Annotated in this window: 49 protein-coding genes (2 of these 49 cut by a window edge); 20 read left to right on the forward strand and 29 right to left on the reverse strand. The window is 50.5% G+C overall.

Annotated features, from left to right (window positions below; translation table 11 throughout):
- Together DXA36_RS11025 and glgD are read left to right on the forward strand one after the other, a co-directional pair.
- A protein-coding gene (locus tag DXA36_RS11025) for a glucose-1-phosphate adenylyltransferase (RefSeq protein WP_118679087.1) crosses the window boundary here: on the forward strand, nt 1-411 show its 3' end. Its footprint begins 798 nt before the window's first position; 411 of the gene's 1,209 nt are visible here — the last part of the coding sequence; its start codon lies beyond the left edge, outside the window; the stop codon is at nt 409-411.
- Nucleotides 405-1,547 (forward strand): glucose-1-phosphate adenylyltransferase subunit GlgD, encoded by a 1,143-nt coding sequence (gene glgD / locus DXA36_RS11030; protein WP_118679089.1) that lies wholly within the window; start codon nt 405-407, stop codon nt 1,545-1,547. Before DXA36_RS11025 ends, glgD begins: the two co-directional genes overlap by 7 nt.
- 111 nt (nt 1,548-1,658) lie before the next feature.
- Here glgD and DXA36_RS11035 read toward each other — a convergent pair whose 3' ends face one another.
- On the reverse strand, nt 1,659-2,474 hold the full coding sequence (locus DXA36_RS11035) for an EFR1 family ferrodoxin (RefSeq protein WP_118679091.1): 816 nt from the start codon (nt 2,472-2,474) through the stop codon (nt 1,659-1,661).
- Nucleotides 2,475-2,516: 42 nt separating this feature from the next.
- Nucleotides 2,517-3,197 (reverse strand): AlkZ-related protein, encoded by a 681-nt coding sequence (locus tag DXA36_RS11040; protein ID WP_118679093.1) that lies wholly within the window; start codon nt 3,195-3,197, stop codon nt 2,517-2,519.
- A 463-nt stretch (nt 3,198-3,660) separates the two neighbouring features.
- On the opposite strand from DXA36_RS11040, the gene DXA36_RS11045 reads away from it, so the two are divergent.
- Nucleotides 3,661-4,374: an ABC transporter ATP-binding protein gene (locus tag DXA36_RS11045; protein WP_118679095.1), complete on the forward strand. Its 714-nt coding sequence runs from the start codon at nt 3,661-3,663 to the stop codon at nt 4,372-4,374.
- Nucleotides 4,367-5,992, forward strand: a complete 1,626-nt coding sequence (locus DXA36_RS11050; protein WP_243114620.1) for a hypothetical protein — start codon at nt 4,367-4,369, stop codon at nt 5,990-5,992. Before DXA36_RS11045 ends, DXA36_RS11050 begins: the two co-directional genes overlap by 8 nt.
- Nucleotides 5,993-5,996: 4 nt before the next feature.
- Here DXA36_RS11050 and DXA36_RS11055 read toward each other — a convergent pair whose 3' ends face one another.
- From DXA36_RS11055 to DXA36_RS11075, 5 genes are read right to left on the reverse strand one after another with little or no spacing between them, the layout of a single operon-like run.
- Nucleotides 5,997-6,827, reverse strand: a complete 831-nt coding sequence (locus tag DXA36_RS11055; RefSeq protein WP_118679099.1) for a hypothetical protein — start codon at nt 6,825-6,827, stop codon at nt 5,997-5,999.
- A complete protein-coding gene (locus DXA36_RS11060; RefSeq protein ID WP_118679101.1) occupies nt 6,824-8,233 on the reverse strand; it encodes a sensor histidine kinase in 1,410 nt (469 codons plus the stop codon). The genes DXA36_RS11055 and DXA36_RS11060 overlap by 4 nt, the downstream gene beginning before the upstream one ends.
- Nucleotides 8,233-8,889 carry a response regulator transcription factor gene (locus DXA36_RS11065; RefSeq protein ID WP_118679103.1) on the reverse strand — a complete coding sequence of 219 codons (657 nt, stop codon included), beginning with the start codon at nt 8,887-8,889 and terminating at the stop codon, nt 8,233-8,235. The genes DXA36_RS11060 and DXA36_RS11065 overlap by 1 nt, the downstream gene beginning before the upstream one ends.
- A 19-nt stretch (nt 8,890-8,908) precedes the next feature.
- The gene (locus tag DXA36_RS11070) at nt 8,909-10,033 is read right to left on the reverse strand and encodes a VCBS repeat-containing protein (RefSeq protein WP_243114621.1); all 1,125 of its coding nucleotides are present in this window, start codon (nt 10,031-10,033) and stop codon (nt 8,909-8,911) included.
- The gene (locus tag DXA36_RS11075; protein ID WP_118679105.1) at nt 10,030-10,662 is read right to left on the reverse strand and encodes a hypothetical protein; all 633 of its coding nucleotides are present in this window, start codon (nt 10,660-10,662) and stop codon (nt 10,030-10,032) included. The genes DXA36_RS11070 and DXA36_RS11075 overlap by 4 nt, the downstream gene beginning before the upstream one ends.
- Nucleotides 10,663-10,990: 328 nt before the next feature.
- Here DXA36_RS11075 and DXA36_RS11080 point away from each other — a divergent pair, with 328 nt between their 5' ends.
- A complete protein-coding gene (locus tag DXA36_RS11080; RefSeq protein ID WP_118679107.1) occupies nt 10,991-11,998 on the forward strand; it encodes a linear amide C-N hydrolase in 1,008 nt (335 codons plus the stop codon).
- 59 nt (nt 11,999-12,057) lie between these two features.
- Here DXA36_RS11080 and DXA36_RS11085 read toward each other — a convergent pair whose 3' ends face one another.
- Nucleotides 12,058-12,504, reverse strand: coding sequence for a MarR family winged helix-turn-helix transcriptional regulator (locus tag DXA36_RS11085; RefSeq protein ID WP_118679109.1), 447 nt, complete (start codon nt 12,502-12,504; stop codon nt 12,058-12,060).
- Between the two features lie 158 nt (nt 12,505-12,662).
- Between DXA36_RS11085 and DXA36_RS11090 the strand changes: the two genes are divergently transcribed.
- Complete coding sequence (locus tag DXA36_RS11090) at nt 12,663-14,351, forward strand: FUSC family protein (protein WP_118679111.1); 1,689 nt, start codon at nt 12,663-12,665, stop codon at nt 14,349-14,351.
- Between the two features lie 115 nt (nt 14,352-14,466).
- Entirely contained in the window at nt 14,467-14,565 is a 99-nt protein-coding gene (locus tag DXA36_RS34000) for a Fic family protein (RefSeq protein WP_330425014.1), read from the forward strand.
- Here DXA36_RS34000 and DXA36_RS11100 read toward each other — a convergent pair.
- Together DXA36_RS11100 and DXA36_RS11105 are read right to left on the reverse strand one after the other, a co-directional pair.
- Nucleotides 14,559-15,356, reverse strand: coding sequence for a protein-ADP-ribose hydrolase (locus DXA36_RS11100; protein ID WP_118679113.1), 798 nt, complete (start codon nt 15,354-15,356; stop codon nt 14,559-14,561). The genes DXA36_RS34000 and DXA36_RS11100 overlap by 7 nt on opposite strands.
- A 24-nt stretch (nt 15,357-15,380) precedes the next feature.
- On the reverse strand, nt 15,381-16,235 hold the full coding sequence (locus DXA36_RS11105; protein WP_118679115.1) for an SIR2 family NAD-dependent protein deacylase: 855 nt from the start codon (nt 16,233-16,235) through the stop codon (nt 15,381-15,383).
- Between the two features lie 124 nt (nt 16,236-16,359).
- Between DXA36_RS11105 and DXA36_RS11110 the strand changes: the two genes are divergently transcribed.
- Nucleotides 16,360-16,713, forward strand: coding sequence for a winged helix-turn-helix transcriptional regulator (locus DXA36_RS11110; protein ID WP_118679117.1), 354 nt, complete (start codon nt 16,360-16,362; stop codon nt 16,711-16,713).
- 195 nt (nt 16,714-16,908) lie between these two features.
- Nucleotides 16,909-17,994, forward strand: a complete 1,086-nt coding sequence (locus DXA36_RS11115; protein ID WP_118679119.1) for an MCP four helix bundle domain-containing protein — start codon at nt 16,909-16,911, stop codon at nt 17,992-17,994.
- A gap of 7 nt (nt 17,995-18,001) precedes the next feature.
- Here DXA36_RS11115 and DXA36_RS11120 read toward each other — a convergent pair whose 3' ends face one another.
- The gene (locus DXA36_RS11120) at nt 18,002-18,886 is read right to left on the reverse strand and encodes an AraC family transcriptional regulator (RefSeq protein ID WP_118679310.1); all 885 of its coding nucleotides are present in this window, start codon (nt 18,884-18,886) and stop codon (nt 18,002-18,004) included.
- 141 nt (nt 18,887-19,027) lie between these two features.
- Between DXA36_RS11120 and DXA36_RS11125 the strand changes: the two genes are divergently transcribed.
- Entirely contained in the window at nt 19,028-20,530 is a 1,503-nt protein-coding gene (locus DXA36_RS11125; RefSeq protein WP_118679121.1) for an L-fucose/L-arabinose isomerase family protein, read from the forward strand.
- A 202-nt stretch (nt 20,531-20,732) separates the two neighbouring features.
- Here the strand turns inward: DXA36_RS11125 and DXA36_RS11130 are convergent, their stop codons facing one another.
- Complete coding sequence (locus tag DXA36_RS11130) at nt 20,733-21,113, reverse strand: helix-turn-helix domain-containing protein (RefSeq protein WP_118679123.1); 381 nt, start codon at nt 21,111-21,113, stop codon at nt 20,733-20,735.
- Nucleotides 21,114-21,223: 110 nt separating this feature from the next.
- Entirely contained in the window at nt 21,224-24,634 is a 3,411-nt protein-coding gene (locus DXA36_RS11135; RefSeq protein ID WP_118679125.1) for a glycosyl hydrolase 115 family protein, read from the reverse strand.
- A 261-nt stretch (nt 24,635-24,895) separates the two neighbouring features.
- Between DXA36_RS11135 and DXA36_RS11140 the strand changes: the two genes are divergently transcribed.
- The 5 genes from DXA36_RS11140 to DXA36_RS11160 all read left to right on the forward strand — a co-directional run bounded on the left by DXA36_RS11140 (nt 24,896) and on the right by DXA36_RS11160 (nt 29,199).
- Entirely contained in the window at nt 24,896-25,747 is an 852-nt protein-coding gene (locus tag DXA36_RS11140) for a helix-turn-helix domain-containing protein (protein WP_147366576.1), read from the forward strand.
- Between the two features lie 28 nt (nt 25,748-25,775).
- Nucleotides 25,776-26,471, forward strand: a complete 696-nt coding sequence (locus DXA36_RS11145; RefSeq protein WP_118679129.1) for a response regulator transcription factor — start codon at nt 25,776-25,778, stop codon at nt 26,469-26,471.
- A 92-nt stretch (nt 26,472-26,563) separates the two neighbouring features.
- Entirely contained in the window at nt 26,564-27,487 is a 924-nt protein-coding gene (locus DXA36_RS11150) for an ATP-binding cassette domain-containing protein (RefSeq protein WP_118679131.1), read from the forward strand.
- On the forward strand, nt 27,480-28,250 hold the full coding sequence (locus DXA36_RS11155) for a hypothetical protein (RefSeq protein ID WP_118679133.1): 771 nt from the start codon (nt 27,480-27,482) through the stop codon (nt 28,248-28,250). Before DXA36_RS11150 ends, DXA36_RS11155 begins: the two co-directional genes overlap by 8 nt.
- Before the next feature lie 34 nt (nt 28,251-28,284).
- Nucleotides 28,285-29,199, forward strand: a complete 915-nt coding sequence (locus tag DXA36_RS11160) for a sensor histidine kinase (protein ID WP_182479014.1) — start codon at nt 28,285-28,287, stop codon at nt 29,197-29,199.
- Between the two features lie 28 nt (nt 29,200-29,227).
- On the opposite strand, the gene DXA36_RS11165 is transcribed toward DXA36_RS11160, so the two are convergent.
- The 11 genes from DXA36_RS11165 to DXA36_RS11215 all read right to left on the reverse strand — a co-directional run bounded on the left by DXA36_RS11165 (nt 29,228) and on the right by DXA36_RS11215 (nt 41,955).
- Nucleotides 29,228-30,214: a glycoside hydrolase family 43 protein gene (locus DXA36_RS11165; protein ID WP_118679137.1), complete on the reverse strand. Its 987-nt coding sequence runs from the start codon at nt 30,212-30,214 to the stop codon at nt 29,228-29,230.
- 65 nt (nt 30,215-30,279) lie between these two features.
- Nucleotides 30,280-30,564 carry a helix-turn-helix transcriptional regulator gene (locus DXA36_RS11170; RefSeq protein WP_118679139.1) on the reverse strand — a complete coding sequence of 95 codons (285 nt, stop codon included), beginning with the start codon at nt 30,562-30,564 and terminating at the stop codon, nt 30,280-30,282.
- Complete coding sequence (locus DXA36_RS11175) at nt 30,561-30,929, reverse strand: type II toxin-antitoxin system RelE/ParE family toxin (RefSeq protein WP_243114622.1); 369 nt, start codon at nt 30,927-30,929, stop codon at nt 30,561-30,563. Before DXA36_RS11175 ends, DXA36_RS11170 begins: the two co-directional genes overlap by 4 nt.
- Before the next feature lie 201 nt (nt 30,930-31,130).
- Entirely contained in the window at nt 31,131-32,837 is a 1,707-nt protein-coding gene (locus DXA36_RS11180) for a sensor histidine kinase (RefSeq protein ID WP_118679141.1), read from the reverse strand.
- A 46-nt stretch (nt 32,838-32,883) separates the two neighbouring features.
- A complete protein-coding gene (locus DXA36_RS11185; RefSeq protein ID WP_118679143.1) occupies nt 32,884-34,371 on the reverse strand; it encodes a response regulator in 1,488 nt (495 codons plus the stop codon).
- A 26-nt stretch (nt 34,372-34,397) separates the two neighbouring features.
- Entirely contained in the window at nt 34,398-35,285 is an 888-nt protein-coding gene (locus DXA36_RS11190; protein WP_118679145.1) for a carbohydrate ABC transporter permease, read from the reverse strand.
- Nucleotides 35,286-35,310: 25 nt separating this feature from the next.
- Complete coding sequence (locus DXA36_RS11195) at nt 35,311-36,201, reverse strand: ABC transporter permease (RefSeq protein ID WP_330425015.1); 891 nt, start codon at nt 36,199-36,201, stop codon at nt 35,311-35,313.
- A gap of 68 nt (nt 36,202-36,269) precedes the next feature.
- Entirely contained in the window at nt 36,270-37,991 is a 1,722-nt protein-coding gene (locus DXA36_RS11200) for an extracellular solute-binding protein (protein WP_118679147.1), read from the reverse strand.
- A gap of 111 nt (nt 37,992-38,102) precedes the next feature.
- The gene (locus DXA36_RS11205) at nt 38,103-39,614 is read right to left on the reverse strand and encodes an alpha-N-arabinofuranosidase (protein ID WP_118679149.1); all 1,512 of its coding nucleotides are present in this window, start codon (nt 39,612-39,614) and stop codon (nt 38,103-38,105) included.
- Between the two features lie 315 nt (nt 39,615-39,929).
- A complete protein-coding gene (locus tag DXA36_RS11210; protein WP_118679151.1) occupies nt 39,930-41,303 on the reverse strand; it encodes an MATE family efflux transporter in 1,374 nt (457 codons plus the stop codon).
- A gap of 124 nt (nt 41,304-41,427) precedes the next feature.
- Complete coding sequence (locus DXA36_RS11215; RefSeq protein ID WP_118679153.1) at nt 41,428-41,955, reverse strand: dihydrofolate reductase family protein; 528 nt, start codon at nt 41,953-41,955, stop codon at nt 41,428-41,430.
- A gap of 215 nt (nt 41,956-42,170) precedes the next feature.
- Here DXA36_RS11215 and DXA36_RS11220 point away from each other — a divergent pair, with 215 nt between their 5' ends.
- Both DXA36_RS11220 and DXA36_RS11225 read left to right on the forward strand, forming a co-directional pair.
- Nucleotides 42,171-43,445, forward strand: a complete 1,275-nt coding sequence (locus DXA36_RS11220; RefSeq protein ID WP_118679316.1) for a Y-family DNA polymerase — start codon at nt 42,171-42,173, stop codon at nt 43,443-43,445.
- Nucleotides 43,423-43,743: a YolD-like family protein gene (locus DXA36_RS11225; RefSeq protein ID WP_243114623.1), complete on the forward strand. Its 321-nt coding sequence runs from the start codon at nt 43,423-43,425 to the stop codon at nt 43,741-43,743. The genes DXA36_RS11220 and DXA36_RS11225 overlap by 23 nt, the downstream gene beginning before the upstream one ends.
- Nucleotides 43,744-43,860: 117 nt before the next feature.
- Here the strand turns inward: DXA36_RS11225 and DXA36_RS11230 are convergent, their stop codons facing one another.
- Both DXA36_RS11230 and DXA36_RS11235 read right to left on the reverse strand, forming a co-directional pair.
- On the reverse strand, nt 43,861-44,382 hold the full coding sequence (locus tag DXA36_RS11230; RefSeq protein ID WP_118679157.1) for a helix-turn-helix domain-containing protein: 522 nt from the start codon (nt 44,380-44,382) through the stop codon (nt 43,861-43,863).
- Between the two features lie 128 nt (nt 44,383-44,510).
- A complete protein-coding gene (locus DXA36_RS11235) occupies nt 44,511-46,073 on the reverse strand; it encodes a tetratricopeptide repeat-containing diguanylate cyclase (RefSeq protein ID WP_118679159.1) in 1,563 nt (520 codons plus the stop codon).
- 240 nt (nt 46,074-46,313) lie between these two features.
- On the opposite strand from DXA36_RS11235, the gene DXA36_RS11240 reads away from it, so the two are divergent.
- The 3 genes from DXA36_RS11240 (at nt 46,314) to DXA36_RS11250 (ending at nt 53,410) form a co-directional block, all read left to right on the forward strand.
- Nucleotides 46,314-48,029 (forward strand): ABC transporter ATP-binding protein, encoded by a 1,716-nt coding sequence (locus DXA36_RS11240; protein WP_182479015.1) that lies wholly within the window; start codon nt 46,314-46,316, stop codon nt 48,027-48,029.
- Nucleotides 48,022-49,818, forward strand: a complete 1,797-nt coding sequence (locus DXA36_RS11245) for an ABC transporter ATP-binding protein (protein ID WP_118679161.1) — start codon at nt 48,022-48,024, stop codon at nt 49,816-49,818. The genes DXA36_RS11240 and DXA36_RS11245 overlap by 8 nt, the downstream gene beginning before the upstream one ends.
- A gap of 193 nt (nt 49,819-50,011) precedes the next feature.
- Nucleotides 50,012-53,410, forward strand: coding sequence for a diguanylate cyclase domain-containing protein (locus DXA36_RS11250; protein WP_182479016.1), 3,399 nt, complete (start codon nt 50,012-50,014; stop codon nt 53,408-53,410).
- On the opposite strand, the gene DXA36_RS11255 is transcribed toward DXA36_RS11250, so the two are convergent.
- From DXA36_RS11255 to DXA36_RS11265, 3 genes are all read right to left on the reverse strand, one after another.
- Nucleotides 53,392-55,908: a hybrid sensor histidine kinase/response regulator gene (locus tag DXA36_RS11255; RefSeq protein ID WP_147366577.1), complete on the reverse strand. Its 2,517-nt coding sequence runs from the start codon at nt 55,906-55,908 to the stop codon at nt 53,392-53,394. The genes DXA36_RS11250 and DXA36_RS11255 overlap by 19 nt on opposite strands.
- A gap of 20 nt (nt 55,909-55,928) precedes the next feature.
- Nucleotides 55,929-57,242 carry an ABC transporter substrate-binding protein gene (locus DXA36_RS11260; RefSeq protein WP_118679167.1) on the reverse strand — a complete coding sequence of 438 codons (1,314 nt, stop codon included), beginning with the start codon at nt 57,240-57,242 and terminating at the stop codon, nt 55,929-55,931.
- A 214-nt stretch (nt 57,243-57,456) separates the two neighbouring features.
- Nucleotides 57,457-57,671 carry the 3' end of an alpha-L-rhamnosidase gene (locus tag DXA36_RS11265; RefSeq protein ID WP_118679169.1) on the reverse strand. The gene runs 2,491 nt beyond the window's last position, so only the last 215 of its 2,706 coding nucleotides appear in the window; its start codon lies off the right edge, out of view — the gene reads right to left on this strand; its stop codon occupies nt 57,457-57,459.

The following is a 57,671-nucleotide window of genomic DNA, read 5'->3' on the forward strand; positions in this document are numbered from 1 at the left end:
AATCTGTTTGATGACGACTGGAAAATCTACAGCAGGAACAGCGGTATGACCGGTCACAAAATTTCATCCCAAGCCGTGGTGGAGAACTCCATGATCACGGACGGCTGCCGTATCGGCGGCCATGTGAAGCATTCGGTTCTGTTTGCCGGCGTTATCGTGGAACCCGGGGCCAGGGTGGAGGATGCCGTCATCATGGGCGGAACCGTCATCAAAGCCGGTGCCGTTGCGGAACACTGTATCATTGCGGAAAATGTGGTTATCGGTGAAAACGCCAGAGTGGGAGCCATGCCCCGGGATGAATCCGCGGGCGTTGCTACCGTGGGATCCGGCGTGTATATCGGTGACGGAGCTGTGATCGGCCCTGACGCCATGGTTGAACATAATGTAAAGGATGGTGAAGAAGAATGGTAAATTCCAACGCAAACGCACTGGGCATCATTTTCCCAAACAGCTATGATTCACTGGTTCCCGAACTGGTTGCGGAGCGCCTGATGGCTTCCATCCCTTTCGCGGGACGTTACCGGATGGTGGATTTTGTCCTGTCCAGCATGGTGAACGGCGGGATAGATAATGTTTCCGTTATCGTCCGCAAGAATTATCATTCCCTTATGGATCATCTGGGATCCGGCCGGGCATGGGATTTAACCCGGAAAAACGGCGGGCTGAACATTGTCCCTCCCTTCGCGGAAAAAACCGTAAAGGTCTATAACGGCCGTGTGGAGGCGCTTGCGAGCATCCTGGATTTCCTGAAGGATCAGAAGGAAAAATACGTCATTATGTCCGAAGCCAATATCGCTGCCAACTTTGATTTCAAGGCGATGCTGAATGCCCATATCGAAAGCGGGGCGGATATCACCCTGGCTTATGCACAGGAGGAAATACCAAAAGGACTGATTAAGCCCTTTGATGTGAACAAGGATCTCTATTATACGCTGGATATTGAGGACGGACGGGTGAAGGAAATCCAGATCAATCCGGAGACGCCGGGAATCCAGAATCTGTCCATGAATATTTATATTATTGACAGGGAGCTTCTGATCAGCCTGGTGGGAGCCGCCTTTGTCAGGGGCCACGTGTATTTTGAAAGGGATATCGTAGCGCCGCAGCTGGATCGGATGAACGTGCAGGCCTATAAATTCGAAGGCTATCTGGCGCGGATCAGCAGCATGAAAAGCTACTTTGATGAGAATATGAAGCTTCTGGATGAGGATAACCTGGATGCGCTTTTCGGAAGCAACCATATTTATACCAAAATCCGTGACGACAACCCTACCCGCTACATGGAAGGAGCCAAAGCGAATAATATCATGGCCGCTGACGGCTGTATCATTGAAGGGGAAGTGGAAAACAGTATCCTCTTCCGCGGTGTGAAGGTGGGAAAAGGGGCAAAAGTGAAAAACTGTGTCCTGATGCAGGATACCGTGATAGAACCCGGGGCGGATCTGGAATATATCATATCCGATAAGGATGTGACTATTACTGCCAATAAGAAACTGAAAGGCACGGACAGCTTCCCGGTTTATGTGGCGAAGTATCAGGTGGTGTAATAAGTATCCGTCTCCTGTTTCGTAATCGTTCCGCCAAGCCGGGCTGATGCCCGCTTTATTCTAACAATAAGAACTGCCTCCCGGAATGAATCAGCCGGGAGGCAGTTCTTGTTATTCTTTTCCGGCAAACGGAAAGGAAGCCTTCCCGGAATCTTCCGCATCTCCCGTCACATACTTTGCAATATCATTCTGTTTCACCACCCGCTTCCCCAGCAGGGTAATTGCCTGTGCCGGGCACCTGTTGACACAGCGGTAGCACAGGGTACAGTTCTTCCCCGCCTCCGCCTTTCCTTCTTCCATCCGCAGGTTTTCCATGGGACAGCCTGCGGCACATTTTCCGCAGCCCACACATGTATCCGCGTTAATTTTCAGCTTTCCTGTGCAACGGCCGGCTAAAAGTCCGAACCACATACGCTGCACCAGGAACCCGGCCATTCGTGCCCCAAAGCCCAGCCCGTCGGCGGGCGGCCTTCCCTCCTGCAGTGCCTGTGCCGCCAGCTTCAGCTTTTGCCGGGCCGCCTTTACGATGCGGCTGTTTTCTTCATCCGTTTTTGTCAGCACCAACTCATCGCTGATACAGTCCGGCATGATCACATGCAGCCCGCCGAGGATGACTGCCCCCTGTTTTTTCAGGAACCTGGCCGCACAGCCGGCCCCGTCCCCGCTGAACATCGCCATGGTAGCAAGGATAAATACCCGTTTTCCGACAAAGTGCTCTTTCTGTTTCTCCAGAAACTCCTTCATGATACGGGGAAGATCGCTGCCGTAGACCGGATAGGCCAGCAGAATCTCCTCTTCCTCCAAAAGAAGCGTTTCCGCCTGGTTATCCTCTATGGAAACCGCACGCCCGCTCCCGTCATAGCAGCGCAGAAACTCCTCCGCGCAGAATTTTGTATTGCCTGTCCCGCTGAAATAAATCCCTGTCATACACACGTTCTCCCGCTGTTTGAAACACCGTCTTTCTTCCCGTCAGCCTGTTATAAATTTCTTCACCTTCGCGCTTTTCGCCTGGGGATTCCGGGCATAGATCTGCTTTTCTATCTGCCGGAAGGCTTCTTCATAAGACAGCTTCCCGGCTTTTTGAAACACCTCTTCCCCGAACAGATTCTCCGTCAGGCAGAAAACCGTGGAGGACCAGCCGTATTCCTCCCCCTTCCGGTTACGCTTCCTCGCCCTGCCGCAGATAGAAATATAAAAATCCATTTGGAGCTGCGTAACCGCTTTTTCAAAGCCGGACTTCTCTTCACCGGAAAAACCGCCGTACTGCTTCAGCAGATGCACCGGAAGTTCCTTCTCCTCACACAGCACATCATAAATCCGCTTTGCCATAAGGCTTACATTGCCTTCCTCATATTCTTCCTGCAGCTCCTTTTTTCCACGCCGCACCGCCAGGAAATAAGGATACCATTCTTTTGTAAGATATCCGCTTTTATGAAAAAACAACTTTCCATAGGCAATATCCCTGTATTCATCCAATACCCGCATTCTCCATTCCCAGGGATCCGTATCCGGATCCTCCGTATGCCAGACGATTTTCTCCCCGAAACTGTCACTTAAAGTAAAAACACCGTCCCCCTTTTCTCCCCCAATCGTAAATCCCGCCTCCCGCAGCTCCTTCACAAAATCCTGAAAACTGTTAATCTCTTTCATCCCTATGCTCCTCCTCCTTGGCCCGCCGCACCACGTTTTCTCACAGCAATACAGTAAATGCGCATACCCGCCTGCACGTTGTTTCATTTTACCATGCCTGCACTTTCCTAAGCAATGCCAATATTCCCCTCGTGTGCAGATAAAAAGTGGGGGCAGCCGCAGGTACCTTTCTGACTGCGATTGTAAAGATTTTGTAAAAATATAAATACAGATCTTGTATAATTCAGTATCTTTACTTATAATAAACAAAATATTTTAACCGACTTCTCACTAATAAGTAAGAGGAAGAAAGGATACCGCTATGGACGACGCCGCCGGCGACGCTGCCCGACCGTACAAGCTCTTATACCAGGCTGCTTTACAGCGTAATACATCATAACAGGAAATACAGGCATAGTCCGCCCCTTTACCAGGATGCGGGCTGTGCCTGTTTGTTTATTTTCAAAAGAAAAGGAGATCGCAGATGATACTGCAATTGGAACACATCCAAAAAAACTATGGTTCGAAAACTGTGCTGAAGGACTGCAGTTTTTCCTTTGAAAAGGGGAAAATATATGGCCTTCTCGGAAGAAACGGGGCCGGAAAAACTACTTTGTTCAACTGTCTTACCGATGAGGTACAGGCGGACGGGGGACAGGTCTGCCTGCTGGAGGAGGACGGCGGTGTCAGCCCTCTGACACCTTCGCAGGTAGGCTATGTATTTTCCACTCCTGTTCTGCCGGATTTTTTGACCGGCTATGAGTTTATCCGGTTTTACATGGATATCCATCAGGAGAAAAAAGCGCCGGAGAAAACCATTGATGAATATTTCGATATGGTAAAGATGGAGGAACAGGACAGACATAAGCTGATAAAGGGCTATTCCCACGGCATGAAAAACAAAGTCCAGATGCTTTGTTTCCTTATCGCCCGGCCTCCCGTCATCCTGCTGGACGAACCGCTCACATCCTTTGATGTGGTGGTGGCGCTGGAAATCAAGCAGCTTTTACGGGAAATCAAGCAGGATCATATCCTTATTTTTTCCACTCATATCCTGCAGCTGGCTACGGATCTCTGCGACGAGATTGTGGTGCTCAGCGACGGCTGTCTGCAGCAGCTTGATCATTCCCTGCTTACGGAAAAGGATTTTGAAGAACGGATTGTTGAATTGTTAAAGGATGAAAATGCCCATGAATAGTATAATAAAGCAAATCATATCTTTGAGAACCACACTTTGGGTAAACAGCTTTCTGTTTTATCTGAAACGGCTCTGGATTATCGGAAAATGGATACCGGATTCTCTGTATTCCCATTATCCGTTGAAGCGTATACTGGCCTGTGCGGCTTTTCTCATACGCCAGCTTATCGATCTGGCCGGGAAGCCGCTGTACTTATTTTTCTTTGTGCTGCTGCCCATACAGATGTTAATAGCGAAGCGGCCTTCCCTGCAGGAGGATTCTTTTTCCCTGATGGTGCAGATCTTATTTTTCCTGAACTGTCTGCTGGGTGCCTTCGGGGACAGCCAGATTTTCACTGTAACCAGGGACAAAATCACGCTTATCAAATACATGCATACGGATGCGCGCAGCTATACACGGGCGGCTCTGGTTCTGAAATACGTCCCTTTTTTCCTCTGCTACCTGCCCTTTCTTATCCTTTTTTCCGGGCTTCTGGGCGGCACTGTATTACAGGGAATCTTCCTTTGGATTATGCTTGCCGCGTTCCGGATGATGGGGGAAGCCTTTCAGCTGTTTGTCTTTGACCGGACGGGAAAGGTATATAACCGGAGTATGGCTTGCAGTTGGGCGGCTATCGGAACCGGGCTTGCCGGAGGGTATCTGCTCCCCTTTCTGGGGATTTCCTTCCCCGCAGCCGCCGTCCTCCTTCATCCCGTCCTGATCGCCTGCTATCTGGCCCTGGGCGGTGCGGGCCTTTATTACATCGCTGCCGGCTACCGGGAATACGGGAAGAAGCTGCCGCGCTCCATCGACCTGAATTTTCTGCTTTCTACCATGCTGAAAACCTCCTCCGGCTCCTCTTTCAAGGAGGTGGAAATCCGGGAAAAGGATGTGGAAATTTCCTCCTCGATCAGGCCCCATTCCTCTTCCCACCAGGGCTATGCGTACTTTAATTCCCTGTTTTTTGCCAGACACAGGCGGCAGCTGATCCGTCCGGTATCCTATCGCCTTTTGATCGTAGGGGCTTTATTTGCCGCATCCATCCTCCTGCTTGTCACCAACCGGGAGGCCGCAGTAAAACTGAGCGCCAACCTGACGACACTGCTGCTGCCTTCCTTTGTCTACATCATGTATTTTCTCACCGTGGCGGACAAGGCCTGCCGCGCCATGTTCTACAACTGTGACAAGGATATGCTGCATTATTCCTTTTACCGGAGGCCGGATACCATCCTGCACAACTTCCGCATCCGCCTGCTGCATGTCTGCCTTTATGACGGCGTCATAGCGGCGGCTCTGTGCCTGGCGGCGTTCCTGTTCTGCCTGCTGGCCGGCACAAGTGTGTTCACCATGGATATGCTGCTGTTCTGCCTCACTATTTTATTGCTGTCCGTCCTTTTTACGGCACATCATCTCTGCCTGTATTATATTTTCCAGCCTTATTCGGAAAGCCTGAAAATTAAAAACCCGTTCTTTTCCACCATCAATGTGATGATGTATGTGCTCTGCTTTCTGTGTCTGGAAATCAAGGTGAAAGGGAGCGCCTTTACGCTGGGCGTGCTGGCCTTCACGGTTATGTATATCGCATTGGCGTTACTCCTGGTGTACCGGAAAGCGCCCAAAACCTTCCGCATCAAATAGAGGCTCATTTGGAAATTTTTAAAAATAATTCGTTGATTCCTTCATAAAATCCAACGGTAACCACAGTTTCCCCGTTTCCCATACCGCTGAATACATACTTGCGGAAATAGGGGGTGGATTCCATCAGGGGATTGGCCGCTTCATAGGGCCGGGGATCCGTAAGTCCCATATAGCTGCCCCATTCAGCCACGATATCGTCCGGATCCAGTTGCTCCCAATCAAGCGATGTGCGGACATAGAATTCATAAATTTTCCCGTCATCTGCATCGATATAGGCATCAATCAGACGGTTTTCCTTGTTGTAATTCTTCTGGCTGGTGGACAGGCTCATTTTCCATACCGCCACATTATTCTGGGGTTCCGGCACATCGATGGCGGAATACAGCGTGGCATCATAAGAGGCGGCGTCCACGTCCCTGACCCCATCCGGCAGGATAGCCAGGCTTTTCAGCATATCCAGCCCCTTGTTGCAGGCCTCGTAGATTTCCTCGCTGGTGATTTCCTTTCCGGAAGGTCCTCTGTGGTTCACCACAAAGGCATAGGTCCCTTCCAGATCCGTATAATCCAACTCTTCCGCCTCTTTCCTGGTCAGGGCGTTCTGTTCACTCTCCGGAAGGTTCTGGCTGTTCAGGCACCGGGACAGGATATAAAGCTTTTCGTTGCTGTTCAATGTATACCGGTAGCCCTCCGATGCGGATTCCACCGCCTGTGCATGAGTTTCATCCAGTATCGCCCGATCCTTGTATTTGGCCAGGGCTTCCGGCCCCCATATGGAAAACGCCATAATCAGTACCACAAACAGCAGGAAGGACAGGTTCCTTACTTTCTTTTTCATTCCTCTTCTCCTCTATCCGGCAGGACAAAGCTGATGCAGGAGCCTTTTCCCGGTGAACTTTCTATCTCCAGTTTACTGCCGTGCAAAAGCAGTATCTGGGTACACAGCGCCAGCCCCAGGCCCGCTCCGTTTTTGCTCCGGGAACGGGACTTGTCCACCATATAAAAAGCTTTGATGATATTCTTCTGCTCTTGTGCAGGGATCCCCACTCCCTGGTCCTTCACCGAAAACCGGTAGCCGCCTTTCACACGGACGCCGGTTACCGCAACAGGGCTTCCGGGTTCGGAGGCCTTGCAGGCATTATCCAGCAGATTAACCAGAACGGATTTGATAAGGTTGGCTTCCGCCCGCACCATTCCCGGCTCATAGGAGAAATGGAACGCCATGTCCCTGTTGGAAACAAACATATCATCCAGATAGGTGAACAGCACTTCAGCGGATACCGTCTGGAATTCCACCTTCTCCCTTCTGGTCACAATAATTTCCAGAAGGCGCAGGGACATGGCCTCCAGACGTTTTCCTTCCGTATAGATATAGTTGGCGGACAGGAAACTCTTTTCCTCATCCAGCTTCCGGGAACGCAGCATGTCCGCATAACCGATGATGGCAGTCAGAGGGGTTTTCAATTCATGGGCAAAGGCGGCCACAAAATCCTCCCTTGCCTGGATTTCTTCCTCCAGCTTGTTGATATTCTCCTCCAGCACGTTGGCCATCTGGTTAAAATCCATGGTCAGCTGCCCCAGCTCATCGTTGCTCACCTGCCTTGCCCGGTAGCCGTATTCCCCCGCCGACATCCGCTTGGTGGCTTTTGTGAGCAGACGGATAGGCTTGCTGAGGAAGGAGGCGATGAGATGCATGATCACGGTACCCAGAATCAGCATGATCACCGTTACCCTGCGGTAAACGGAAAAGCCCAGTGCCCTCTCCCGGAACACCTCCGACACATCCTTCATAGTCTCCAGATACAGAATCCGGTCCAGGGCGTTCACCGTCATGCCCGTCTGGATAAAGTACCGATCCTCTCTGCGCATCACCCGGTAGGTCCTGGTCGTTTCATCCGTCTGCTCCAGAAGCCCGTCTCCGGCATCAAAGCCGCTGCTGATATACAGCACGTTCTTCTGCTCGTCGGAAACCCGGAGCATACGGCTGGTATCATGCCCCCCTGTCTCCAGGTTGGAGGCGATCTGTTCCACCGTATGATCCTGCAGCACGTCATACTTGGCAGGCACGTTCAGTGCCGCCGTTTCAAAAGCAAAGCGCAGGATGCTGCTTTCATCCAGGGCCTGCTTTATCTCCCTGTCCAGGGAGGTCTCAAACACATAGTTCACAAAATAAAATCCGCTGAATCCGAATGCCAGCGCCATGACAATCATCGTACACAGCAGCAGCTTTAAGGAAAATTTCATTACGATACCTCTAAGCGGTAGCCTACCTTATATACCGCCACCAGACTGTGTTCCCATCCCAGTTTCCTGCGCAGGCGCTGCACATGGAGATCCAGGGTGCGGCTGTCGCCGAAGTACTCCCCCTCCCACACCTTTTCATACAGCGTTTCCCGGAACAGGGCCACGTTTTTATTCCGGATAAAAAGCACAAGCAGGCCGAATTCCTTATTGGTCAGCTCCACCGGTTTCCCTGCCTTTGTCACCCGGTGCGCCTCCACATCCACGGACACATCCCCGGCGGTCAGAATCTGCTCCGTTTTGTTATACCGCCGCAGCACCGCCTCCACTCTGGCCACCAGCTCCACCACATCAAATGGCTTCACCAGATAATCATCCGCCCCAAGCTTCAGACCCTTCACCCGATCCCGCACCTCATGCTTCGCCGTAATAAAAATAACCGGAATCCCCATGGGCCGTATGTATTCCATGATGTCGTAGCCGTCCGCCCCCGGCAGCATGATATCCAGCAGGATCAAGTCAAAAGGGTCGCTTTCTATGATATTTAATGCCTCCAGGCCGTCCTGCACGGTCCTGCACTGATAGCCGGAGGCGGACAGATTCAGATCGATCAAATCACATATCGGCTTCTCGTCATCCACTACAAGTATCTTAATCATATGCGGTTAAAAACTCCTTTCACGCACTCCATCCCCAGAAGGCCCTGGCCTTCTGAACCAGCCCCTCCATCGTATCCTCTTCGACGCTCTGATAGAGCTTTTTGAATTCCGTGTCGGCATAAAAGCCTCCGGTCCTCTGGTAATAAATATCATAATCACTGGTGATAACCAGCTCATTGTTATCATCCTCATAGCTGTATCGGGCCAGTACCACAATATCCTTCAGACCGTCCCCGTCAATATCCCTGCAGGTGATTCCCTTGAGGGCATAGAGGTTATCATAATCCCGCATGGGCTGGAAGCTCCAAACAATATACCCCTGCTCGTTCACCAGATAGATCATGAACACGTCATAGTCCGCCATGCTGTAGATCCCGGGAACCACCCGCAGCCTTCCCATCTTCTCAAAATCCCTCCAGTAACACAGCTCGTTAAAGATCTCGAATCCCTGCCGCAGAAGTTCGTCCTGGGTCGTGGCTGTATACAGGAATTCCACCGAGTTCCCGTCCCGTACGAAGGAGGTGACAAACCGGATACTCTTGTTCATGCTGAACCGGTTAATCTTATCGGAGAGCCTCCAGTCCCGGTAAAAGCCCTGATCCTTCCGGAACAAAACCTCCCCCACCTTATAGGTATCCCGGAAGAACGCTTCCTTTTCATTTTTACAGGTTGTGATCAGCACGATATCCGTAAGCCCGTCGCCGTCCACATCCTGAAAGGAAACCGCCGCAATGCCCTGGTTCGGCTGCCGCAGCTCTCCTTTGTTCCGGTTATTGGATTCCAGCTGATCCGTCTTATACACAATTTTCTCATCCGCATCCGCCAGAAAAATAGCCATGCGGTTGTACTTGGCATCCAGCGCCGGAATAAACAAAATTTCCCCGTAAGTCTCCAGCGTCACAGGGAAAACCTGGGAACCGATTATATTAAAATCCTGCCCCGGAATATCGGAAACCTGCCCAATCGCATCAAACCGCTGCCGGTATTCCTCATATTGAAGCTGCAGTTCCTCCGCATTTTCCCCTGATGCCGCTTCCACCGAACCGGGACAGCCTTTTCCCCAAAAACCCGTCTCCAGGAAAAAGAAAGCCGCCAGCATAAGCACGCCTGTCTGAAACAGGCGCCGCCCTGTCTTTTTTTTCAATCCTCGTCACCAGCCTCCCTCTCCTGAGCCGCCTTCCGGATCAACCGCTCAATCCCATCCTCCGGATAGGATAAAAGACGGCCGAATTCCTGCGCCAGCTCATAGCTTTTCTGCTTCGTATATCCCCCGTTTCCAAGCAGGGTACGCTGTTCTTCCTTTAATGCAAGATACGCATCAAGCACCTTATCCTCCGCAAAAAACAGAAAATTATAGGTTCCCTTATTCAGCCTTTCCGGAAACAAATCCGTCAGAAACGCCTCATCCTCCGCATAGAAGCTTATCCCATATTTCCTGCAAAGCCCCCTGACCTCCTCCAGATAAGAGTCCCTCTCCTCCCTGGTGCCAAAGGGGTGGCTCATAGCCAGCCCTTTCACTCCCGCGCCGACCATTTCACAGAAACAATCCATAACCCCCAGATTGTATGAATACGGATCCACAGCCCTTACGCGCTCCGTCTCCTCCTCAAAAGGTTCATACTCCTCCTCATCCAGGGACAGCGGAATCCCCGTTTTACTGCTCACATTCACCCCGCCATACCAGGTGCTCTCCACTTCAAAAACATCCCCTACCTGATATTCCGCAGAAAACTCATCCTTTTTCCTGACTACCCGAATCATCCTCTTATCCATATTCCAATCGAATCTCCTTGCCTTATTTCCAGAGTAAACTCCATAACGGTCGCTTTCTTTTTCTATTCTAGCACCAAACCCCACCGGCAGGCAATTGCTTTTCCCATCTATGAAGCGGGCATTGAACGGTATCGCTACTGTTCACTCAGTACTGTGCATTTACTGCACAGTACGTGAGAAAGTGATTCAAGAGTGCATAAATCCCATCACCGTAGGCGATTTTAAATGGATTTATGCATGTTACTGGTCACGAAGTGAGCAGTAACACGGTATCACCCACCATCTCCACGAATATACATAACCATAACCACATAGCAGGAGGTTTATTATGTGTACTGCAATGACCATGCAGACTACCCAGGGCGAAATATATCTGGGGCGTACCATGGACTTTTCGTATCCGCTGGATCCCAGCCTTTACTTTGTACCGAAGGGATACCGGTGGAACAATCTGGCAAACACCCACACCGTGCGCAATCAATACAGCTTTATGGCAATCGGCCAGGATATCTCCCCTGTCCTTTTTGCAGACGGCGTAAATGAAAAAGGCTTCGGGGCCGCTGTTTTATATTTTCCCGGCTTTGCCGCCTATGATCCCCTTCCGTCACGGGAAGATATGAGGCCGCCGGTTGCCGCCACCGAGCTTCTGCATTTTCTCCTGGGCCAGTGCGCCAGCGTGGAAGAGGCAGATACCCTGCTCTCCACCATCCGGATCGTAGGCATGGAGGATTCCATTACCGGTACCGTAGCGCCCCTCCACTGGATCCTGGCAGATAAAAGCGGTAAATGTGCGGCCGTTGAAAAGACGGAAGAAGGGCTGTTTGTCATGAATAACCGCATAGGTATCCTTACCAACAGCCCCGGCTTTGCCTGGCATATGACAAATCTGAGAAATTACAGCAACCTTTCCCCCTGGCAGATGCAGGATAAGGAATGGTCGGGTGTCCATCTGCCCCCCTTCGGCCAGGGTTCCGGCGGCCTCGGCCTGCCGGGAGATTACGCGCCGCCGTCCCGCTTTGTCAGGGCAGCTTTCCAAAAAAGCCACGCTACCCAGCCTAACACCCCGGAAGAAGCCGTTATTACGGGTTTTCATCTTCTGGATAGTGTCAGCATCCCCAAAGGGGTGGTCATGACGGACCGGAATACCGCTGATTTTACCCAATACACCGCTTTTATCAACCTGTCCGCCCAGGAATACTTTTTTACCACCTATAACAACAGTCCGATCACCCGGGCCGTCCTGCCGCGGGGGCAGGAGCAGGAGCCTGCAATCCGCTCACTTGGAAGGCTTATCAGGCCGGTTTCCTTCGCTCCGTTCCCGGAACAGCCCTCCTGAAGCATCCTGTCAGCCATCCCTGCTGAGGGCCGTTTCCCCTACGCTCTCAGCAGGGCTTCTTATTTTAATTTGGGCAGTATTTCCCCCAGAATCCCCACAGCCTTGTTCAGCTCGCCGATTTCCTCCTCCGTCAGCTGCTCTTCCAGATCCCGGATAAACGCCCGGTTTTTGGTATAATACGTATCCAGATAAGCCGCCGCCGCGTTTGTCAGCCGGATGCATATGGCCCGGCGGTCCCCCTCATGCCGGATCCGCTCCACAAACCCGCATTCACACAGCTTGTCAACAAGCCCGGTCACCTGCTGCTTGGGAACTTTCAGCTCATGGGCCAGCTCCGTCATGGTCGCCATCCCTCTCATTCGGATAGTCTGCAGGCAATAATAGGTTTCCAGACTCATCTCTGTGTTCAGCTTTTCTTTAAATGGCTTCACCAGCCTGGAATGCCAGTCCGGCATTACCTGCAGAAGCCTGCGGACAAAAATTTCCGCACTGTTCTCCGATTTCATTCTTGTGCTCTCCGTTGACAAAAAATACCTGAAGTGGTATTCTAATAAATTAGTACACAATATATGACTATCATCAATTCATGATTGTCTCTTCCGATTATACAGGAATCTTTATTTCTGTCAATCCTCATCAGTTTCCATAAGAAAGGCGGTAATCTATGCGCAGCAAACTAAAGATCCCGGAGAAGGTAAAGGCTGGTTTTGTTTCCAATACGCTGAACTTTCTCTTCATTATTACATACGTTAACTTTTTCAGTTTCCTATTCGGCCCGGAAAACACAATTGTGGGAGTTATTTTTACCATAATGATGTCCGCATCCATGGTACGTGACCTGACGGCCACTCCGCTGAGGCATCTGTTTGTACAGTCCCTAGTCCTGGTGTGGATGGCACTGGCGGCCTTCTGGGTTACCACCCTCCCTGCGCCTTTGTCATTTATCATTCATTTTATCACACTCCTGCTGATCTTGTATGCATTTACTTATGAATATTCCAGCCATATGTATTTTCCTTATATCTTATCCTATCTGTTTCTGATTTTCATCACTCCGGTAAGTGCGGAACAGCTTCCGCGAAGGATATGGGGCATGCTGTTCGGAGCGGCGTCTATCCTGCTGTACCAGTGGTTTATGGGAAGAAACCGGGTGGCAGATACCGCAAGGGACGTGTTATGTGAAATGATAGATGAAATCAGGAATACGGTTGCATCCCTGCTTGAGGAGAACCAACAGCCGTCCCGGCTCCCGGGCTTACGCAGCAAGCTGTATCTTCTGAGCAGAACGGTCTACGACCGGAGGAAAAAAGTACTCTGTATCTCTGATGCCGGCTTTTCCATGCTGGAAGCGGGACGCGGGCTGGAGCACCTGCTCGGCCTCCTTCATGCGCTTCCGGGAAAACTGTCCGGGGAGGAAAAGGCGTATCTTACCGTCCTCCTGGCACAGCTGGAAAAGTACCAGGCCTTCCTCCGCCAGGAAACACAGGTGCTGGAGGCGCCCGTCTGCCCCGTTTTTTCGGAGGAAGAGGGAAAAAGGGCACAGCCCCTTTTTACCTGCCTGACGGATCTTTACAACCGTCTTCTTCACATGACGGATCCGCAGAAAAAGGGGCGTTACCGCAGAACGCTCCTTTCCCTCAAATACCAGCTGATGACGGCGCTTGACGCCAGCCCCGTACGGATTATCTATGCCCTGCGCACCGCCCTGCTTCTGGCATGCGCCACTCTGCTTGTACAGCAGCTGGCACTTCCTCATGGGAAATGGCTGTTATTCACATTGGCGTCCCTGTCCCTTCCCTATGCGGACGATGTCCCCGGAAAAATGAAGAAGCGTATCTGCGCCACCCTCATCGGCGGCCTGGCTTCCGTCCTCCTATATTCTCTGATTCCATCCTCCGCAGGCCGAACAGCCGTCATGATGCTCTCCGGTTACCTCTCTTTTTATTTTACGGATTATACGGAAACCTTCGCCTGCTCCACGGTGGGCGCTCTTGGGGGAGCCGTTTTCATGAGTGCTTTCCAGTTTACCGATGTAGCCGGTATCTTTCTTATCCGTATCGGCTACATCCTGGCAGGCGCAGCAGCAGCATGGGTTATCAACTGTCTGGTCCTTCCCTACCGCCGCGCAAAAGCCACCGGGCAGCTCTGGAAAAAATATAAAACCATCACGGCCCTTCTGGCAAAAACAAACGGGCCGGATCCCAAAGACCCCCAGCTTTATTATAATCTGATAATCCAGTCCTATCTGGTGGAGGATAAGCTCACCGAAAACGGTGAATTGGAAAAATGGGAGGAGCTGCCGCAGCTGATGGGCCAGTACCGCAAACAGCTGTATCAGTTTAACAGATCCTGATAAAGATACCGATTGGTGATCTTTCATATATAAAACAGATAGCAGTACAGAAATTTCCGAGTGCTACTAAAGAATATTAACTATAATACAGGGCAAGTCACGATAAAAGAGTTACTTGCTAAAGCCTCTATTAGAAAGTGGTCAATTACAAATGACTATTCCCGATAAGCCTAACAGCAGACTGCAAAAATATATTGCCTTTCAATTTCAATAATGCAGTCTCCTGTTTTCCAATAACCGGCTGTAAATCAGCAGATCTTCATCGGTATAAACATCGAAGATCACCTGCCGCAGGGACTGGTTTTTGTCTAAAAATTGCATAACTGTTTCTATGGCTATTTCCGCCGCCTTCTTCTGTGGGAAATGGAACACTCCCGTTGATATACAGCAAAAAGCAAGGGATTGAACCCCTTTTGCAGCAGCTAATTCCAAACAGGAACGATAGCAGCTTGCCAATAACGCACAGTCTTTGTTTTGGAGCTTTCCTGATATGATTGGCCCTACCGTATGAATTACATATCTGCAGGGCAGATTATAGCCCGGTGTAATTTTAGCCGTTCCTGTTCTTTCCCGGTGCCCCTGCGCCAGCATAATTTCATTGCATTTTATCCGGAGCTGGACGCCTGAAAACGAATGGATGATGTTGTCAATACAGGAATGGCATGGTTGAAAGCACCCCAGCAGGGCGCTGTTTGCCGCATTTACAACAGCATCACATTTCAGCGTGGTGATATCTCCCTGCCAAAGGAAAACCCTGTCATTCCCCGCTGATGCTTTGAGGCTTCGGGCATCCGTAATCCCCCGTTCCCTTACCCGTTCTGACAGATATGCGTCCTGTACTTCCAGGAACTCCGGAGAAGCAGGATACGGGGGACGGACATTTAACAGCGTCCGCAAAAGCTTTTGCTGGCCGCTGTCCTCATCCGGTATTCTTATCCTCTTATATTCCGGCAGTTCTTCTGTCAGCGCATGTATCAGGTAAATGCGCCTTTCTCTTTGATTCATCCTTTCTCCTCCTTTCCCGGCAGGTTATCCGCATGAAAGCACCGTCCCGATATCACCGTTGATACAGAGGGAACGTTCTTCGATTTCAGCGGGGGCTATGGCTTCTCCCAGATTAATACAGGCATAGCGCGCCCCGGGGTTCTGCCAGGTCATCTGCCAGAAGGGATACTTGATGATTCCCGGGGTATTCATCCCCACTCCAAGCTCCAGGAACAGTATCCGTTTCCCGCTGTTCTGCCGGATAAAGGCCTCATACCGTTCCGCCGCCTGATGCCACTTCCTGTCCTCCACGAAAAAACGGTCACACCGCAGATTGACCTCCATATTCCCGCCGCAGACCGGACATTTGGGAACCAGTTCCGAAGGAATACGGCAGTTTTTCTGTTTTTCCAGCATGGCCCTGACCTGCGGTTCATTGTCATACAGCCTGCTGTGGCATGCCCTTTTGCACTGGAACAGGCCATAGTCTCCCTGTATGGCGAAAATACGGGATTCCTCAAATCCGGCCAGCCAGAACTGGTGATCTACGTTTGTGGTGAGTACAAAGTAGTTTTTCTTCTTTACAAGTGCCAGCAGTTGTGTATATACCGCCCCGGCAGGCTGGTCATAACGGTTATAATAGATATGGCGGCTCCAGTAAGCCCATTTTTCCTCCTGGTGCTCAAACGGATAAAAACCGGCGGAATACATGTCCGTCATGCCGTATTTTGCAATGAATTCCGGGAAGAGGGCAAAGAAACGGGGGCCTGAATAGGCCAGCCCCGCGGCTGCGGAAAGCCCGCTTCCCGCACCGATGACGACCGCCTCCGCCTGACCCAGCCACCGGTACAGCTTTTTTACCGCAGTTTCGTTTTGTTCCTGTACTGTTTTTCCTGTCATATGTCACCTCCCGGCTCATGCCGCCGTTCTTCCGGGGCTTGCCTTTCGCCCTCCGCCACTATATAATAAAACCGTACCGCCTACATATATGATACATCCACACAGATACCAGGGAGGCACCCGCATGGAAAATGAGAAAAAGATACCAGAATGTCCTGTAGAAATGACCTTACAGCTGATCGGAGATAAATGGAAGGTACTTATCATACGCGACCTGCTCTCCGGCACCAAACGCTTTAATGAGCTGATGCGGTCCGTTACCGGTATCACCCAGAAGGTGCTCACCAGCCATCTGCGTTCCATGGAGGCCGCAGGCCTGCTCACACGCAAGGTGTACCCGGAGGTTCCTCCCAGGGTGGAATATACCCTTACGGAAACCGGCCTCAGCCTGAAGCCCATCCTGGATTCCATGGTGGACTGGGGAACGCAATATAAAAATACGATTGCCTCCGGCCTTCCTTTTCAAAACCAAACATAAAAGAGCGGCATTTCACCTTCCCGTCCCGTTCCTTATACCGAATTATAGAACTTTCAGGAGCGGTGCGCAAGAACGCACCGGAAAGTGGCATGCATACCGGCAGGTGCCATAGGCACCGGAAGGTAACCTGTTCCCCTTTTTTTAATAAAATATGTATCACTTAAGTAATCCTTTATAATCGCAGAGAGGGTACCAATGAAAAATTTAAAAGTACGCCAGAAGCTTATCCTTTCCTTCGGGATCGTTTTCGCACTGTTCTTTCTTTCCATCCTGTCCGGTTTAATCAGCTTAAATCATGTAAAAACAGAACTCATGAAGTTTTATGAGCATCCCTACCGTGTTTCCAAAGCGGTCAGCATTGCTTCCACCAATCTGGAAGGCCTTCAGAAAAATATTTTCCGGGCGATTTCCTCCGGCAGTGATACCGTCATGGATGAGGCCCTGGCTGCCATGGACGATAACTATGCAATGATAAGCAGTCAGCTTCCCATCATTAAGGACAATTTTCTGGGGGAAGAGGAATGGCTCACGGAAATGTCCTATGCGCTGCGGGAACTCACTCCGCACCGGGAACATGTCCTGGAACTGCTTCAGGCCGGAAAAAAAGCGGAAGCGGGCACTTATATGGAAAACAACTATCTTCCCGCTGTCGAAAAGGTGAATGTGGCTCTGGAGAAAATTACGGCTGCATCCAACAACAACGGAACGGAATTGATGGCCAGCACCACAAATGCCCATATGATAACCACCGTGCTCCTGATAGCCATGTGCCTTATCTCCTTCGCGGTCAGTATTGGCATGTGCATCTATATCACGAATGCCATCACCCGGCCGGTACGGGAAATCGAAGCCGCGGCCAACAGTATGGCCGAAGGCCGTCTGGATATTTCCCTCGCCTATGAAAGCGCGGATGAACTGGGGCATATGACCGCCGCCATGAATACCATGAGCCGGAATATGAATGAAATCATCGCCGATATCGGCCTGATTTTAAGTGAATTATCCAAGGGCAATTTTCACATCACATCCGGGTGTCTGCAGCATTACAAGGGGAACTACGAACCCATTTTGCTTTCCATGCGTTTAATCCGGGACAATCTGAACGATACCCTGGCACAGATCAGCGGCTCCGCGGAACAGGTTGCAAACGGCAGCGAGCAATTATCCAACAACGCCCAGGCACTCTCCCAGGGAGCCGCGGAACAGGCCGCTTCCATTGAAGAGCTGTCCGCCCAGGCCATGATGCTGAACGGGCTTGCGGGGCAGTTCCATCTGCTGTAGCCGGCATTTACAGCTGCATTCTCCATTCCTTCCTGAACTTCGCCGGCGTCAGATGCTCCCTTTCCTTAAAAAGGCTGATAAAATGGGAGGTCTGGTTCACCCCGCAGGCATAGGCGATCTCCGTGACGGAAAGGTCCGAATATTTCAGAAGCTCCTTGGCGTAGGACAGGCGCAGCCCTATCTGGTATTCATGGGGAGTAACCCCCACATAACGGCTGAATTCCTTAATCAGGTAAAACTTATCCATATGCAGCATGTCCGCAAGCTCCTGAAGCATTACCTTTTCCCGGAAATGCTGTTCCAGGTATTTTTCCGCGGCCCTGACACAGGCAGGAATGAGAACGGCCTGCCTGCTTTCCGTGGTATTCTGGACGATCAATTCCGTCAGCAGCGTACCTATCAGCCCTCCTGTGCGCACCTCTGTAGTCAGTTCTCGCTTCCGGTTCCTTTCTATAATCTCCCTGAACAGCCCTTCCACCAGTTCTTTCTGCCGGATGACCAGAATCCGAAAACCGTTTTTGACAAATTCCTCATAATAGCCCCGTGCCTTTTCCCCGTTAAAATGAAGCCACAGAAATTCCCACTTCTTCCCTTTCACCGTATGATATTCATGGTGCTTCATGCAATGGATAAACAGACAGGAACCTTCTGTAAGCCCGTACTCCTTCTCCTCATACAGCAAACGCCCTTCTCCCGACAGCGTATAGATGAGCAGAAAAGAATTCAGGTTGGCCCGTTCCGTAAAATAAGGCCACACGGTTTTGAAATATCCGGCCTCCTGCATATAGAAATACAGACTTCTTGCCGTCATGCTTGGCGTGGCAAATAACCGGACCGAATCCCCGGACCACGTAAAGGAGGCCCGTTCCAGATACTTTTCTTCCTTTTTCATCCTGTTTACCCCATATACCAATTTTCTGTTATTTCCAGCCAACTTTCTTGGATGTATCTTCTATTTTAGCAGCTTATAATACTAATAGGAAGTACATTTTTGTTACCAAAAAAATATGATTTCAACAAGGAAGGATAGCATATGGAAAAATGGAAAGCTCCCAAAAAACCACGGATCGGTCTTTATACCATGGGGCTGAAAACCTACTGGAGCCAGTTTCCCGGACTCCGGGAGCGGCTGCTTTACTACGGACAGTTTCTCGCGGATAAAATAACACAGCTGGGCGGGGAGGTCTTCTACTATGGCCTGGCCGACTGCGAAGAGGCGGGCAGGGAATGCGGGGAATATCTGAATGCCAGTAATGTCGATCTGATATTCGCCCATTCCGGCACCTATGTTAACAGCGCCTCCATTCTCCCCATTCATCAGATCTGCAAAGCGCCTGTGGTAATACTAAATCTGCAGCCCACCGCCCGGATCGCTTATGACAGGACCACCACAGGGGAATGGCTTGCGCACTGCGGCGCATGCCCGGTCCCTGAGCTGTCCAACGCGTTTCACAGAAGCGGCATCTCCTGCCGGATTATCAACGGGCTTCTCGGCCTGGATCACACCCCCGCTATCTCCCTTACCGATGAAAATACGGCACAGCGGCCGGAAGCCGTGAAGGCCTGGAAGGAAATCGGGGAGTGGGTAAAGGCGGCTGCGGTAAAGCGGGAGCTGTCCGGATGCCGGTTCGGCTTCCTGGGAAATACCTATAACGGTATGCTTGACATGTACAGTGATTTTACCATGATCCAGGCCCAGACGGGGGCACATATTGAAATCCTGGAAATGTGTGATTTAGACAGGATGCTTCAGCAGGTTACGGAGGCGGAAATCCTGGCAAAGAAACAGGAAATCCTGGACTTCTTTGTAATCAGCGAAGAAAAAGCCGCCGATCCACTGGCACAGAGGCCCACAAAGGAACAGCTGGACTGGTCTGCAAGGGTGGCCGCCGCCCAGGAAAGGCTGGTGAGGGAATACGGTCTGGATGCCCTGACCTACTACTATCACGGTTCTCCCGGCGGCGCGTATGAAAAGCTGCAAAGCGGCTTTATCGTAGGCCATTCCCTGCTGACAGCCCGGGGGATCCCCTGCGCCGGCGAAGGGGATCTGAAAACCTGCCTTGCCATGAAAATATGTGACATTTTAGGTACCGGCGGCAGCTTCTGTGAAATCGTGACGGTGGATTATGAAGACGGCACCATCCTTCTCGGCCATGACGGCCCTTTCCATCTGGCGATTGCCAAGGGAAAACCCATCCTGCGCGGCATGGGACTGTATCACGGCAAACAGGGCACCGGCGTTTCCGTGGAAGCGAAAGTGCGCACCGGCCCCATCACGAATCTGGCCTGCACGCAGACCGCAGAAGGCAGGCTCAAATTCATCCTTACGGAGGCGCTGTCCACAGACGGCCCGATCATGACCATCGGCAATACGCAGACACCGGTAAGGTTCCAAAAGGATCCGGACGCCTATATGGATGAATGGTTCGCAGAGGCTCCCACCCATCATTTTGCCATGAGTGTGGGAAAGAATGCCTCGGTACTGGAAAAGGTATCGGATATTCTGGGAATTACCTGCGTGATCCTGGATAACTAGCTTTCTTTGCTCCTCCGGGCCGGCCGGGAACAGGAATACCTTTCACCGGCCGCACATGGATTGCGGGACAAAAAACAGCAGCAGCGGTGCGGATCCCCTGGAGGGAGACTGTCCGCGCCGCTCTGCTGTTGTTTCTCACTTCTGCTGTTATTTTATTTATCCGCGCTGCCGTTACTTATTCCGCACTTCCCTGCGGAGCGCTTCAGGAATTCAGCATCAGGTTTTTCATATACAACAGAACACGTTCAATAAATTCATTTCTCTGCGTAAGGTCACAGTTGGCGAGGTAAAACTCAACATCAAACGGTGAACCGTCTCTCATACCGGTGATCAGATAATTCAGATCGATACGGTACTTCTTATTTAAGATTTCCATCTTCTTAGGATTAAGCCCATACCTGCCGTTTTCAATTTTACGGTACTGCTCCACAGACACCTGCATAGCTTCCGCAAACTGCTCCTGCGTATATTTGGTATTCGTCCGTACTTCCTTAAGCCTGCAGCCTATTTCCAGATTCAGTCTCTTTTCTTCTTCCTTACGCTGTTTCTGTTCATCGCCCTGCTGCTTATGCTCATTCCCCATGGGTATCACCTCGCATTTTCTATGACAATCATAGCAATGCATAGTTTACCCGAACAGGGCGTAATGCATACCCAAGTTCGCCGCATTACATCCTATAGATTTTATGCGGTTCAACCATTCCACCCGGCATCCAGCGGCGGAAGCTCCTCTCCTTTTGTCAGATACAGTCTGTCAATTCTCAGGCCTGACGCCAATGGACACACCTGAAGGATATGCTCTCCCGGCGCCGCCGTAATCCGGGCGGCGGGCACCCACCGGTAGATCTGCTCCGCTTCATAGCGGAACAGGTTTCCTTTGCTATACAGTTCCTCTTCGGGAAGCATCCTGCCGTCGAATCCCATGGCAAAAAAAGCTTCCTCTTTCCTATTAAACTTGGCGAGCATCCAGATGCGGTACATACCGCCGCCGCACCGGAACCGGTAATTCAGGGAAGGGGCCTCCTCCGCCGTTTCCCAGCGCAGGCTCCGATCTCTGATATACATTGCCAGCCCGCTGCGTCCAAAGGATTCACTGCTGCAGTATTCCCAGCCAAAACCTTCCGTCCAGGCCCGGGAGGAACCGGAAAGCGCCATGGCGGCATCGATACGTATCGTGCCGGACACTTCCTCCGGTCCCTTTTTTCCGGCCTTCAGATACCATTCCGGGCTTATCGGTGCCGCATAGGCTTCCGGATATTTTATAAGAGAAGTGACAGCAAGGCTGTCCTCCCTGCTTATTACCGGCGCATATTCCACCGGTCTCGGCTTCAGGGAAATGTCCCCGTAGAACTGGTTTTCCCAGGCCGTCAGATCCCACAGCTCCGGAAGCCTCTGATCCCCGCCGGGCAGGCCCAGGCTGTTCTCCTTCCTTTCTCCCTGATATATCACAAATCTGGTAAAGGCAAAATAGCGGTCCACCGGATAAAAGGACAGGTGATGCAGACCTTTCTTCATCTCCGGAAGCTTCCGGTACAGCCGATCCACGTTATTGAGTACATTCTGCTTCCAGTTTCCCCTCCATTCATCGTTGGAGAAGGATTCCACAATAGCCACCGGGCCATCGTCCACCGATATCCCGATCCGTATCCTTCCCGTGGCATTCAGGGAAGGAAAACGGTGGATTTCCAGCAGGGCGCCTTCTGCCGGCGTATCCTGAGTCAGGTAAAAAGGATAGGTGAGCGCCTCGGCAGCATCCGGCCTGCCTCCTTCTCTTTGCTGCCTGTCAGCTGCCGCCTCCACCAGATTTCCCCGGCACCGTCCCAGACGGCGTATCACACGGAAGCCGGGTGACACGGCAGTATCCGCTTCCACGGAAATTATGCCGCCGTCCTCCGTATTCGGGCAGTCCGAAGGAAAGATGCGGATACAAACGGGAATCCGCACTTCTTCCCCTTCCGTCCTGTCAATTACCACCATTTCCCCCTGTCTGTCCCTGTCAAAGCACTTCGGAGACAGCAGGATCCTTTTTTCGGAGCCGACCCGGCCGCTCGTCTCCGAAACAGACAGCCACTCCGGCGCATAAATGGAAAATTCCAGTTCTCCGTGTCCTGCATTCCCGATTTCGATCCATTTTTCACCGCGTTTTACAAAGGAAAGGGAATCCTCCCCGTTCCACACGGTGATCAGCATCCTGCGCTCCCCTATTTCCAGCGGGGGCGTACATACCGGCATCATGGCGGCCCTGGGCGGCGGGAAACCTTCCGGATTCAGGATGCCGTCCCATTTTCCGCCGGACATGGTTTTGTTATAATAGTGCAGCATTTTTCTCCTGGCATCGTCATATTCCATGGATTTGCGGGTGTATAAACGGGCCGCCTGCATTTTCCCCTGTTTTACACACAGGGTGCTCCGATCCCCATAATAAAACTGGCAATTGGTAAAATAGGCGGCATGGATCCGCATCAGCACCAGCTGGAAAAACGCATCCTTTTCCGCTTCCGGAAGCTGGCCGTATATGGCATTTCCTTTTCGGAACAGCTCTTCATATTTATGGATCCGAACTGCGGCTTCGTCGCCGTAAGCGATCTGGGAAAAGGCATCGTAATCCATATTTTCCAGTTTTATCACATTGGTCAGCTGGGAAAAATCATTGAGCAGGGCAGCCGTTTCCCTACCATGCCCGCCGCTGAAATTGCGGTCGATCCAGTCGGCCGCATAGGTATCCACATCCTCCGTGAGCGCGTCCTCCCTGCCGATCTCCCAGGCCAGACGCAGGAAAAATTCTATTTCCTGTTCCAGCGGCTTCATGGCCCCGCTGTTCAGGACCCACAGCTTTCGGATCCCTTCCGCATAAGCCTTCTTCAGCTCGTTGCGCGTATGGGCAAGGGGAATGGAGCAGAGGAACACATAGGACATACCCGGAGACGCCCAGTAGGAATTATGATAATAAATCCCGTTTCCGCCGCTGCGGTGCTGTTCCTTTTCCGAAGGATAGCGGCGGATATAGCCGTAGTTATCATTTGCCCATACCAAAGTCATGTCCTCCGGGATTTCCAGACCGTTGTCATACAGCTCCAGCACCTCTTTATAGGGAATAAAGGTCATCATGGTATCATGGCCCAGGGTTTGGGAGAGAATGCCGCGCTGATCCCGGATAATGGTTTCCAGAAGCTGCGTTTTTGCCTTTCTTTTCTCTTCCTCCGTCTTTCCTTCCAGCGTCTTCGTCTCAAAGCCGGAATCATGGATCCCCCGCATCCCCAGCGTATAACAAACCTCAAATTCCCGGTTCTGTTCCACACTTTCCCGCCAGTATTCCTGCAGGATTTCCCGGTTTCTTCCCGGGATGGAATAATCATAAACCGCATCCTTCCAGCCCTTTGACGCGATCCAGGGATACCATTCCCTGTTGTTGGAACGCATGAGCATGTCGCAGTGGGACGTTCCCACCACGATTCCCATCCGATCGGCAAGCGCACCGTTTTCCCGCTTCTGGTTAAAGGAATTGACATGCATGGCGGGCCAGATGTAATTCCCCTTCAGGCGCAGGAGAAGTTCAAACACCTTTTCATAGGTTTTCACGCCGATGGTAGGCTCTCCCATATGCTTTTTTACCCAGTCCTCCAGCTCCTCCTCGTCATTTATAAAAATCCCCCGGTATTCCACCGATGGGTAATCCGTTTTATCATACCCCTCCGGCAGACGGATTTCCTCCTTTTGCTTCACCGGCACATCCGCCCAGAAATACCAGGGAGATACGCCAATGGCTTCACAAAACGTATAGATGCCGTATATGGTCCCCCGCCGGTCCGTCCCCGCGATCACCAGCCTGCCGCCGCGGACGCATTGTATATAAGCCTCCTTACGCAGGTTCCCATCCTCATCCTGAAGCCGGCTGCTGTCAATATATGCCCCGATTTCTTCCGAACATCCCAGCGTTCCCGCCAGGATCTCCGGAACGAATGCCTCTCCCTCCGGGGCAGGCGTCCCGCCCAGAACCTTTGCCAGATCCGTCTCCAGGTTGAAAACCGCGATTTTTACCGCTTCCGTTTCTTTTTCACTGACACGTACCCTGTATCGCTGTCCGCGCGTTATCTTAAAATCCATACGCGTCTCCTTTCTTTTCCGGTAAGCGTTCAGACAAATCTGAACGTTTACCTTTTCCTCCCGCTTTCCCCTCTATCATATCTCAAGAATATTGAGTTATCTGTAACTTTATTGGCAAAAAGCTTGTATATCTTGACTTCCTTTCCTCTGATCTGGTAAGCTACTGACAGGAATAAAAATGCTCCGCCCGGCCGGTCCGTTTTCCGGCCGGACATACACTTGCGGCATACCGGACAAAAGGGCGCGGCCCGGGAGGCAGACATGGTAGATAAAGTAATAACGGCTTATTATCAGTTACATTCCGGACCGGGCTACGATTTTGTATATACGGTTGACAACACGCCCAGAAATGATTCTGAATTCCGGCTCCATAACCACGATAACCTGTACGAAATATATCTGTTTCTTTCCGGGAATGCCGAATTTCATATCGAAGGGAATATTTACCAGGCCCACCCCCATGATATTTTTATCGCCAGGCCCTATGAAATGCATCATAATGTGTTTCTGACTTCCGATAAATACGAACGGATTGTTATTTTTATCAGCCTGGACTTCTTTCATAAGAACGGCTGCCCGGAGCTGGAACGCTTTTTCACGGAGCGCACGCTGGGGATGGGCTGCCAGATCCCGGCCAGCATCGTCAATGAGGAGATGTACCATCTTCTCATGAAAACCAACCGTTATCTCCAGGACGGCGCGGAAGGCATTGCCAAATGTGTGCTGACCGAGTTTCTGTATCTTCTCAATCACATACAGGAGCCGCTGACCCTGCCCCGGGTACCGGATGAGAGGATACAGAACCTTCTGATCTATATTAACAGCCATCTGACACAGGAGCTTACCCTGGATCACCTGTCCCAGACCTTCTATATCAATAAATACCATCTGTGCCGGATATTTAAAACCATTACCGGTTATACCATAAACCAGTATATCAACCACAAACGGCTTCTGCTGGCCCATGAGCTGTACAAGAGCGGGCAGTCCCTGCTGGAAGCAAGCAGCAATGCCGGCTTTAACAATTATGCCCACTTCTACCGCATGCACCGGAAGGAGTTCGGCACCAGCCCGAAAGCCCAGGCCGCGCTTGCCGGCCATGACAGCCTTTAACCCCTGCCCCCTGTAAGAGGAGTCTTATATGAACAGCAAAATACTAATCATCGAGGATGATGCGGATATCAACCATCTGGTAAAGAAAATATTGGAACGGGAGGGCTATGAAACGGAAACCGCTTTTTCCGGCACAGAAGGCAGGCTGCTGCTTCAGCTGAATTCCTATGACCTCGTCCTGCTGGATCTGATGCTTCCCGGACTCTCCGGCGAAGAGCTGCTTGCCGAAATCAGGAAAACCCGGCATATGCCCGTCATCGCCCTTACCGCCAAAGCCGGCCTGTCGGATAAGGTCCATGTACTGGGTGCCGGGGCCGATGATTACATGACCAAGCCTTTTGAAAAACAAGAGCTACTGGCGAGGATCCAGGCCCAGCTGCGCAGGGCGGGAACCTATTCCGGCCCTAAAACAGACGGCATCCCCCCGGAAAAGCTGGTCTGCCGGGAACTGGAATTATACCCGGAAAGCCGCAAGGTACTGCTCAGGGGCAGGGAGATTTCCCTTACCGCCCATGAATTCCTCCTTCTCCAGCTGATGATGTCCCATCCGCAGAAGGTGTTTTCCAGAGAAGGACTGTACCAGTCCGTCTGGGATAACGGCTTTTACGGGGAGGATAATGCCGTGAGCGTGCATATCAGCAATATCCGCAAAAAGCTGGCCGCCATAACCTCCGATGAATATATAAAAACCGTGTGGGGTATCGGCTATAAGATAAACGGGTAATGCATTTTCTTTAAACTTTCTTTATCCTTTCCATAGGACTGCTTAGAAAGTTTTGGCTATCCTTAGGGAAGAACAAGAAAGGAGTACTTCTCATGAATGATATGGTACTGACAATGAAGCAGGTGGAAAAACGTTATCGAAACGTTCCGGTACTGCAGAATATTACGATGGATATCCCGAAGGGCGCCATCTATGGGCTGGTAGGGAACAACGGCGCCGGTAAATCCACACTGATGCGTCTGGTGTCCGGGCAGAGCCGCATGGATCGGGGTGAAATACGGCTTTTCGGGAAAATACCCGAAGGAAAGGAACAGCGGGTGCGTCACCGGATCGGAACCCTGATTGAGGAACCGGGGTTTTACGGAGAGCTTTCCGCCGTGCAGAATCTGGAGTATTACCGTCTCCAATACGGGATTCCGGAAAAGGATTCCATTGACCGGCTCCTGGATATTGTGGGGCTGGGACATACCGGGAAAAAGAAATACCGGAACTTTTCCATGGGTATGAAGCAGCGTCTCGGCCTCGCCCTCGCCCTTCTGCCTTCCCCGGAATTCCTGATTCTGGATGAACCCATCAACGGGCTGGATCCGGAAGGAATCCTGGAAATCCGCAATACCCTTCTGCAGCTGAACCGGGAAAACGGCATCACCTTGCTGATTTCCAGCCATATCCTGGCGGAGCTGGAAAATGTGGCGACGGAATACGGTTTTCTTTCCCGCGGGAAGCTGCTGGAACAGATAACGGCAAAGGATCTGAAGGATAAATGCGGCACCTGTATTCTGCTGGAAGTAGGGGATCCTGTACAGATGAGCGTGATCCTGGAAAAAGAGCTGGGCATTACGGAATATAAGCTCTATCCGGACGGCCATTTTTCCGTCAGTGCGCCTCCTGAAAAAAAGGAAGCGATCAGCCGGGCGGCTGTCCAGCATGGGATCAGCCTGCATTCCATCAGCGCACAGACTATGGAACTGGAAGATTATTATATGAATCTGATGGGAGGGGAAGCGAATGCTTAATTATATGAAAAGCGAATGGTACCGGCAGTGCAATAACCGGGGGCTGCAGATCACTTTCCTGATATGTCTGGGGCTTCTCGTCCTTATGACCGCCGTCCTTGCCTTTTTCGGGAGGCAGCCGGGGTTTGCCTATGCCAGCACCGGTTTTGCCCTGAGGGGAATCTATACCTCCATGTCCGGCATTTTCCCTCTGACAATGGTATTTGCCGCCTTCATGGAAAACAATTCCCGTACCAGACAGTCTCCCCTGAAAAACAGCGTGGCCTTCGGAATTCCCCGCAGCACCATATACCTGGGGAAATTCCTGGTGCAGCTGCTGGTGTGTACCGCAATTTTCCTCCTCCTTCCCGCCGTCCTCTCCCTTTTATCCTGGCTGTTCCTCGAACACAGCAACGAGGGGGAATGGTATTATCTGGCTCATTCCATGATCGGGGGGTATCCGCTGTGTGTTTTCATGCTTTCCGTCTGTTTCTGCTTTCTCTTTAATATCGGAAACAGCATGTCAGGTATTATCCCGATCTTCGTTATCGTATATATCCTGCCCAAGATTTTTCTTCTCCTGGGTATGAAATATCCGGTTTTTGCAGAGATTTCCCAATGGTGTCCCGTAAGTATGCTGGATCTTTATTTTGACGAAAGCGGCATTCATTTTTACTGGGATACCCCTGCCACACTGCTGCGCACCTATCTTGCCGGGCTGGGCGGGACCCTGATCTTTCTCTTCGCCGGCTTATATTGGCTGAACAGGCGGGAAATCAAATAATTCGTAACAGTTCAGACGAGAAATGAGGTTTGTTATGACAGGTAAGCTGCTGTGTATCTTTTTATTCCTGCTTGTCCTGGCGCTGTCCATGCGCCTTATTTCCCTGCGCAAGGCACTCCGGCTGATCCGGGAGGATCTGAAGGAAATCAACGACGGGGATTTCCCCCGCCGGCATTTAACCGTGGAAACCCCAGATTCCTGCCTGCAGTCCCTTGCCGGGGAAATGAACCGGTATATGGACACGGCCTGGGCCAGAAGCCGCCGGGAAAGGATACGGGAACAGGAAATGCGGGCTGAAATCACCAATATCTCCCATGATCTGCGCACTCCTCTCACCAGTATTCTGGGATATCTGGAACTGATCGAAGAGGAAGCATTAAGCGACGAACAGAAAGAAAATATGGATGTGGTGCTACGGCGCGCTTCTTATCTGAACCAGCTGATAGCCCAGCTGTATGAATTCAGCCGCCTGGAAAACGGGGAGCTTCCCCTGAACCCGGAAAGGCTGGATGTTTCCTATCTTTTTAAGGAACATATCCTTGCCTGTTACGGGGAATTCGAAAAAGCCGGGCTGGAACTAACTCTGCAGCTGCCGCAGCAGCCTGTGTGGGTAATGGCCGATGAAGGCGGACTTAAGCGCATTTTCCATAACCTGACCTCTAACTGTCTGAAATACGGCAAAAAGCAAGCCTCTGTTTCCCTGGAATGTACAGATGGCCGGGCAGTACTGACCTGCCGTAATGCGGCGGACGGGCTGACCCCCGGAGATGCGGAACAGATATTCCACCGTTTTTACCGGAAAGAAGCCTCCCGGAATGCCCAAAGCAGCGGCCTGGGGCTGTCTGTGGCAAAGCTGCTGGCCGAACAGATGGGAGGCGGGATGGAAGCCCGGCTGGAGGATGGGATGCTGGCGATACGCCTCCTGCTGCCCTGTGATCCCCTGTCATAACAGTTCAGAAGGCCCTTTGTGCCCTGCCCTATTCTTTTTCTCCGTACGGCCCTTTATCGCTGCCGTCTTCCGTGTATTTGTTATACATCCAGTTACCCGTCACTTCATTGCGGATATGCAGCCTGCCGAAGTCGTCTTCCATTTCAAACAGAAGCATGCGCTCCTTTCCCGGCCGGTTCGGGGAATGCAGACACATCATCAGGGTTCCGTCAAACCGGGTAAACAGCATAGAATGGCCGCCGTCCTGGCTGAACAGAGGCTCCGGCTCCTGTTTCCACGGCCCGGTAATTTCCCCCGACACAGAACGGGCAAATCCGCAGGTATAGGCCGTATTGGAAAAGCTGGTCCAGAGCATGAGCAGTTCTCCGTTCTGCGCCCGGTACAGATACGGGCCATCTGTTACCCTTGCCCATCCCATTTTGGGCTGCGGCTCCGTCAGCTTCCATAATTCCTTGTCGTCCGTGAAACGCCAGGGCGCCTCGGATGCCCGGAACAGGATGACAGGCTCCCCGATGGAATCCGACAGATCTTCCTCCATACGGACAGCGCAGATTTGCCCGTCCTGCACCTGGATCCATTCATGGCAGAATACCATCCATGGCCTGCCCTGCCGGTCCTCATACAGGGTCCCATCCAGGCAATGCCAGTTTTCAGGGGTTGCGGGTTTGTTTTTCTTCGGAAGGAAAGGGCCTCTGGGCGTTTCCGCCTCCAGGAACTGGCAGCCCCGGTATCCTCCCGGCGCCCGGAAGGAGCTTACCAGATAGTATTTTCCTCTCCAGAAATGACATTCCGGTGCCCAGAAATCCAGCGGCCCCCAGTAATCCTCCCCCGGTTCAAAAACCGGATAGCTTTCCGACCACCATACAAGATCGTCGCTCTCCCTCACATTCACAGCCCGTCCTCTTTGTCCCGGCCTTTCAAAACAGTCGTAAAGAAAATACTTTTTCTCTTTTTCCCAGGGTACTATACATACATCCCTGGTGTGCAGATCCTTTACATGAATTTTTTCTCCCATATGCGTCTCCTTCCTCTCCCTGCACAGCCTCTCCTGCGCCTTACAACAATTCCATACCTTCCCGGTTACTTAAACTGTACATTTAAGTTTTTCCCCAAAGCTTCCGCAACTTTCGCTAAAAAATCCAGACTGGGATTGTAATTCCCGCTTTCAAGGCGGGATATATTGCTTTTTTGTGTTCCCACTCTTTTTGCCAGCTCCGCCTGGGTCATATTCTGTTCCTTTCTTGCCGCAATGATTTGTTCAACCGCCTCATAACGCGGTCTTAACTTTTCATATTCCAGTCTGAATTCTTCATCTTTGAGCATATCAATTTTTATTCGTTCGAATGTAACACCCGGGTTACTCATGGTTCAGACCTCCTTTTATAATCTTCCATATACATTCTTGCCCTGTCAATTTCCATTTGTGGGGTTTTTATACTCTTTTTAATAAATCCATGCAATAATATATATCTTCCGTTATAATACGTGAAATAGAATATTCTTGCAATATCTCCTGAAAACTTTATTCTTAACTCATATAAGCCTTTGTTTTGCTTCCCTTTTATTGGTTTTACAAATGGTTCTTTTAAATCAGGCCCCATATTTTTCAGTAATTCTATATCACTAAATGCTTTTGCCCTTAATTTAGGTGTAATTGAAAACAAAAAATCTTGTACTGGTATTCTCCCGTTTTCTTTTATATAAAATTCAACTTGAAAAATTTTCTTCACTTCCCTTCTTTCCTCATGTTATCATATATGATAACATGAAGAAAGACAATTTACAATACAAACTCAAGTCAAATCCCCCGCGGCAGTCGCCAAGTGGATAATAGAACCTACGGTTCTATACGAGTGCATCCCATGCCTCCTACCACAGGTACAGAGGCCTAAGCCGGACCCGCTGAACAGTTGCGTTTTTCTCTTTTATAGTCAGAATAGCACCTTTTGGGCGGGAAAGCTATAAGGAATCCGGATCTGGATTCTCGTATCTTCTCCTGCTTTGCTGCGGATTTCAATTCCGTAATCCTCTCCGTAAAAAATACGTATCCTGTCGTTTACATTCTTCAGCCCATATCCCTTCGATTCCTGGTTTACCGCCTGGTTTCCCTCTTCTGCGGCAAACCCTTGCCCGTTGTCTGTGACAGCAAGCAGCAGTTCCTCTCCCTCTTTTTTAATAAGGATACGCAGCAGGCCCCGTCCGTCCCGTTTTTTATCGATTCCATGCTCCAGCGCATTTTCAATCAGCGGCTGCAGTATGTTGCATATTACCTGGCAGGGTTTGCAGGACTCTTCGATTTCACATACCGCATCAAAGCTGTTATTGTGCAGAGCCAACTGAATGTTGATATAGCTTTGGGCATTCAGAAGCTCTTCTTCTATTGTTGTGGTTGCCTTTCCGCTGTTCAGGGCTGTCCGGTAAAAAGCCGATATATCTCTGCTTATTTTGGCAATTTCCATTTCCCCGGCCCTGATAGCGCTCCAGTTGATAAAGGAAAGGGTGTTATACAGGAAATGGGGATTCAGCTGGGCCTGAAGCATTTTGAATTCCGCCTCTTTTTGAATAATCTGGCTTCGGTACACCTCATTTACCAGGATGTTCAGCTTTTTAATCATTGCACCGAAGGCATTGGTAAGCTGTCCGATTTCATCCTCCGCTTCCGATGTTACTTCAATGGAAAAATCGCCTTCCTCCACCCTGCGGATATGGCTGCGCAGCCCTTCCAGCGGGCCAAGCAGCCAGCGGCACAGCAGCCAGCTCATCAAAAGACAGAGAAAAACAGCGAGGATCAGCACAAGTAAGGTAGCCTTTAATATAGACGGATCGTTTATTTCCATCTTCCTTTCAGGAACAAAACAGAGGGAGTTCCACCCGGTTTCCGGTATATCGTTCACAAACAGAATATACTTTTCTCCGTCCAGCCTGACCTCCTGATAGGTTTCCGCATGTCCATAATCCGCATAGCCCTGCATTCCGGGACTTTCGAAGATGATATGTCCGCTGCCGTCAGCCAAAATCAGCTGTTTCTCCCCGGCCAGCATCAGGCCAAGCGATTCGGATATACGGAACTCTATATACAGTACATTCGTCACCCCCGTCCCCTGCGGAGGGTATTGGCATACCGCCGTTAGCTTGCCGTCACTGACTTTATAGCGCAGCAGCATACGGCCGGAGCTTTTGTCATACTCCGGCAGGCCTTCCAGATCATAGAGATAGCGGGAATGTCCTTTCAGCGTCTCATTATCCGTATAAATTTTAACAAGCAATATATTAGAATGAGAGCTTACAATTCCCTCAATTGTAGGCTCCATACTATTTTCAAACATCAGATATTGCTGATAGTAACTGATATTTTCCGTATTCAGGCATTGCATGATTTCAGAATTGTACAGAAGGCTGGAAATCACGGTCTGGCTCTGGGCGATCTGGCTGTTCAGCATGGTATTTGCCTGCCAGATCTGTTCTTTCACACTCTGCTTTTCCTTATCCAGCAGATTATTATGGGCCTGGTAATACGAGTAGATCCCCAGCGGGATCAGCGTAATGCTGGATGTTAGGAAAAATGCGGCAAACAGCTTTCGGGAAAACCTCGTATTCCGGATCTTTTTTTTCAGCCTGGGCCATAGTTTCATCTTCATTTTCCTCCCCCATTCCACAGCTCTTTATCCTTACCGGCTGCTATTCCTATCTGCCGTGTTCCCTGAACTGGGCAGGAGATATGCCCACATTATTTTTAAAGGTGATATTAAAGTATGAATAGTTCTGATATCCCACCTTTGCGGCCACCTCCGCTATCTTCATATTTCCGGAAAGAAGCAGTTCCTTCGCTTTGTCCAGCCGGGTCATTGTAATATATTTAATCAGGCTGACTCCCACCTCCTTCTTAAACAGATAACTTAAATAATAAGGGGACAGATACACTTCTTCGGCAATGGACTGCAGGCTGATATCCTCCTGATAACGCTGCTCCACGATAGCAATAACGGAACGTATTACTTTTTTCTGTTCGCTGCCGCCCGCCTCCTCCGCCTTATGCGCTTCCATAAACTGTACCGTAAGCGTGAGTATCATTTTATGGATCCCCGACAGGGAATTTTCCTGAAACAATCTGTCCAGATGGGTTTTAAAATCCCCATAAGGTATCCGGCTGTTGTCAAACAATCTTTTAAGGATATTGGAGTACAGATATTTCACATAAATCTGGGAATCCATAATGTGGGAACGAAGTTCCTCCCGAAGCAGCTTCAGATTTTCCGTCACATAGGGGAGATTATTGTTATCCACCCCATAGTAAATTTCTTTTATAATCCGTTCTATGATCTGTTCTGAATTCCCTGATGCCTTGTTGCTTTCATTCCCATGGAGCAGCTGGTTCCCATCCATGAAGAAGTGGAAACGCAGCATCTCTTCCATCCGCAGGAAGCTGTCCTGGAGTTCCCCGCAGCTGCCCGCTTCTTTTCCCAGTACGACACAGGCCTGCCGGATATTGCAGCTTTCCAGGAACTCCATAACTGCCGGATCCCCTTCTTCCCCCTCATCCAGAAGCAAAAGGATAATCCCCTCGCTTACGGTGATAATGCTTCGAAGGAGAACAAAATTATCCTTTACCCTCTCGTAAAAGGCGGCAATAGCCGTTTCGTTTTCATCCTGTATATCATAAAGCTGCAGCCGGAAGGTTTCGCTTCCCTCCAGCAGTTTAGCAAGCCATTCCGGCGCCGGCCCTTCTTTATGAAGGAAAGCCGCCATAACATCCTCCGCCCCTGTACCAGGGCGCTGCAGACGTCTGCTTTCCTCCTGTTCCCTGGTCACAGCCTCCACAACTTGGGCAAGGACCGTCTGGAATTCATCCGGATCGATCGGCTTCAGGAAATAGTGGAGCACTCTGTTTTCCAAAGCGGTTTTTGCATAGTCAAAGTCCGCAAAAGCGCTGAAAATCACTATTTTTAATCCCTTATAGGTTTGGTTTGCCTGTACCAGCAGTTCCAGGCCATCCATAAAAGGCATTTTTATATCCGTAAAAAGAATGTCCACCGTATTTTTTTCCAGGCATTTCATGGCTTCCTCACCATTTTCCGCCATATAAACCTGGAATTCATAGGGACTGCGTTCCAGCAGAAGGCTTATCCCTTCTCTCTCAATCCATTCGTCATCTGCAATTAATACCGACAGCATTTTCCCCTCCGTTACTTTCCGAAACCTTATTCCTTAACGGAACCAAGCGTTATGCCGGTCACAAAATATTTTTGCAGGAATGGATAAACCACTAATATGGGAAGCAGGGCGATCATAATTTTCGCCGCGTTCAGTGTCTTGTTGGAAGACTGCATGATATTTTCCAGCTGCCTGGGATCCGTAATATTGGTAGTATCCGTTGGTATGACCAGCTGTTGTATGTATGTCATCATCGGGACTTTGGACGGTGTATTGATATATATCATCCCGTCAAAAAAGGAATTCCACTGGTTTACAATACTGAAAAGAGTGATCGTGGCAAGACAGGGAAGGGAAATCGGAAGGAATATTTTAAAGAGAATATCCACATGAGAAGCTCCGTCCATAATCGCCGCTTCCTCCATACCGGGGCTGATGTTGCGGAAATAGTTCATCAGAAGGATAACATTATAAATCGGAACCGCGCCGGGAAGTACCAGGGACCAGAAGGAATTAATCAATCCCAGCCGGCTGACCGTCAGATACAGAGGAATCAGGCCTGCGGAAAACATCATGCAGAAGATCAGAATCCACATATATACATTCCGTCCACGGAACAGCTTCGGGGATTTGGACAGGGGATATGCCATCAGGACCGTCAATATAAAATTCAGGCCCCCTCCCACAATTACCCGCAGGACCGATACCCCAAAGGCGGTAAAGAACCCACTGTCCTTCAGCAGCATCTTGTAGGATGCAAGGGTAAAGCCTTTCGGGAGCAAAAACACTTCACCTGCCGCCGCCCTGGATTTATTGCTGAAGGAGAGGGACAGCGTATTCAAAAAAGGGATCAGACAGGTAAGGCTTACTGCCACAACTACTATAACAATCAAAAAATGTCCCAGTTTTTCTCCGGTTTTTTCTTTTATTTTCATGATCTGTACCACCTTTCCCGCTCTGTCAGAAAATCCGGTAGTTGGCAAATTTCTCCGCCAGCTTATAGGAAATAATAATCAGCAAAAAGCTTATGACGGATTTCATCATCCCCACCGCCGTTGCAAGGCTGAACTGGGCATTTTCCAGTCCCATACGGTACACATAGGTGTCAATGATATCTCCGGTCTGATATACCAGCGGATTATACAGGTTAAAAACCTGATCAAACCCCGCATTCAAAACATTTCCCAGACTCAGCGTCCCCACCAGGACTATGGTGCTCACAATAGACGGCAGCGTTATATAGAAAAGCTGTTTGGATTTGGATGCACCGTCGATGGCACTCGCTTCATACAGAGTGGGATCAATTCCCGCCAACGCGGCAAGAAAAATAATGCTGTTATACCCAAAGCCCTTCCATACATCGGATAGAACCACAATCGGACGGAACCAGAAATTGCTGCCCATAAAAATAATGGGGTCTATCCCGATCCCCGACAGGAGGGTATTCACAATTCCGGATTTGGAAAATATATCCGCGATTATGCTTCCCAGGATAACCCAGGATATAAAATTAGGAAGATAAACAATTGTCTGCAGTGTCCTTTTTAACAGTTTACATCGGATTGCATTGAGCATCAATGCAAAAACCAGCGGCACCAGCAGATTCAGGACCATCTTGGATACAGCAATTACCAGGGTGTTTACGAAAATCTGCCTGCTGTCAGGAAGCTGGAACATAAATCTGAAATTATCCAGCCCTACCCATTTGGATCCCAGAAGCCCTTTCGCCGGGAGAAAATTCTGGAAGGCCATAACAAGACCCGTAAGCGGTATCATATGAAACAGCAATATAAATATCATGCCCGGAGCTATCATGGCATGAAAAGTGATATTCGCTTTTCTGTTTTTCACGTTGCTTCCTCCTTACAACAGCCGGATGCCGCCCGCTGCAGACATCCGGCTGTCCTTACTATTCCTTATCAGCCCTGCTTCTTTATAATCTCAGTAGCTTCCTGCATAATCTGATCCCCGCCCAGAGATTTCCACTGGGAAACGAATTCGTCAAAATAATCCAAATCCTTTTCTCCTGTAATAATAGCAAGCAACGCTTCATTTTCCAGCTTTTCCAGAGAAGTCCATCTCGCTGTCATGGAATCCGTCATGGCAAAGAATACACAATTTTCCGCCACTCTGACATTCTCCATACTTGCCACTTCATACCCGCCAGTACGCGCCATATAGCCGGACCACTGGTCCCTGTTTGCCACTGGATCCTCTTTATATTTCAGCCTGGCCTCATACACCGGTACCATAACGTCACTGAGTATGCCGGGATCCTTTTTTTCTTCCGCTTCATTCAAAGCCGCATATTCCTTCGGCATATAATCCTGCTCGGAAAACTGGAGGTTAAGCGGAATAATGGTCTTTCCGTCGGCCGGGGTTCCCCTGTAGGGATAAGCGTAGCCTTCCGGCAAATCCTTTACAGGCTGAAGCCACTCGCTCAGCTGGCTCTGCAGCTTCATCAGAGCTTCCGGATGAGGGAAATCCTTTCTTACCACCGCCCAGTATGTATGGATTTCCTGCTGGTAGGTTTTAAACTCTCCGTTCTGATCAAGGGGACATAAATAAGGCTGCCAGTCCGCATCCGGATCATTATTTATACTGTCCTGCAATGTATAGGCCGCCCACCATGGCCCGAAAATAATACCGCATTTTCCTGCTGCCAGAGGGGCGTTGATGTCGTTGGGGTTCCTTACCGCAAATTCTTCATCAATCAGCTTATCCGCATACATCTGGCGGAGCGTTGCGAGCGCTTCCTTTGTTTCCGGGGCAATCGTTCCATACGTCACATTCCCGCTTTCATCGGTAAGCCACTGCCGGGGATAAGAGCCATAATAGCCAAAAACAGGATCCATTGTGTGATTGGAGTTATACAGTCCTCCCACCCGCTGGTCGCAGAGAAGGCCGATGGTATCCTTCTGACCGTTTCCGTCAGGATCCTCTTCCACAAACGCCTTTGCCACCGCCTGCAGTTCTTCCAGCGAACCGGGTTCCTCCAGCCCCAGCTTATCAAGCCAGTCCTTCCTGATCCAGGTAAAGGCGTAGGAATAACCGGGAACATAATTGGAAATAGCTTTCAGCTTTCCGTCGAACGTACACGTATCAAATTTCCGATCCCCATACGTATCCAGAACCGCCTTATTATAAGGGCTCATGCCTATTTCGTAGGCAGAATCTAAATCCGCCACCAAATCGGATTCCACAAGCTGGGATAACAGAACCTGGTTGGGTACCATCATAATATCCGGCATCTGGCCCGAGGTGATCGCAAGGCTGACCTTCTGGGAAAGCGCCGCCTCATCTACCGCCATCCATTCTACCTTTACATCCATATTCCAGCGCTCTTTATAAAGGCGGGTGAATTCATTATCCTCCAGCGTATCCCCTTCCGGCAGATTCATATCCTGCGGATTTCCCAGCCCGCCAATGGTAACCGTCAGTGTTTCCTCATAAGGATCATCCCACCCTTCCGGAACCGGAATTCCGTCGGAAGGCAGGTTTTCCGCCCCTGTACTGTCTGAACTGCTCCCGCTTTGTGTTCCTCCGCTTTGTGTTCCTCCGGTCTGTGCTTCCTGTCCGCATCCCGCTATGGAGACTACCATAGACAAGGTAAGCAGTACCGCCGCTATTTTCTTTTTCATCGCATATCCTCCTGCTTTTACTCATGAGCTCCCGGGCAGCTCCTGTAACATAATACTAATGGTTCGAAACCGCTCCAACAAGATTAGGTTTTTTCGATTTCTTTTTCTTTTTTATGCTTTTGTTCCCATTATCTTTTTTTCGTCCAGTATAATTTCCGCTACCGCACATGCCGGCAGGGTAAAACGTATTCCTCCATCCGTTATCTTGATATCCCGGAGCGTTTCGGGCTTTACCTTTTCCGGACAGTCAAATGTATTGTGCGCCGCCATGTCTCCCTGCAGAAGCCTGCCCTGCGTAGTCTCCGTGGTGTAACCCAGAAGATAGCAGTCGATTTCCTCCGATCGGCAGGGGGACAGGTTGCTTATTGTCAGATGAAGCACACCGTCCTTTATGGAAGCGGTATGGGACAGGGAGGGTATGCGGCTCTCTGCGTCCCCTATCTCATCTGTCTCCAGCCAGCTGCCAAGAAGGGCGGCATCCTGATGTCCCTTGTACAAATCAAACGTATAATAGGTAGGTGTAAGTACCATATTCTTTCCTTCCGTGAGAATGATTGCGTGGATTACATTGACCATCTGGGCAAGATTGGCCATTTTCACACGATCCGAATGTCTGTTGAATATATCCAGCGTAACTGCAGCCAACAGGGCATCCCTGATGGTCCCCTGCTGATATAAAAAAGCAGGATGGGTTCCTTCTTCGACTTCATACCAGGCTCCCCATTCATCCACCACCAGTCCTACTTCATGGGCCGGATCGTATCTGCTCATAATCTCACAATGCTTCTCAATCAGTTCCTCCATACGCAGGGCACGTACAAATCCCCGGTAATAATCCGCCAGTTCAAATTCAGCGGCTCTCTTTTTGTGCTCCCAGGTATTTGGCTGGGTATAATAATGAAGGGAGATACCGTCCATAAGGCGGTGGTTCCCTTTATACGCCGCGGTCCTCATAACGCCTTCCGTCCACCGGTAATCAGCCACATCGGCACCTCCGGCTATACAGTACAAACGGTTGTCCCCGTAATTCCGGCAGAAGGTACGGTAACGCCGGAATTCCTGCCCGTACTGCTCCGGCGTCATATTGCCGCCGCATCCCCAGTTTTCATTTCCCACTCCCCAGTACTTTACACGCCAGGCGGCAGGGTGTCCGTTTTGTGCCCGCAGTTCAGACATCGGGGATACCTCGTCAAAGGTCAGGTATTCGATCCAGTCACTCATCTCCTCTACCGTACCAGAGCCCACGTTTCCGCAGATATAAGGCTCGCAGCCAACCTGCTCACATAATTCCATAAATTCATGCGTTCCGAAGGAATTATCTTCCAGTACATTGCCCCAGTTTGCATTGACAAGTTTTTTCCGTTTTTCCCGGGGACCGACTCCATCTTTCCAATGGTAATAATCTGCAAAGCAGCCCCCCGGCCAGCGCAGTACAGGAAGACGGATACGGCGAAGCGCCTCAGCCACGTCGCACCGTATCCCTTTTATGTTCTTTATGTCGGAATCCTCTCCCACATAGATTCCTTCATAAATCCCTCTGCCCAGATGCTCCGAAAACTGTCCGTACAGTTCCTTATTGATTTTACTTTTTCTGTCCCATGCATTGATAACAAGCTTTGCCATATTTTTTCCTCCTCATCTCATCAGGCTGCATCGTTATGCAACCATATCTTAAAAGGATACGGCTTTGTTATCAATTTTAAATAATTACGTTTTGACTATTATTTTTATGGAAATAAATAGGGGTGGACTTGTAACCGTTTGAACGGTTACGTATTCTCCGGGAAATCCGGCAAGTGAAGGTTTGACATTTCTGCTTACAGCAGTTAAAATTTAGACTAATTATGTATTACAGTCAATTGTTTGGAAGATGCGGGGGAGAAATAGAAAAACATTGGAAGGCCCGCTGCCCGCGGGAAAAAGACGGTATGTTTTCCCTTACTGCCCCTGCACCGTTTTCTCCCCTGCGGCAAGCTCTATTATCTTTTTCCACCGCTTGGAGAAAAAATAACTGAGCATACACAGCATACCGAAGGCAAAGCTTATCGGCAGGCAGGCCATGACATAGCCGCCGTCGATAAAATAAGCAATCAGATAACCCACCGGAATACGGACGGCCCAGAGCATCAAAAGATTGACAATCGTAGGGAACCGCACCTCTCCCATTCCGTTGACAAATGAAATAATACCGTTAAAAACAGCAAATGTCCACGTAAAGGGCAGCACAATGCGGATATAACGCACCGCAATTTCCAGCACCTCAGGATCCCTGGTAAACAGACTTAACAGAGGCCTGCAGAAAATCGTCACCAGCAGTCCGGCAATACAGGTAATCAGCCCGGAGAACAGCGGGATCTGCAGCCCTCCTTTTTTCAGATATGTATAGTTCTCAGCCCCCAGATTCTGGCCGGAAAAGGTGGTGGCAGCCGAGGACAGGGAGGTTATTGCCACGTTGGCGATTCCGGTAACCTTGCCGCTCACCGCACAGGCAGCTATGAACACGGATCCCTGCATATTGATCAGAGACTGCATCAGGATATGTCCCACGGAATAGATCGAGCCGTTCAGTCCCAGGGGAAGTCCTATTTTTACAATAGCCGAAAGCATCACCTTATTCAGACGGCGCGGGAGCAGGGTAAAACCAAGCTCCGGATATTGTCTGCAGATGTAGGCTACGCTGAACAGCCAGGAGCAATACATAGCCAGCATCGTAGCCAGGGCCGCCCCTGCCACATCCATGCCGAGCACCGCAACAAACAGCAGATCCAAAGCGATATTCACAAAACAGGAAACAAGCAGAAACAGCAGGGACGCTTTGCTGTCTCCCATCCCCCGCAGAATGCCCGCATTCATATTATATCCCATGTTTCCCAGGGTCCCGATGAAAATGATACGGATGTAATCATTGGCAAGCTTCCAGGTATCCGCCGGAACCTGCATGAATTTAAGCACCAGAGGCCCTGCAAACTGTCCGAGGACGGCCAGCGGAATGGCACATATGTATAAAAAGGATATGGCGGTGGCAACAATCTCTCTCTGGCTTTTCCGGTCACCTCTGCCGGAAAACTGAGACACCAGTATAGACACACCGGTTCCCAGCCCCAGGAATATACACAGCAGCATCTCCACCGGCTGGCTGCTGGTACCGACCGCAGCCAGGGATACGGAACCGCAGTAATTACCGATTACCAGCGTATCAACCGTACCATAAAGCTGCTGCAGTACATTCCCCGCACAGATGGGCAGAGCGAATACCAGCACCTTTTTCATGATGGAACCTTGCGTCATATCAATTTTTTTTGCGGCTTTCATACAGCCTTATCCCCCTGGAACAGCTTGTTTTATTTTTTGTAACACATAATTTAGATTATTATAGCACAGACCTCCGGCTTATGATATCCTTTTTCGCAGTACTTCACTTTTCCGTTACATTCGTTTAACGGCTGTAAATTATTTCCACCATGCCGTTATAGCTTTTGGACGAAACCAGTTCCAGTTTTTCTTCTCTTCCGCTACCGTCAAACAGCGGAATCCCTTTTCCCAGGAGGCGGGGAATCACCGTGATATGGTAGATATCGATGCACTGGTGTTCCATACACTGCTTCACTACATCCGCGCCCCCGCAGATCCAGATATCCTTCCCGTCTGCGGCGGTCAGTTCACCGAGCAGCGAATCTATCTTCTCATTCACAAACCGGATGCCTTTCCGCCCAGGCTCCGGGCTGTGCGTCAGGACACAGACTTCCTTCCCTTCATAAGGCCATTTCCCGGGGGACAGTTCCGTAACTATCTGACGGTAGGTCCGATGCCCCATGAGAATGGTATCCACTGATTCCAGAAATGCCAAATAACCGTCGTCCTCACTGATGTCCGGGTTTACTTCTGTCAGCCAGTCAACACTGCCGTCTTTTTTGGCTATATAACCATCCAGGCTTATTGCTATATACAAAATCACTTTTCTCACAATTGTATAATCCTTTCCTGATCTTTATATCATTCATCCTTTCCTGATTTTCATATTTCCATGCATAAATAGCAGATAACAGGAAACCTTGATAAAAGCAGGACAATGGCAAAAAAGGGATGCCATGACAGATGGTTCTTTCTTTTTCTTTTATTTACCCAGAACACTTGTTCTGTTATAATAAGAAGAACAGAATGCGGATCAGGAGGTGCCGGATGCCGGAAAAAATATATTTATGTATTGATTTAAAGTCCTTTTATGCGTCTGTGGAATGTGTGGCCCGGGGACTGGATCCCCTTACCACCAATCTCGTCGTGGCGGACCCGGAACGGGAAAGCGGGACGATCTGCCTTGCGGTCTCCCCGTCCATGAAAAGCCTCGGCGTCAGGAACCGGTGCCGGGTGTTTCAAATACCGGCAGGAATAACATATATTATGGCACCGCCCAGGATGAAAAAATACATCGAATGCTCGGCGGATATTTATGCCATCTATCTGAAATATATTTCCAAAGAGGATATTCATGTCTATTCCATTGATGAAGCATTTCTGGATGTGACAGACTATCTGCCTCTGTACCATATGACAGCCAAACAGCTGGGCCAGCGTATAATGGATGATATCCGGAACGCTATCGGCATTCCTGCGGCCTGCGGCATCGGTACAAATCTGTATCTGGCTAAGATAGCGCTGGATATTACGGCAAAACACAGCCCGGATTTCATCGGTTATCTGGATGAAGCACTGTATCGCAGTACTTTGTGGAACCACCGGCCAATTACGGACTTCTGGCGTATCGGCCCCGGGCTTTCCAGCCGGCTTTCTTCCATGGGGATCACCTCTATGGGGGAAATCGCCCATATGAGGGAGGATCTCCTTTATAAGGCCTTCGGGGTGGATGCCGAATATCTGATCGACCATGCCTGGGGACGGGAACCCACCACTATTGCAGAAATCAAAGCCTATAAGTCCAAAACCAACTCCCTTTCCACCGGCCAGGTGCTCTTTCGGGGCTACAGCTATGAAGAAGGGCTGCTCATCGTAAAAGAAATGGCAGACTTATTATGCCTTGATCTGGTGGACAAAGGACTGGTTACCGACTCTATCTCCCTGTATATCGGTTATTATAAAAATACCGCCAAATCCTCTAACGGCACCAGCCGAATGTCGGTCACCACCAATTCCGTCCGCATCATAACCGGATATTTTACACAGCTTTATGAGCGGATTGTTCATAAAGAGGCCCTGGTGCACAGAATAAATATCACCTTTAACAATGTGCTTGACGAGGCCTATGAACAATACGACCTGTTTACGGAACCGGCAGAGCTGGAGCGCGACCGAAAAATCCAGCTGGCAGTATTGGATATCAAGAAAAAGTTCGGCAATAATGCCGTATTTAAAGGAATGAATCTGGAAAAAGGCGCTACCACCCTGGAGCGCAACCAGCAGATAGGAGGACATAAAAGTGGCGAATCAACAGAAAGCTGACCGCGCGAAGCTCTTTCTTCCCTTTGACGCCTTAAAAGGGTTCCGGGAAGCCCTCGCAGAAAAAGAACGGATCGTGGTACCGAAAACCGAATTATCCGAGGACAGGAAAGAGGAGCTGGATCGCCTCCTGCATCAGATAAAACCGGGGGATATCATTACCGTCGTCTATTTTCATAACGAAGAATATGTGCAGCTGACCGGAATGCTTTCCAGGATCAGCCTTTCCGGCCGCACGTTGTCCATCGTCCAGACCCGGATTTCCTTTGCTGATATCTACAGCATAGAAGAACCGTTTTAAAATCTTTCGCGGCGCACCGTTCCGGGTTTGGCACAGAATATCCAGGTAAGGAATTCATGGAAACCGTGTACGCCTGTGAAGATAAGGTGTAAAAAGAAGGGTTAGAAGGGCTGAACATCAGCTTCTGTCCACTCCTCTTCCGAGCAATTTCATTTTAAATGCATGGATATTCTCCGCATACCTGCTGGTCATAATAACACCAACGAGGATCACTCCAAAAGATATTCCAAGTGACATCCCATGCAAAAAATCAAATAAAGCCGTAGGCTCTTCTTTTTCAGCAAATAACATAATGAAATAAATTACAAACGATATACAGCCGGTGATAAAAAGCCAATGTATTCTCCTTGTGATTTTTTTCTTTTCTTCCTTACTATAGTCCGCAACTTTAAGTACTGTTTCTTTTAATTCTTTATTCATTTGACCGCTTTTCCTTTCTCCGTCCAACAAGTCTCTGAGTTCTACATCATAGTAATCAGACAGTTCAATGAGAATATCCAAATCTGGCATATTACTGCCGGTTTCCCACCTGGAGACCGTCCTTCTTGAAACGCCCATTCGTTCGGCAAGCTGCTCCTGCGTGATATTCTTTTCCTTGCGAAGCTTCTTTAAGAAGCATCCAACTTTCTGCTGATCCATCTCTTACTCCTCCTTTCTGTCAGAGCATACCCTTATATCAGCCAAAAATACAGGACATAAAGCGGGCAAATCTGCTGTTTACCGAATGAGACATAACCTGTCTCTATGCATAAAACAGGAAATATCCTTCAGTGGCCCCGTTTCTTTTTCACCTCATACAGGCAGGAATCTGCCTCGTTCAAAAGCTGTTCCATATTTCTTTCCGCTTTCTCCGTATAAGCGTACCCATAGGAAACAGACAGTTTGCCGCTTGTTTTGGAACCGGTATGCGGAATTTCCAGTTCCTGTATTTCCCTTTCAATCCGTTCCAGGACTTCCCTGATTCTTTCTTCGTTCTGATCGAGGAAGAGGATAGTAAATTCATCACCGCCATACCGATAGACACGTATCTTCTCAGAGGAAACCGTATGGAGTATCTTACCGATCGCCATAAGAGCCATATCCCCTTTCTGATGGCCGTAGGTATCGTTATATTCTTTAAAATAGTCGATATCCAGCATGGCAACACCCACATTTTCAGCCGGTTTCCGCCTATTATCTGCAATGGCACTGTTCAGGCTGCGGCGGTTCATAATTCCGCAGAGATCATCCGTATTCATCAGCTGCTCCAAATGCTCATTTTCTTTTTTCAGATCTCCCTGCTGTTCCGCTGCGTTATGAAGCTCCAGCTTGGCCAGCAGTCCGGCGCTGTAATGTTCCTGTTCCATATCTTCAATGGCCGTCATGATCCTGTAATATTCCTGCAGGGCTTCCAGCTGCCGGTCCCTGGTTTCAAAGGCTTCACAATATCCCACGATCAGCTTCTGCAGCTCTTTCCTGGTTTTGATTTCATTTTTCTGATTTATATCCGACAGCAGCTGCAATACCTGATAGGAATACGCCTGATCCCGGATGGCAAGCAGCATCTCGCATATCGTCGTGAAAATCTGATGAACCAGCAGTTTATTTTGAACCATCTTCTGTAATGCAAGCATCTGTTCCAACGTCTGATAAAAAGCGGCATACTCTTTCGACAGGTGCTGCTTCATCGCCGTACAATAAAGATGCAGAATTTTCAATATATGTTTTTCATCGCCATCCTCATGACATATCACCTGAAAATGAGTCAGAATATTCCCAATTTCTTCAGATTGCTGTAATTTATACGCACAGCGGCATAAATTTGTTAAGGAAACCGCTTTGGAGTATTTCATTTTGGGATCGGTATCGGACAGGATTTCACAGCTCTTTTTATAATAGGAAACCGCTTCTTTGTAATTATGTTTTATATCAAAGCAGGTGGCAATGTTGTTGTAGGCGCTTGCCATTTGGACAGGCTCCTGCTGTTTTTCGGAGATATCGAGAGACTTCAGAAAGTAGTCAAGGGCATTCACTTCATCGGAGATCGCATTGCAAAACATCCCGTAAAAGTTATAAATCCTGGTCAGCAGCTCCTCATAATGCCCCGCTTCGCTCAATTCTTTTGCCAGGTTCAGATAAGGTATACATCTGCTGTTTTCTCTTTCAGCAAGGAAGCAATCGCTTAAGTAGGTATAGGAAAAAGCCAGCGCGTAGTGATCATTTTTCAGCTTGGCTTTTTCCGACAGCGTAAAGCACAGTTCTCTTTCCTGTACCAGATCGATTAAACGCACCTTCCGTATCTCTTCTTCTATTCTATCAATACTCCAACTGTCGTATCTCTTATCCGCCATTCTTTCAACCTCAACTTCAGTTTGAATTCCGATCCTAATCTGTACTGATCCAAGTATAATCTAACACAGGCATTTTTACAAATCTATTCTTTTTCCGACTCGTAATAGGATATCTGCACGTCAGGTAAAATTCCGTTCAAAATTCCCCCTTCTTGACATCTGAAACCAATGGTATTTTAATAGAATATAGTAAAGATGCGTAATCCCAAAGCAAGGATGCGGCATCAGAAAGGCATTCTTATGAAATTCATCCTCTCTTACATCCGGCGCCACATCGGCATGTTTGCCACAGCGCTGTTCTTTTTGAGTCTGGAAACGCTGGCTGACCTGATGCAGCCCACCTTCATGTCCTACATTGTGGACAATGGGGTAAAGGGCCGGGACGTCGGCAAAATACTGATGTACGGCGCCGTCATGTTGGGAATTGCAGCGCTGGGGGCGCTGGGAGCCGTAATGCGTAATATTTACGCAAGCCGTACCTCCCAGCAAATCAGCCGGGAAATGCGCGGCGATATTTACCGGAAGGTGCAGACGCTTTCCTTTGAAAACATAGACCGGCTGCAGCCCTCTTCCCTTATCACACGGATCACCAATGATGTAACCCAGATTCAGAATTTTATCAACGGCAGCATGCGTATCATGATGAAAGCGCCTGTTACCTGTCTGGGAGCAATCCTTCTAATCATCCTGCAGACACCAAAGCAGATCCCCATGATGATTTTTATTTTGTTCCTATCCTTTCTTCTCATAACGGCAAACATGGCGCTGGGTTATCCCCGGTTCGGAAGGCTGCAGCAGAAGCTGGACCGCCTGAATGAGGTGAGCCGGGAATTCCTTTCCTCCATCCGGGTAGTAAAGGCTTTCTGTGCCCAGGAGCAGGAAGGGGAGAAATTCCGGGCTGCGGCGGAGGAATTTGCCGGGGCCGGCATCTGTGCCATGCGGGTTTCTGCTGTCTTTTCCCCGCTGATCAATCTCACCGTCAATGCCGGAATCGTCGTGCTCCTGTGGCTCTCCGGCCATCAGGACAGCGGGCAGATCGGCCGTCTGATGGCATCGGTAAACTATATGACCCAGGTTCTTTTTTCGCTGGGTATGGTTTCCAACATACTCAATACCGCGGTAAGGGCCGTGGCTTCCGCAGGGCGTGTGGAAGAAATCCTGAAGGAGGAGCCTGCCCAGAAAAAGGCGGCGGATCCCATAGCGCTTCCCGGCAACGGTTCGGTTTCCTTCCGGGACGTCTCCTTTTCTTACGCCGGAACTCCGGAACCTGCACTGGAGCATGTGACATTTACGGCAGAGCCGGGAGAAACCATTGGCATAATAGGGCCTACAGGTTCCGGGAAATCCACCCTGGTAAATCTGGTGCCCCGCTTTTATGATGTAACGGAAGGTATACTTTTGGTAGACGGGATCGATGTAACCCGGCTGGATCCGGAAATGCTCCGGGCCGGGATTGCCGTTGTTCCCCAGAAGGCGCTGCTGTTTTCCGGTACCATCGCGGAGAATCTGCGTTGGGGAAAGGCGGATGCCACACAGGAAGAGCTGCGCCAGGCCGCCGGAACCGCCTGTGCGGATACTTTTATCCAAAGTTTCCCGGACGGCTATGAAACCTTCCTGGGGCAGGGAGGGGTGAATCTGTCCGGCGGGCAGAAGCAGCGGCTTTCCCTGGCACGGGCGCTGCTGAAAAATCCCCATATTCTCATTCTGGATGATTGTACCAGCGCTTTGGATGCCACAACGGAAGCGGCTGTATTGGGAATGCTCCGGGAACAGTGCGCCCAAATGACGGTTCTCTTAATCAGCCAGCGCATTTCCACCGTCATGCGGACCGACCGGATTCTCTGCCTGCAAGACGGACGGGTGATGGGCTTCGGGACGCACAAAGAACTTTTGGAAAACTGTCCGGTCTACCAGTCCATATACGCATCACAGATAGGAGGTGGACAGCATGAATAAGGATATGACCCCGCCCCCTTCCGCCTTCGGAAAGGGACAGCGCGGAAAGCCGGTGGTAAAGCCAAAGGATATGAAAGGGACCCTGCGCAGGCTCTGGGAGCTCACAAGCGGGCAGCGCGGCGGGCTGGCCTGGCTGCTGCTATTGTCTGCCGCAGCCAGCGCCTCCGCCATCCTGTCCCCGCTGTTAATAGGCAATACCGTTACTGCCATCGATACCGGCAATCCGGCTGTGCAGCTTCTTCTGTTTCTGGCCGCCTTATATCTCACGGACTGGCTGGTGCGGTTTCTGCAGCAGTTTTTCATGGCATCCATCGGGCAGCGTATCATCCTGCATATCCGCAGCACGCTGTTTGATAAAATGAAAGCGCTGCCCCTGGCCTTTTTTGACAGCCGGCAGCACGGGGAATTAATGAGCCGCCTCACCAACGACGTGGATAATATCAGCACCACCATTTCCGACTCCCTGACACAGCTCATGACTTATGCGTTCACCATTCTGGGTGTGCTGTGTATCATGGTTTATTTAAGCCCCGGCCTGACCTGCCTCGCCTTTTTATCCGTATGGCTGATCTTTCTGCTGACACGTACCATCACAAAACACACCAGAAAGCTGTTCGCCTCCCAGCAGCAGCTGTTGGGACGGCTTAACGGCCAGGTGGAGGAAAGCATTTCCGGTCTGAATATGATAAAGGCCTTCGGACGGGAGCCGGAAATGATAAGACAGTTTGAGGAAAACAATGAAAAGCTGTGCCAGGTAGCCACAAAAGCGCAGATCTGGTCCGGTTTTCTCATGCCGCTCACCAATGTGATCAACAACCTCAATTTTGTTATTATCGCTGTGATCAGCGGTATCCTGGCGGCAACCGGTCGGATAAGCGTCGGGCTTATCTCCAGTTTTCTGCTGTATTCCAGGCAGTTTTCCAGACCCTTTGTGGATATTGCCAATATCTATAATAACTTCCAGACCGCTGTAGCCGGTGCGGAACGTATTTTTGAAATCCTGGAAGAGGAGCCGGAGCCTGCCGATAAAGAGGAGCCTCTCCCCCTCTCCCATCCCCGGGGTGAAGTGGAATTTTCCCATGTAACCTTTGGCTATCGTCCGCAGGATCCTGTTTTAAAGGATGTGAGCTTCCATGTGCCTGCCGGCACCCGGGTGGCAGTGGCAGGCTCCACAGGCGCCGGGAAAACCACATTAATCAACCTTCTGACCCGTTTTTATGATATAAATTCGGGCAGTATCCTGCTGGACGGGCAGGATCTGCGCAGCTACAGGCTGCAGGATCTTCGGGAAACCTTCGGCGTGGTTCTCCAGGATACGGCGTTGTTCTGCATGAGTGTACGGGACAATATAAGCTATGGGAAACAAGAGGTACCGCTTAAGAGCATACGGGCCGCCGCTGAAATGGCAGGCGCGGATTCCTTTATCCGCAGGCTTCCCCAGGGCTATGATACGCTGCTCACCCAGGGCGGTTCCGGCCTGAGCCAGGGGGAAAGGCAGCTTCTGACAATCGCCAGGGCGGTTCTCCAGGATGCCCCCATCCTGATTCTGGATGAAGCCACCAGTTCTGTGGATACTGTAACGGAACAGCGGATACGCAAGGCCATGCTCACCATCACGGAAGGCCGGACCTCCTTCATCATCGCCCACCGGCTTTCCACAATCAGGGACTCGGATCTGATCCTGTTGATGGAGGATGGGCGGATCGCCGAACGGGGAACCCATGAGGAGCTGATGGCATTAGACGGAAGATATGCACGGATGTACCGGACGCAAATGGGGGAAGAATAACCCGCTGCATTACACGCTGTTCTCTCCGATCCCGCAGCATAGCCTCCTGCCGCAACGCATCTATCCTGAAAAAATGCCTGATTTGGCTTATGCAAACCATAGTTAATGCCGATATTCAGTATATTCGGATCTTTTGGCTGTCTATGTTTTCCGAATCAGACGGATGATTGATACTTATAGGAGGAATGTCGTTATGGCACTAGAGTTAAAGCACCTACAGTCCCATGTTTTCCACGCGCTGGAACAAAACAGCAACAGTTATGTGTTTCTCTGCGATACCGCTGCCGGCCAATACCGCTTTTCCCGCAACGGCATGGAACATTTCGGTCTGCCCGGTGAAACCTTTGTGATGGAGGATCTGTGGGCCAGACTCCTTCACACCGGGGACTATGCCGCTTTTTCCTCTAAGTATCTGGAGCTTGCCGCCGGAAAACAGGATCGGATAAGCGGGGATTACCGTTTCAGGGAAAATTCGGGTGTCTATTTCCTGTGCCGGTTCGAAGCCTGGGCGGACACGGATCCGGAAAGGAAGCCTGCCAGACTTATTTCCGGCCTTATCAGCTTTCTGAAAAGGAATGAAACCACCGATCCGGTAACGGGTCTGCCCGGCAACAATGATTTCCGCAGCGCCCTCAAAGATATAGCCGGGAAAAACGAGCCGTGCGCTGTTCTCATGATAGGGATTGACGAATTCAAGAACATCAATGATTTTTACTCCTATTCCTTCGGCGATAAGGTTCTGGCGTATTATGCGGACTTTATTTTATCCAGCCTGCCCCGCTGTGCCATGATGTTCCGTCTGGACGGAGACGGCTTCGGAATTCTTTTTTCAGGTATGGAGCCGGAGAGCGTACAGGACTGGTTCAGCCGGCTGCAGCACCGGATAAGGCGTCCTGTCCAAATCGATGAAATCCGCGTTTCCATCTCGATTTCCGCAGGTCTCTGCCTCTATCCGGAGGATGGGCGGGAGCATGAAATCCTGTACCGCAACTCCCGTGTGGCCCTTTACGCCGCCAAACAGAACGGAAAGGATCAGCTTGCCCGTTATACGGGGAAACTGGTGGATGAGGATCATGCCCGTATGCTTTTGCGGACTAATCTGCGCCAGTCCGTCATCACAGGCTTCCGGGGTTTCTCCCTGCACTACCAGCCTATTGTCCACGCGGACTGCGGCCGGATCAGCGGTGCGGAGGCCCTGCTGCGCTGGGACGATCCTGCTTTTCCGCCCTGCGAAGGCCCCTGCCGTTTTATTCCCGTTCTGGAAGAGAGCGGGCTGATACTCGAGGTGGGACGCTGGGTCCTTGAACAGGCAGTGCAGCAATGCGCCCGCTGGATTTCCTTCATGCCTGATTTCCAGATGAATATTAATGTGGCAAGTGTCCAGTTTGAAGAACCGGGCTTTAAATTCTTTGTTATAGATACACTGGCCAAATATGGGCTTAATCCCTGTAATATCACCCTGGAGCTTACCGAAAGCGGCAAAATCAAAAAAACACAGCTCGTGCGAAGTACCTTTGATTTTCTGCGAAGCCAGGGCGTCAATATCGCCCTGGATGATTTCGGGACCGGTTATGCCTCTTTGGATGTGTTCCGGGTGCTCAGTGCCGATGAGCTTAAAATCGACCGTTCCTTCCTTGACCGCATCACTTATGACGTCATTGATCAGAAGCTGATATCCGTTCTGGTGGATCTGTGCCACAGCATCTGTATGAAGGTCTGTGTGGAAGGTATCGAGAGCCAGGAACTGGAATCCGTTGTCCGTCAGCTGGGCCCGGATCTGCTTCAGGGGTATTACTATAACCGGCCTCTGACCGCAGATGCCTTTGCCGCGGCATATTTTGACGGCACCTCCCCTTCTTCGGAAGCAGACGGACAGGTTCCTTCCGAATATACCCAGAGCATGGTATACTCCGCCTTCCGCCCGGCACAGCCGCTGAGTATCGACGCACTGGTTGACAACGCCCATGCCGGGGTTTTTCAGGTCGGCATGGACAACGAATTCACTTTCCTGACCTGTAATGAAGGCTACCGCCGAATGCTGGGCTATACGGCCGCTGAAATGGAGCATAATTTCAAAAACCACGCGCTGGGTTTTGTCCATCCCGATGACATGCGGTATGTAAACGAGGAAATCCGCCGGCAGCTCGGACAGGGGGACACGATAACCATTGAATTCCGCGTCGTGCGCAAGGACGGCTCTCCTATCTGGATTCTGGGCACCGGCAACGTGGTAAGAGGACGGCACGGTGCCTCAAGCCTTGTGGTGGTAATCGTTAATAACGACCGGCTGAAAAAGAAAGAACTGGCCCTGGCCGAAGAACATGCTTTGTATAAAAAACTCCTGGATCATCTTCCGGTGGGAATCAAATGTGTACGCTTTGACCCGGATTTTACCATCGATTACATATCCCCGGGATTTCTGGAGCTTCTGGGCTACAGCCGTGAAGATATCAGCCGGCTGTTTGATGATAAATACATTAATCTCATATATGAGGAGGATCGTAAAGTAGTCAGCAACGATATCCTGGAACAGCTGAAGCTGAGCGATGTAGTCCATATGCGCTACCGCAGTCTGTGCAGAGACGGACGCCTGCTTTGGGTGGAAACCATATCCCGTCTCTGTGCCCCTGATGCCGACGGCATCCAGCGGGCTTGCTCCGGCGTAATACAGATAACGGATATTGACGGGGAGCTTGGGCAGAACAGCCGCGGATTGAATATTGTAAACCGATACCAGATGGTTACCGCACAATGGGGGGAATATTTATTTGAAATAGATTTTCCCAGCCGGATGGTTATGTTTTCGGAAAATTTCGGAGAACAGTTTGAAGCGGCTAATGAACTATCCCTGGATGAGGTATTCCGTTTCGTCCATACGGACGAGCTTGCCTCTTTCCGGGAGGCAGTGGAAGAAGCCCGGGGAGGGAAACGGCCCCGGCCTGTGGAAATGCGTTTCCGCCAGCCTGACGGCAGCTACCGCTGGTATTCAGCGGCTTTCAGCCTGCCGGAAAAATTCCGTGACACGCCGATAACGGTCATCGGGCGGATTACCGACATTGATACGCAGCGCAGGGAACGGATCCGTCTCCTGGAGCAGTCCCAGCATGACAGCACCACCGGCCTGCTCAATAAGGGAACTACCGAGGAACGCATCCGTTCAATCCTGTCACACGCCTCTATGAAAAAAGACCATTACGCCCTTCTTATGATGGATATCGATAATTTTAAAAGCATCAACGATACTTACGGGCACTTTAACGGTGATGAGATCCTGCGCGTCATAGCCGCCCGTCTCCGCTGCCTGTTCGGAAATACCGATATCGTGGGACGTGTGGGCGGTGATGAATTTATGGCTTTCCTTCCCTTTTCCGGTGACACGCAGCTGCTGGAGGAAAAGGCGCAGACTATACTGGAGGTTCTGCATGAAGCGATTGCCGTGGACGGAGGAATCTGCCATCCATGTATCAGTATAGGACTCTCCTGTTATCCCGGGGACGGCACTCATTTTTATGATCTGTTCCGCCGCGCCGACAGCGCTCTGTACAGAGTCAAGGAGCGGGGAAAGGATGGATTCTATATATCCGCACAGTAACCGTCCTCCGGCGGCTGCTTTGGGCCGAGATATTTTCTGATTTCCTTCATCCAGTTCTCCACATCAATTGGTTTGGTCAGATAGCCGTCCATTCCTGCCTTCCCGGCGGCGGCCATGTCCTCCGGGAACGCGTTGGCACTGATAGCCAGAATAGGTAAGCGGGAATCCGTCCGGTTCATTTTCCGTATCCGGCGCGTGGCCTCATAACCGTCCATATGCGGCATCTGGATATCCATTAGGATCATATCAAACCGGCCTTCCGGCGAAGAACCGAACAGCTCCACCCCCTCTTGTCCGTCCCTCGCGCTGCACACACAGGCTCCTGTTTCCGCAAGGGTCAGCTGGGCGATTTCCCGATTAATTTCGTTGTCCTCCACCACCAGGATAGTCTTACCCGCAAAATCATCCCGGCGTACGCCGTCTCCTTCCTGCATACGGTCCCCTTCCTGCGTTTCACTGCCGGCAAGCCCCAGCAGACAGGAGGCAAGCGCGGCGGAAAACACGGGCTTCTGCAGAAAGCCCCTGACTCCGGCGGCCTCCGCCAGGGAACGGATATCCTCCCACCCATACGCATACAGGATGAGAGGTTTTCCGCCCGCCCCGGCGATGGCTGCTGTCTCTCCGGCCTCATACACACCCTGATCCAGCAGCACCGCCTGATAGCCTTCCCCCGCTGCACCGGCCTGTTCCAACAGCGCAGCGGCTCCGGGACCTCCGTCAGCCAGATCGGCAGCCGCTCCCATTTCCCCCAGCATCCGCACAAGTTCCCTTCCCTGCTTTTCATCCCCATCCACGACCAACACACGCCATCCGGGCAGAACCGGCTTCTCCGGGGCTTCCGGATCCGGTTCCAGGGAAAGGGTCACGGTAAAAACAGTCCCTTTTCCTTCCTGGCTGTCCACATGGATTTCTCCTCCCATTTCATCCACAATCCGTTTGGTGATTGCCATCCCCAGGCCGCTTCCTTCGATCGTATCCACTTTACTGTCCTGTTCCCGGGAAAACGCATCAAAAATATGCTTCAGGAACTCAGGCTTCATACCGATTCCGTTATCGGAAAAAGTGAAGGACAGCCTGGCGGTCCCTTCTTTCTGCGGCGGCAGTTCCTCCGCCTCCGCCGTGATCTCTCCGCCCTCCGGTGTGAATTTTGCCCCATTGGTCAGGATATTGACAAAGATCTGGCTTAACCGGAGACTGTCACCCAGAAAATATTCATGATCCAATTTATGGATACGGACGGCAAACCGGTGATGTTTTTCCTGCATATAGGGATATACAAGCGTGACGGTGTTTTCCATCACTTCCGCCAGCGACATGGGCCTGCGGGAAAGGGTAAGCCTTCCGCTTTCTATTTTAGACATATCCAGCACATCACTGATCAGCCCCAGAAGATGTCTGCCCGATGAGATAATCTTACGGCAGCAATCCTGCACGGCCGCCGGATCCCCGGCATGGCTCCCCGCAATTCCTGCCATTCCGATAATCGCATTCATGGGGGTGCGCATATCATGGCTCATATTGGCAAGGAAAGCGGATTTGGCCTTATTGGCCCTGCGTCTGCTTTCCAGACGCAGATACAGAATACAGATAGAAGAAAGAAGGACGAGAAACACAAGAAGAGCCGCTGCACAAAGGATAACCATATTCCGTGACAGCACCGCCGTCCGTTCCGTAACCACGTCCCGGGGAACCGTACTGACCACCGTCCAGTTATTCAGTCCCAGCGGGCAGTAATAGGCGTATTTCTCCACTCCCAGCTCAGAATAGGAAACCATCCCTTCTGTCTGCCTGTCGATATCGGCACGCAGCCCCTCCAGGGTAAAACCCTGGTCGAATTCCACATTCTGCATATACTGGTAGAAATTGTTGAAGTTCATGCTTTTGGCATGAAGCACCAAAGCTCCTTCTTTATCAATAATGTAGGAATACCCCTCACCCCCGAAGCTGTCCGCCTGGAGGTTCTTTCCCAGCTCCACTGTACTCAGCATCGCCACAAGCGCCTGCCCGGACCCGTCCGGCACAGGAACGGCCAGCAGAATTCCTCCCACCGCCCTGTCATTAAAAATCTGACGGGTGATGTCACTGATATATATCCGGTTATCCATAGCCGCCTGAAAATATACTTCCCCGGAAATATCCTTAGGCTCCGGGAAAGCCGTGGTAAAAAGGAGGCCGTCTGCCCCCGCAATCCCGATATACTCAAAATCCAGTTCCCGGGCCATTTCCTCCAGATAAGCCGTCTGTTCCTCCCTGTCAGGAAACAGCCCCACCGAGGAAGCAATAATGATCAGCTCCTTCTTCTGTTCTTCCACCATGCTGGTCATAAAGTTCACTATATGACCGGAAGCGTCGGAAAGGCGCGATTGGTTTTCCTCCAGAAGAGTGCTCTCAAACTGAAGGATATACAGATACAGAAGCACGCCGAACAAGAGGACCGAACCGATGAAAACAGCGGCGGCCCTGCACATCTCTTTTTGGTTTTGCATGATCTTTTTCATACCTGCCAGCTCCCGTTCTCTCACTTCACGCCCATAGTATCCGCCCGTTCCCTGCGCAGCCTGTCCATATCCGTCAGGCACTGCTGTACGGTATAGTCCCCGCCGGCCTGCATATAATCCAGAATGCAGGAGGCATCTGACTGGGAAAATCCCCGGATCCGCAGCCAGGCCACGGAGTCATGGTATACTTCTTCTATCCATCCGGCATTTTCCGCATACTGCGGCGTGGAAATGCTGGCCTGCTGCCCTTTGAAAACCGGTGCTGTATAAATCCCCTCAAACGCCGCATTGTAATTATAGGGATCCGCCATAAAGGTAACCAAATCCAGCGCCGCATCCACCTGCTCCCCATTCCGGTTCACCAGAAGCAGCGCCAGATTAGGCCCCTCAAAAGTCCCCTTTTCCGGAAGCCCCACAAATGCAGGCATCAGCCCGAACCGGGACGCATCGCCTTCAAAATCCGTATAGAGCCAGGTATCCCAGCAAAGCATCATGGCATATTCCCCGCTGTCCATAGCGGAATTCATCCCGTTCCAGTCATTCTGCATATAGTCACTGCCCAGATACCCGTTTTCCGCCATGGTGCGGTACCATTCCACGATAACCTCCATCTGAGGCAGATCACGGTAACCGATCCGGCCTCCGTTCAGCTCCTGAAGCACCTGCGCATCCTCCACCAGGCAATCCAGCGGGAACTGGTAAAGAAGCATGGTATCCTCCGCACAAGGCAGATACAGCGGCGTAACCTTGTTTTCCAGAAGTATCCTGCAGGCTTCCATAAATTCCTCCTGCGTCCGTGGCGGATCTATATGGAGTTTTTCAAAGATTTCCTTATTGTAAATAGTGCCTGAAACAGAGGCCTCCCAGTGGGGCAGCCCCATCACCTTGCCGTTATAAATTGTCTGGTTGATGGATGTGTCGGTAAGATCATCCACCCAGGCCGCATCGCTGAAATCATAAAAACTTTCATCGGGAGAAAAGACTTCCATATTAACGCCGCCAAAGCTCAGGAGAAGATCCGGCGCCCCTTCCCCGCTTTTCAGGGCCTGCGCGCCTTTTTCCTCCAGCTCTCCCGGCTCCATGGCTACCACCTGGACCCGGTTGCCTGTCAGCTCCTCATATCTTTGGAACGCCCGTTTCATGTAAATACGGTTCAAATCCGTCTCCCGCCCCCAAACCGTCAGCGTGCGGCCGGATACGGTTCCCCATTCATACTGCGGCCCGGCAGCGGCCGCGGCCGTTCCTGAGACATCGCCGCCCTTTTGGGTACATCCGCCCAGCAGGAAGGAACAGAAACATAACAGGAGGATACCCGGTAACCTTATTTTATTCATATTCCCACTCCTTGGAACTGATATTTGTTATCATTATAACACTCGATTCCAACTTTATCATCCCAAAGCGTTATTATTTTCGTAAGAACGGCCCGGGCAAATCCGACCGTTACTTTCCTTTCTGTTTCAGGCAGGAAAATACCGCCCCGCCGCATTGGAAACACAACAGAGGCGGCAAATTCCTTTGACGGAGCCGTCGAATCACTATTTGTTTTTACAGGATCACCGCCTGTATCCGGGCATCCAGCTCCTTTTGAAATTCCTCCGGATACCCCAGATTCGTCAATGTCTCCCGAAGCGGATAATCATTCGTGTAGCCCGCGAGATTATCCAAATCGGCTAAGTATTCCCGTAAGATATCCCGTATCCGGGGAACCGCCGCCAACAGCTTTAATTCGTCCTCCAAAGAATAATTGGTATACAAGCATT

This window comes from Eisenbergiella sp. OF01-20, from assembly GCF_003478085.1.
GTDB lineage: Bacteria > Bacillota > Clostridia > Lachnospirales > Lachnospiraceae > Eisenbergiella.

What these genes read in the sequence shown, in the direction of transcription:
- DXA36_RS11090 (WP_118679111.1), top strand. Translation starts at nt 12,663, where the DNA reads ATGCGCAGCAAACTAAAGATCCCGGAGAAGGTAAAGGCTGGTTTTGTT.
- DXA36_RS11205 (WP_118679149.1), bottom strand. Translation starts at nt 39,614, where the DNA reads ATGGCAAAGCTTGTTATCAATGCATGGGACAGAAAAAGTAAAATCAAT.
- DXA36_RS11100 (WP_118679113.1), bottom strand. Translation starts at nt 15,356, where the DNA reads ATGAATCAAAGAGAAAGGCGCATTTACCTGATACATGCGCTGACAGAA.
- DXA36_RS11140 (WP_147366576.1), top strand. Translation starts at nt 24,896, where the DNA reads ATGGTAGATAAAGTAATAACGGCTTATTATCAGTTACATTCCGGACCG.
- DXA36_RS11080 (WP_118679107.1), top strand. Translation starts at nt 10,991, where the DNA reads ATGTGTACTGCAATGACCATGCAGACTACCCAGGGCGAAATATATCTG.
- DXA36_RS11125 (WP_118679121.1), top strand. Translation starts at nt 19,028, where the DNA reads ATGGAAAAATGGAAAGCTCCCAAAAAACCACGGATCGGTCTTTATACC.
- DXA36_RS11110 (WP_118679117.1), top strand. Translation starts at nt 16,360, where the DNA reads ATGGAAAATGAGAAAAAGATACCAGAATGTCCTGTAGAAATGACCTTA.
- DXA36_RS11210 (WP_118679151.1), bottom strand. Translation starts at nt 41,303, where the DNA reads ATGAAAGCCGCAAAAAAAATTGATATGACGCAAGGTTCCATCATGAAA.
- DXA36_RS11190 (WP_118679145.1), bottom strand. Translation starts at nt 35,285, where the DNA reads ATGAAAATAAAAGAAAAAACCGGAGAAAAACTGGGACATTTTTTGATT.
- DXA36_RS11185 (WP_118679143.1), bottom strand. Translation starts at nt 34,371, where the DNA reads ATGCTGTCGGTATTAATTGCAGATGACGAATGGATTGAGAGAGAAGGG.
- DXA36_RS11040 (WP_118679093.1), bottom strand. Translation starts at nt 3,197, where the DNA reads ATGAAAGAGATTAACAGTTTTCAGGATTTTGTGAAGGAGCTGCGGGAG.
- DXA36_RS11120 (WP_118679310.1), bottom strand. Translation starts at nt 18,886, where the DNA reads ATGAAAAAGGAAGAAAAGTATCTGGAACGGGCCTCCTTTACGTGGTCC.
- DXA36_RS11130 (WP_118679123.1), bottom strand. Translation starts at nt 21,113, where the DNA reads ATGGGGAATGAGCATAAGCAGCAGGGCGATGAACAGAAACAGCGTAAG.
- DXA36_RS11255 (WP_147366577.1), bottom strand. Translation starts at nt 55,908, where the DNA reads ATGAAAAAGATCATGCAAAACCAAAAAGAGATGTGCAGGGCCGCCGCT.
- DXA36_RS11160 (WP_182479014.1), top strand. Translation starts at nt 28,285, where the DNA reads ATGACAGGTAAGCTGCTGTGTATCTTTTTATTCCTGCTTGTCCTGGCG.
- DXA36_RS11165 (WP_118679137.1), bottom strand. Translation starts at nt 30,214, where the DNA reads ATGGGAGAAAAAATTCATGTAAAGGATCTGCACACCAGGGATGTATGT.
- DXA36_RS11260 (WP_118679167.1), bottom strand. Translation starts at nt 57,242, where the DNA reads ATGAATAAAATAAGGTTACCGGGTATCCTCCTGTTATGTTTCTGTTCC.
- DXA36_RS11155 (WP_118679133.1), top strand. Translation starts at nt 27,480, where the DNA reads ATGCTTAATTATATGAAAAGCGAATGGTACCGGCAGTGCAATAACCGG.
- DXA36_RS11180 (WP_118679141.1), bottom strand. Translation starts at nt 32,837, where the DNA reads ATGAAGATGAAACTATGGCCCAGGCTGAAAAAAAAGATCCGGAATACG.
- DXA36_RS11200 (WP_118679147.1), bottom strand. Translation starts at nt 37,991, where the DNA reads ATGAAAAAGAAAATAGCGGCGGTACTGCTTACCTTGTCTATGGTAGTC.
- DXA36_RS11150 (WP_118679131.1), top strand. Translation starts at nt 26,564, where the DNA reads ATGAATGATATGGTACTGACAATGAAGCAGGTGGAAAAACGTTATCGA.
- DXA36_RS11145 (WP_118679129.1), top strand. Translation starts at nt 25,776, where the DNA reads ATGAACAGCAAAATACTAATCATCGAGGATGATGCGGATATCAACCAT.
- DXA36_RS11250 (WP_182479016.1), top strand. Translation starts at nt 50,012, where the DNA reads ATGGCACTAGAGTTAAAGCACCTACAGTCCCATGTTTTCCACGCGCTG.
- DXA36_RS11245 (WP_118679161.1), top strand. Translation starts at nt 48,022, where the DNA reads ATGAATAAGGATATGACCCCGCCCCCTTCCGCCTTCGGAAAGGGACAG.
- DXA36_RS11230 (WP_118679157.1), bottom strand. Translation starts at nt 44,382, where the DNA reads ATGGATCAGCAGAAAGTTGGATGCTTCTTAAAGAAGCTTCGCAAGGAA.
- DXA36_RS11170 (WP_118679139.1), bottom strand. Translation starts at nt 30,564, where the DNA reads ATGAGTAACCCGGGTGTTACATTCGAACGAATAAAAATTGATATGCTC.
- DXA36_RS11235 (WP_118679159.1), bottom strand. Translation starts at nt 46,073, where the DNA reads ATGGCGGATAAGAGATACGACAGTTGGAGTATTGATAGAATAGAAGAA.
- DXA36_RS11060 (WP_118679101.1), bottom strand. Translation starts at nt 8,233, where the DNA reads ATGAAATTTTCCTTAAAGCTGCTGCTGTGTACGATGATTGTCATGGCG.
- DXA36_RS11035 (WP_118679091.1), bottom strand. Translation starts at nt 2,474, where the DNA reads ATGACAGGGATTTATTTCAGCGGGACAGGCAATACAAAATTCTGCGCG.
- DXA36_RS11240 (WP_182479015.1), top strand. Translation starts at nt 46,314, where the DNA reads ATGAAATTCATCCTCTCTTACATCCGGCGCCACATCGGCATGTTTGCC.
- DXA36_RS11220 (WP_118679316.1), top strand. Translation starts at nt 42,171, where the DNA reads ATGCCGGAAAAAATATATTTATGTATTGATTTAAAGTCCTTTTATGCG.
- glgD (WP_118679089.1), top strand. Translation starts at nt 405, where the DNA reads ATGGTAAATTCCAACGCAAACGCACTGGGCATCATTTTCCCAAACAGC.
- DXA36_RS11055 (WP_118679099.1), bottom strand. Translation starts at nt 6,827, where the DNA reads ATGAAAAAGAAAGTAAGGAACCTGTCCTTCCTGCTGTTTGTGGTACTG.
- DXA36_RS11050 (WP_243114620.1), top strand. Translation starts at nt 4,367, where the DNA reads ATGAATAGTATAATAAAGCAAATCATATCTTTGAGAACCACACTTTGG.
- DXA36_RS11085 (WP_118679109.1), bottom strand. Translation starts at nt 12,504, where the DNA reads ATGAAATCGGAGAACAGTGCGGAAATTTTTGTCCGCAGGCTTCTGCAG.
- DXA36_RS11065 (WP_118679103.1), bottom strand. Translation starts at nt 8,889, where the DNA reads ATGATTAAGATACTTGTAGTGGATGACGAGAAGCCGATATGTGATTTG.
- DXA36_RS11075 (WP_118679105.1), bottom strand. Translation starts at nt 10,662, where the DNA reads ATGGATAAGAGGATGATTCGGGTAGTCAGGAAAAAGGATGAGTTTTCT.
- DXA36_RS11105 (WP_118679115.1), bottom strand. Translation starts at nt 16,235, where the DNA reads ATGACAGGAAAAACAGTACAGGAACAAAACGAAACTGCGGTAAAAAAG.
- DXA36_RS11045 (WP_118679095.1), top strand. Translation starts at nt 3,661, where the DNA reads ATGATACTGCAATTGGAACACATCCAAAAAAACTATGGTTCGAAAACT.
- DXA36_RS11115 (WP_118679119.1), top strand. Translation starts at nt 16,909, where the DNA reads ATGAAAAATTTAAAAGTACGCCAGAAGCTTATCCTTTCCTTCGGGATC.
- DXA36_RS11135 (WP_118679125.1), bottom strand. Translation starts at nt 24,634, where the DNA reads ATGGATTTTAAGATAACGCGCGGACAGCGATACAGGGTACGTGTCAGT.